The organism is Micromonospora sp. NPDC005257 (assembly GCF_042872445.1).
In the GTDB taxonomy this organism is placed as follows: domain Bacteria; phylum Actinomycetota; class Actinomycetes; order Mycobacteriales; family Micromonosporaceae; genus Micromonospora.
This window is the reverse complement of record NZ_JBIAKL010000008.1, coordinates 164,690-221,269: the sequence shown is the minus strand read 5'-3', so window position 1 is coordinate 221,269 and position 56,580 is coordinate 164,690. Positions and strand designations below refer to the sequence as shown.

General features: G+C 73.9%; 54 protein-coding genes and 1 pseudogene (1 of these 55 running past the window's edge). 16 read left to right on the top strand and 39 right to left on the bottom strand.

Going from position 1 to position 56,580, the window contains the following annotated elements:
- Positions 1-4 carry the end of a fibronectin type III domain-containing protein gene (locus ACFYO8_RS18820; protein ID WP_387257366.1) on the top strand. Its footprint begins 3,632 nt before the window's first position, so 4 of the gene's 3,636 nt are visible here — the last part of the coding sequence; its start codon lies off the left edge, out of view; its stop codon occupies positions 2-4.
- A gap of 105 nt (positions 5-109) precedes the next feature.
- Here ACFYO8_RS18820 and ACFYO8_RS18815 read toward each other — a convergent pair whose 3' ends face one another.
- From ACFYO8_RS18815 to ACFYO8_RS18785, 7 genes are all read right to left on the bottom strand, one after another.
- Positions 110-871, bottom strand: coding sequence for a hypothetical protein (locus ACFYO8_RS18815; RefSeq protein WP_354865583.1), 762 nt, complete (start codon positions 869-871; stop codon positions 110-112).
- Between the two features lie 16 nt (positions 872-887).
- The gene (locus tag ACFYO8_RS18810; protein ID WP_354865585.1) at positions 888-1,739 is read right to left on the bottom strand and encodes a PspA/IM30 family protein; all 852 of its coding nucleotides are present in this window, start codon (positions 1,737-1,739) and stop codon (positions 888-890) included.
- Between the two features lie 126 nt (positions 1,740-1,865).
- The gene (locus ACFYO8_RS18805; protein ID WP_354865587.1) at positions 1,866-2,312 is read right to left on the bottom strand and encodes a helix-turn-helix transcriptional regulator; all 447 of its coding nucleotides are present in this window, start codon (positions 2,310-2,312) and stop codon (positions 1,866-1,868) included.
- Between the two features lie 208 nt (positions 2,313-2,520).
- Positions 2,521-3,066, bottom strand: a complete 546-nt coding sequence (locus ACFYO8_RS18800) for a CinA family protein (RefSeq protein WP_354865589.1) — start codon at positions 3,064-3,066, stop codon at positions 2,521-2,523.
- 59 nt (positions 3,067-3,125) lie between these two features.
- Entirely contained in the window at positions 3,126-3,707 is a 582-nt protein-coding gene (pgsA, locus tag ACFYO8_RS18795) for a CDP-diacylglycerol--glycerol-3-phosphate 3-phosphatidyltransferase (RefSeq protein ID WP_354866004.1), read from the bottom strand.
- Positions 3,708-3,754: 47 nt separating this feature from the next.
- The gene (gene rimO / locus ACFYO8_RS18790) at positions 3,755-5,257 is read right to left on the bottom strand and encodes a 30S ribosomal protein S12 methylthiotransferase RimO (protein WP_355047382.1); all 1,503 of its coding nucleotides are present in this window, start codon (positions 5,255-5,257) and stop codon (positions 3,755-3,757) included.
- A gap of 49 nt (positions 5,258-5,306) precedes the next feature.
- Positions 5,307-6,230 carry an ornithine cyclodeaminase family protein gene (locus tag ACFYO8_RS18785; protein WP_354865593.1) on the bottom strand — a complete coding sequence of 308 codons (924 nt, stop codon included), beginning with the start codon at positions 6,228-6,230 and terminating at the stop codon, positions 5,307-5,309.
- A gap of 117 nt (positions 6,231-6,347) precedes the next feature.
- Here ACFYO8_RS18785 and ACFYO8_RS18780 point away from each other — a divergent pair, with 117 nt between their 5' ends.
- Together ACFYO8_RS18780 and ACFYO8_RS18775 are read left to right on the top strand one after the other, a co-directional pair.
- Positions 6,348-6,662 (top strand): multidrug efflux SMR transporter, encoded by a 315-nt coding sequence (locus ACFYO8_RS18780; RefSeq protein ID WP_354865594.1) that lies wholly within the window; start codon positions 6,348-6,350, stop codon positions 6,660-6,662.
- Positions 6,663-6,750: 88 nt separating this feature from the next.
- Entirely contained in the window at positions 6,751-6,993 is a 243-nt protein-coding gene (locus ACFYO8_RS18775; protein ID WP_354865596.1) for a hypothetical protein, read from the top strand.
- A gap of 63 nt (positions 6,994-7,056) precedes the next feature.
- Here ACFYO8_RS18775 and ACFYO8_RS18770 read toward each other — a convergent pair whose 3' ends face one another.
- The gene (locus ACFYO8_RS18770; RefSeq protein WP_387257364.1) at positions 7,057-9,504 is read right to left on the bottom strand and encodes a DNA translocase FtsK 4TM domain-containing protein; all 2,448 of its coding nucleotides are present in this window, start codon (positions 9,502-9,504) and stop codon (positions 7,057-7,059) included.
- Positions 9,505-9,617: 113 nt separating this feature from the next.
- Here ACFYO8_RS18770 and ACFYO8_RS18765 point away from each other — a divergent pair, with 113 nt between their 5' ends.
- Both ACFYO8_RS18765 and ACFYO8_RS18760 read left to right on the top strand, forming a co-directional pair.
- On the top strand, positions 9,618-10,097 hold the full coding sequence (locus ACFYO8_RS18765; protein WP_354865599.1) for a YbjN domain-containing protein: 480 nt from the start codon (positions 9,618-9,620) through the stop codon (positions 10,095-10,097).
- Positions 10,094-11,740: a YbjN domain-containing protein gene (locus ACFYO8_RS18760; protein ID WP_355047383.1), complete on the top strand. Its 1,647-nt coding sequence runs from the start codon at positions 10,094-10,096 to the stop codon at positions 11,738-11,740. The genes ACFYO8_RS18765 and ACFYO8_RS18760 overlap by 4 nt, the downstream gene beginning before the upstream one ends.
- A gap of 88 nt (positions 11,741-11,828) precedes the next feature.
- On the opposite strand, the gene ACFYO8_RS18755 is transcribed toward ACFYO8_RS18760, so the two are convergent.
- The 6 genes from ACFYO8_RS18755 to ACFYO8_RS18730 form a co-directional block, all read right to left on the bottom strand.
- Positions 11,829-13,379, bottom strand: a complete 1,551-nt coding sequence (locus tag ACFYO8_RS18755; protein ID WP_355047384.1) for a S1 family peptidase — start codon at positions 13,377-13,379, stop codon at positions 11,829-11,831.
- A gap of 174 nt (positions 13,380-13,553) precedes the next feature.
- A complete protein-coding gene (locus ACFYO8_RS18750) occupies positions 13,554-15,242 on the bottom strand; it encodes a ribonuclease J (protein ID WP_354865605.1) in 1,689 nt (562 codons plus the stop codon).
- Between the two features lie 51 nt (positions 15,243-15,293).
- Positions 15,294-16,220, bottom strand: a complete 927-nt coding sequence (dapA, locus tag ACFYO8_RS18745) for a 4-hydroxy-tetrahydrodipicolinate synthase (RefSeq protein ID WP_354865607.1) — start codon at positions 16,218-16,220, stop codon at positions 15,294-15,296.
- Positions 16,221-16,272: 52 nt separating this feature from the next.
- Positions 16,273-17,010 (bottom strand): FAD-dependent thymidylate synthase, encoded by a 738-nt coding sequence (thyX, locus tag ACFYO8_RS18740; protein WP_120573916.1) that lies wholly within the window; start codon positions 17,008-17,010, stop codon positions 16,273-16,275.
- Between the two features lie 101 nt (positions 17,011-17,111).
- The gene (locus tag ACFYO8_RS18735) at positions 17,112-17,723 is read right to left on the bottom strand and encodes a DUF2752 domain-containing protein (protein WP_354865608.1); all 612 of its coding nucleotides are present in this window, start codon (positions 17,721-17,723) and stop codon (positions 17,112-17,114) included.
- Positions 17,713-18,942, bottom strand: a complete 1,230-nt coding sequence (locus ACFYO8_RS18730) for a DNA glycosylase AlkZ-like family protein (RefSeq protein ID WP_354865610.1) — start codon at positions 18,940-18,942, stop codon at positions 17,713-17,715. The genes ACFYO8_RS18735 and ACFYO8_RS18730 overlap by 11 nt, the downstream gene beginning before the upstream one ends.
- A gap of 79 nt (positions 18,943-19,021) precedes the next feature.
- Between ACFYO8_RS18730 and ACFYO8_RS18725 the strand changes: the two genes are divergently transcribed.
- Positions 19,022-19,567: a GNAT family N-acetyltransferase gene (locus tag ACFYO8_RS18725; RefSeq protein WP_354865611.1), complete on the top strand. Its 546-nt coding sequence runs from the start codon at positions 19,022-19,024 to the stop codon at positions 19,565-19,567.
- Here ACFYO8_RS18725 and ACFYO8_RS18720 read toward each other — a convergent pair.
- The gene (locus ACFYO8_RS18720; protein WP_354865613.1) at positions 19,472-20,776 is read right to left on the bottom strand and encodes a glycosyltransferase family 87 protein; all 1,305 of its coding nucleotides are present in this window, start codon (positions 20,774-20,776) and stop codon (positions 19,472-19,474) included. The genes ACFYO8_RS18725 and ACFYO8_RS18720 overlap by 96 nt on opposite strands.
- Before the next feature lie 35 nt (positions 20,777-20,811).
- On the opposite strand from ACFYO8_RS18720, the gene ACFYO8_RS18715 reads away from it, so the two are divergent.
- Positions 20,812-21,411, top strand: coding sequence for a GNAT family N-acetyltransferase (locus ACFYO8_RS18715; protein WP_354865614.1), 600 nt, complete (start codon positions 20,812-20,814; stop codon positions 21,409-21,411).
- Here ACFYO8_RS18715 and ACFYO8_RS18710 read toward each other — a convergent pair.
- The 7 genes from ACFYO8_RS18710 to truB form a co-directional block, all read right to left on the bottom strand.
- Positions 21,402-21,872, bottom strand: a complete 471-nt coding sequence (locus tag ACFYO8_RS18710) for a GNAT family N-acetyltransferase (protein WP_354865616.1) — start codon at positions 21,870-21,872, stop codon at positions 21,402-21,404. The two genes, ACFYO8_RS18715 and ACFYO8_RS18710, sit on opposite strands and share 10 nt — an antisense overlap.
- Before the next feature lie 76 nt (positions 21,873-21,948).
- Positions 21,949-22,710 (bottom strand): 4-hydroxy-tetrahydrodipicolinate reductase, encoded by a 762-nt coding sequence (gene dapB, locus ACFYO8_RS18705; protein ID WP_357707708.1) that lies wholly within the window; start codon positions 22,708-22,710, stop codon positions 21,949-21,951.
- Positions 22,711-22,764: 54 nt separating this feature from the next.
- Positions 22,765-24,105, bottom strand: coding sequence for a pitrilysin family protein (locus tag ACFYO8_RS18700; RefSeq protein ID WP_355094203.1), 1,341 nt, complete (start codon positions 24,103-24,105; stop codon positions 22,765-22,767).
- Between the two features lie 154 nt (positions 24,106-24,259).
- A complete protein-coding gene (locus ACFYO8_RS18695; protein WP_387257361.1) occupies positions 24,260-26,644 on the bottom strand; it encodes a polyribonucleotide nucleotidyltransferase in 2,385 nt (794 codons plus the stop codon).
- A gap of 220 nt (positions 26,645-26,864) precedes the next feature.
- Positions 26,865-27,134 (bottom strand): 30S ribosomal protein S15, encoded by a 270-nt coding sequence (gene rpsO / locus ACFYO8_RS18690; protein WP_013284678.1) that lies wholly within the window; start codon positions 27,132-27,134, stop codon positions 26,865-26,867.
- Between the two features lie 181 nt (positions 27,135-27,315).
- Positions 27,316-28,242: a bifunctional riboflavin kinase/FAD synthetase gene (locus ACFYO8_RS18685; RefSeq protein ID WP_387257359.1), complete on the bottom strand. Its 927-nt coding sequence runs from the start codon at positions 28,240-28,242 to the stop codon at positions 27,316-27,318.
- 31 nt (positions 28,243-28,273) lie between these two features.
- A complete protein-coding gene (gene truB / locus ACFYO8_RS18680) occupies positions 28,274-29,158 on the bottom strand; it encodes a tRNA pseudouridine(55) synthase TruB (RefSeq protein WP_354865630.1) in 885 nt (294 codons plus the stop codon).
- A 109-nt stretch (positions 29,159-29,267) separates the two neighbouring features.
- Between truB and ACFYO8_RS18675 the strand changes: the two genes are divergently transcribed.
- Positions 29,268-30,263, top strand: coding sequence for a hypothetical protein (locus ACFYO8_RS18675; RefSeq protein WP_354865632.1), 996 nt, complete (start codon positions 29,268-29,270; stop codon positions 30,261-30,263).
- Positions 30,264-30,322: 59 nt separating this feature from the next.
- Here the strand turns inward: ACFYO8_RS18675 and ACFYO8_RS18670 are convergent, their stop codons facing one another.
- The 12 genes and pseudogenes from ACFYO8_RS18670 to rimP all read right to left on the bottom strand — a co-directional run bounded on the left by ACFYO8_RS18670 (position 30,323) and on the right by rimP (position 41,747).
- Entirely contained in the window at positions 30,323-31,645 is a 1,323-nt protein-coding gene (locus tag ACFYO8_RS18670) for an MATE family efflux transporter (RefSeq protein ID WP_354865634.1), read from the bottom strand.
- 47 nt (positions 31,646-31,692) lie between these two features.
- Entirely contained in the window at positions 31,693-32,202 is a 510-nt protein-coding gene (locus ACFYO8_RS18665) for an adenylate kinase (RefSeq protein WP_354865636.1), read from the bottom strand.
- Between the two features lie 544 nt (positions 32,203-32,746).
- Positions 32,747-32,956: a DUF6186 family protein gene (locus tag ACFYO8_RS18660; RefSeq protein ID WP_354865637.1), complete on the bottom strand. Its 210-nt coding sequence runs from the start codon at positions 32,954-32,956 to the stop codon at positions 32,747-32,749.
- Positions 32,956-33,363 (bottom strand): hypothetical protein, encoded by a 408-nt coding sequence (locus ACFYO8_RS18655; RefSeq protein WP_354865639.1) that lies wholly within the window; start codon positions 33,361-33,363, stop codon positions 32,956-32,958. The genes ACFYO8_RS18660 and ACFYO8_RS18655 overlap by 1 nt, the downstream gene beginning before the upstream one ends.
- A gap of 72 nt (positions 33,364-33,435) precedes the next feature.
- Positions 33,436-34,455 (bottom strand): bifunctional oligoribonuclease/PAP phosphatase NrnA, encoded by a 1,020-nt coding sequence (locus tag ACFYO8_RS18650; protein WP_354865641.1) that lies wholly within the window; start codon positions 34,453-34,455, stop codon positions 33,436-33,438.
- Complete coding sequence (rbfA, locus tag ACFYO8_RS18645; RefSeq protein WP_354865643.1) at positions 34,452-34,949, bottom strand: 30S ribosome-binding factor RbfA; 498 nt, start codon at positions 34,947-34,949, stop codon at positions 34,452-34,454. Before rbfA ends, ACFYO8_RS18650 begins: the two co-directional genes overlap by 4 nt.
- A 174-nt stretch (positions 34,950-35,123) precedes the next feature.
- Positions 35,124-35,417, bottom strand: coding sequence for a DUF503 domain-containing protein (locus tag ACFYO8_RS18640; RefSeq protein ID WP_354865645.1), 294 nt, complete (start codon positions 35,415-35,417; stop codon positions 35,124-35,126).
- Positions 35,418-35,458: 41 nt separating this feature from the next.
- Positions 35,459-36,502, bottom strand: coding sequence for an SAM-dependent methyltransferase (locus tag ACFYO8_RS18635; protein WP_354865647.1), 1,044 nt, complete (start codon positions 36,500-36,502; stop codon positions 35,459-35,461).
- Positions 36,503-36,584: 82 nt separating this feature from the next.
- Complete coding sequence (infB, locus tag ACFYO8_RS18630; protein WP_354865649.1) at positions 36,585-39,611, bottom strand: translation initiation factor IF-2; 3,027 nt, start codon at positions 39,609-39,611, stop codon at positions 36,585-36,587.
- A gap of 93 nt (positions 39,612-39,704) precedes the next feature.
- Positions 39,705-40,041: pseudogene (locus ACFYO8_RS18625) on the bottom strand (YlxR family protein).
- 15 nt (positions 40,042-40,056) lie between these two features.
- On the bottom strand, positions 40,057-41,103 hold the full coding sequence (gene nusA, locus ACFYO8_RS18620; RefSeq protein ID WP_354865651.1) for a transcription termination factor NusA: 1,047 nt from the start codon (positions 41,101-41,103) through the stop codon (positions 40,057-40,059).
- Entirely contained in the window at positions 41,100-41,747 is a 648-nt protein-coding gene (gene rimP, locus ACFYO8_RS18615) for a ribosome maturation factor RimP (RefSeq protein ID WP_354865653.1), read from the bottom strand. Before rimP ends, nusA begins: the two co-directional genes overlap by 4 nt.
- A gap of 205 nt (positions 41,748-41,952) precedes the next feature.
- Between rimP and ACFYO8_RS18610 the strand changes: the two genes are divergently transcribed.
- The 7 genes from ACFYO8_RS18610 (at position 41,953) to ACFYO8_RS18580 (ending at position 48,467) form a co-directional block, all read left to right on the top strand.
- Positions 41,953-42,459 carry a hypothetical protein gene (locus ACFYO8_RS18610; protein ID WP_387257357.1) on the top strand — a complete coding sequence of 169 codons (507 nt, stop codon included), beginning with the start codon at positions 41,953-41,955 and terminating at the stop codon, positions 42,457-42,459.
- The gene (locus tag ACFYO8_RS18605; RefSeq protein ID WP_354865655.1) at positions 42,456-42,896 is read left to right on the top strand and encodes a ferritin-like domain-containing protein; all 441 of its coding nucleotides are present in this window, start codon (positions 42,456-42,458) and stop codon (positions 42,894-42,896) included. Before ACFYO8_RS18610 ends, ACFYO8_RS18605 begins: the two co-directional genes overlap by 4 nt.
- Positions 42,897-42,965: 69 nt before the next feature.
- A complete protein-coding gene (locus tag ACFYO8_RS18600; protein ID WP_354865657.1) occupies positions 42,966-43,547 on the top strand; it encodes a PadR family transcriptional regulator in 582 nt (193 codons plus the stop codon).
- Positions 43,548-43,566: 19 nt separating this feature from the next.
- Positions 43,567-44,298 (top strand): ABC transporter ATP-binding protein, encoded by a 732-nt coding sequence (locus ACFYO8_RS18595; protein ID WP_354865659.1) that lies wholly within the window; start codon positions 43,567-43,569, stop codon positions 44,296-44,298.
- Entirely contained in the window at positions 44,295-46,973 is a 2,679-nt protein-coding gene (locus ACFYO8_RS18590) for an ABC transporter permease (RefSeq protein ID WP_354865661.1), read from the top strand. The genes ACFYO8_RS18595 and ACFYO8_RS18590 overlap by 4 nt, the downstream gene beginning before the upstream one ends.
- Positions 46,974-47,023: 50 nt before the next feature.
- Positions 47,024-47,491 (top strand): nitroreductase family deazaflavin-dependent oxidoreductase, encoded by a 468-nt coding sequence (locus ACFYO8_RS18585; RefSeq protein WP_387257355.1) that lies wholly within the window; start codon positions 47,024-47,026, stop codon positions 47,489-47,491.
- 247 nt (positions 47,492-47,738) lie between these two features.
- Complete coding sequence (locus ACFYO8_RS18580; protein WP_354866008.1) at positions 47,739-48,467, top strand: nucleotidyltransferase domain-containing protein; 729 nt, start codon at positions 47,739-47,741, stop codon at positions 48,465-48,467.
- A 20-nt stretch (positions 48,468-48,487) separates the two neighbouring features.
- On the opposite strand, the gene ACFYO8_RS18575 is transcribed toward ACFYO8_RS18580, so the two are convergent.
- Positions 48,488-49,204: a VIT1/CCC1 transporter family protein gene (locus ACFYO8_RS18575; protein ID WP_354865665.1), complete on the bottom strand. Its 717-nt coding sequence runs from the start codon at positions 49,202-49,204 to the stop codon at positions 48,488-48,490.
- The gene (gene map / locus ACFYO8_RS18570; protein WP_354865667.1) at positions 49,201-50,058 is read right to left on the bottom strand and encodes a type I methionyl aminopeptidase; all 858 of its coding nucleotides are present in this window, start codon (positions 50,056-50,058) and stop codon (positions 49,201-49,203) included. The genes ACFYO8_RS18575 and map overlap by 4 nt, the downstream gene beginning before the upstream one ends.
- A 94-nt stretch (positions 50,059-50,152) precedes the next feature.
- Between map and ACFYO8_RS18565 the strand changes: the two genes are divergently transcribed.
- A complete protein-coding gene (locus tag ACFYO8_RS18565; RefSeq protein WP_354865669.1) occupies positions 50,153-50,467 on the top strand; it encodes an STAS domain-containing protein in 315 nt (104 codons plus the stop codon).
- 197 nt (positions 50,468-50,664) lie between these two features.
- Here the strand turns inward: ACFYO8_RS18565 and ACFYO8_RS18560 are convergent, their stop codons facing one another.
- From ACFYO8_RS18560 to ACFYO8_RS18550, 3 genes are all read right to left on the bottom strand, one after another.
- Positions 50,665-51,912, bottom strand: coding sequence for an FUSC family protein (locus ACFYO8_RS18560; RefSeq protein ID WP_354865670.1), 1,248 nt, complete (start codon positions 51,910-51,912; stop codon positions 50,665-50,667).
- A 63-nt stretch (positions 51,913-51,975) separates the two neighbouring features.
- Positions 51,976-55,641 (bottom strand): SpoIIE family protein phosphatase, encoded by a 3,666-nt coding sequence (locus ACFYO8_RS18555; protein WP_354866010.1) that lies wholly within the window; start codon positions 55,639-55,641, stop codon positions 51,976-51,978.
- A gap of 234 nt (positions 55,642-55,875) precedes the next feature.
- On the bottom strand, positions 55,876-56,562 hold the full coding sequence (locus ACFYO8_RS18550) for a gamma-glutamyl-gamma-aminobutyrate hydrolase family protein (protein WP_354865672.1): 687 nt from the start codon (positions 56,560-56,562) through the stop codon (positions 55,876-55,878).
- Positions 56,563-56,580: the final 18 nt, after the last annotated feature.

Sequence of the window (56,580 nt, the reverse complement as noted above, 5' to 3'; positions counted from 1 at the left end):
CTGACTCCTCGCCCTCCCCCGGCCTCGACCGGGTGCCGAGACAGGCCCAGGCCGGTGATCATGGGGAGGGAAGCCGCAGCGGCGGGGTGGGAGCGCCCGGAGGGGACGGTCAGGGGGCGCGCAAGGGGGTGCGGAGTTCGGCCAGGGCGGAGGCTACGCCGTGCAACAGGTCGGTGGCCTCGGTCAGCCGCGCGGCGGCCGGGTGCGCGGTGTTCGGGCGGGCGTCCTCGGCGACGTAACCCGCCGCGGCCACCACCAGCCGCTCGTACGCGGCCACCCCGTCCTCCAACTGCGCCACCAGCGAGGCGTGCACCTCGTTCAACGGGCTCTGCGGCGTCAGCTTCGACGCGCGTTCCACGCCCGCCACCCGGTTCGCCAGCTCGCGCAGGGACCGGTCCGCCTCGGCCGCCTCCCGTACCGCCGGCTCGGCCAGCCCGGTCAGCCGCCCGGCCAGCCCGGCCAGGGTGAGCGCGGCCCGGTCCAGCCGGGCCCACGGCTCGGCCGCGGCGGTGCCGCGCAGCGCGAGGCGGGAACGGACCCGGCGAGCCTCGGCCAGGACGCCCGGCCCGACCGGGAGCCGCTCGACGGCGGCGACCAGCCGGGCCCGGGAGCGGGCGGCGGCCTCGGCCGGATCAAGGGCGGGTGGGGGCGGCACGGCGGCCAGCGCGCGGTGGTCGACCCAGCGCCAGGCGGCGACCGCGATCGCGCTGCCCGCGGCGCCGGCCCAGGCCGCGTCCGGCAGGCCCAGTCCGGCGTACGGGGTCAACACCGCGGCGGCGCCGCCGAGCCCTCCGGCCAGCACGCTCCACCGACGCGCCGAGTTACGCAGCCTGCGCAGCCTGCGGAAGTGCCGGGCCCGTTCGTCCGCCATCGTGTCCGCCCCTCCGTCAGCCGGTCGTGGTCTCCCCGGTGCCACGCTCCCGGCTCATGCTGGCCCGGATCTCGTCGAGCCGGGCGGTGGCGGCCGGGTCGGTCGGCTGCCCCACCGCTGGGGTCTCGTGCCGGGCACCGAGCTGCTCGCCGGCCATGCTCGACCGGATCTGCTCCAGTCTCGCCGATCCGGACGAGTCGAGGGTCGCCTTCTGAATCTCCAGCATCCGGCCCTCGACCGAGTTGCCGGCCAGTTCGGCCCGGCCCATGGCGGTGGCGTAGCGGCGCTCGATCCGATCGCGTACCTCGTCGAGTGACGGGGTGCTGGCGGGCGCGGTGAGCGACGACATCGACTCCAGCGAGCGGGCCACGCTCTCCTGCATCTTGGCCTGCTCCAGCTGGCTGAGCAGCTTGGTGCGCTCGGCCAGCTTCTGCTGGAGGATCATCGAGTTGTTCTCGACCGCCTTGCGTGCCTGCGCGGCGGCGCCCAGCGCCTGGTCGTGCAGCGTCTTCAGGTCCTCCAGCGCCTGCTCGGCGGAGACCAACTGGGTGGCGAGCATCTGGGCGGACTGCTCGTAGCGCCCCGCCTCGGTCTCGTCGCCCTTGCCGCGGGCCTGGTCGGCCAGCGCCAGCGCCTGCCGCGCGTTGCCCTGGAGCTGTTCCACCTCGGTCATCTGCCGGGACAGCTTCATCTCCAACTGGCGCTGGTTGCCGATCACCGCCGCCGCCTGCTGGACCAGCGCCTGGTGCTGGCGCTGCGCCTCCTCGACGGCCTGCTGGATCTGCACCTTCGGATCCGCGTGTTCGTCGATCTTCGCGCCGAAGAGCGCCATCAGGTACTTCCAACCCTTGACGAACGGGTTAGCCATCTCCGCCTCGTCCCCTCAGTAGCGTCGCGTCTACATCGTTCCAGCCGGACGCCACTCCGGCACCCGTACGCTCCTGATCAACAGTACGACGCGGACGCCAGCACTGCCCACGGCGCGGCAGCCGGGTCAGGCGGCGCAGACCACGTCCCGCTCGGCGGGGCGTACGCGGGTGCTGCGCAGCGTGGCCTTGAGCGGCGAGTCCTGCCGGACCTGGACGGCGACGGCGCCGTCGGTGACCTGCCGGACTCCACGGTTGGTGGCCTTGCGCACGGCGGACGGGGCCACCGCTGCCGGCTCGACCCGCTCGTCGGCCATCGGCACCAGCACGCCGGGCATCTGCTCGGCCAGGGCGACCGTGTCGCTCACCTCGCGCAGCAGCTCGGACAGGCGGGCGCCGAGCGCGTCGCAGATCGCCGCCAGCAGCTCGCTGGAGGGTTCCTTCTGGCCGCGTTCGATCTCGGAGAGGTAGCCGAGGCTGACGTTGGCGGCGGAGGAGACCTCGCGGAGGGTGCGGTGCTGTCCTTGCCTGCGTGCCCGCAGCGCGTCACCGATCACCCGGCGTAGCAGGACCATCGCACCTCCCCCTGAACGGGACCACCATCCCCGGCCGACCGCGTCGCGCCGGACGCGGCGGACCGCTCCGGCGCCGACGGCGACCGCCGGAGCCTTCCCGCAACCGTACCCGTTGGTCGCCACGACGACATCCCACCCCGCCTCCGAAATCCAGGCGGATCGGCCCGCCCGGCGGTCCCGCCGCCGGGTGTGCCGGCGCCTCGGCGGCTCACCGGTGGCCGGCCCCCGCCGCCTGCGCGGCGTCGGTGCCCTCAGGGAGATCGATGCGGTCGGCGAGCAGGCGCAGCGCCTCGATCACCGCGGCCGAGCGGATGTGGTCACGGCCGCCGTCGATGTCGAGCCGGCGCACCTCGGTGCCGTCCGGCCCGGCGACCGCCACGTAGACCAGGCCGACCGGCTTGCCGTCCTGCGGCTCCGGCCCGGCCACTCCGGTGGTGGCCAGGCCCCAGTCCGCGCCGCACCGCCGCCGTCCGCCCTCGGCGAGCGCCACCGCCACCTCCGGGTCGACCGGGCCGCGGTCGGCCAGCAGGTCCTCCGGTACGCCGGCGAGCGTCGCCTTGAGTTCGGTGGCGTAGACCACCATGCCGCCCCGGTAGATCGAGCTGACGCCGGCGATCTCCACTATCGCGGCGGCCAGCAGGCCGCCGGTCAGCGACTCGACGGTGGCCAGCGTCTGGCCGCACTCGTGCAGGCGGTGCACCACGGCGGCCGCCGGGCTGCCGGCGGGCCGCTGGTTTCTCGCGTCGGTGTCCATGCCCGCCCCCATTTCCCGCCCCACGCCGGCTTACTCGCCCGCCGACCGGTTCGAACGGATCAACGGGCCGGGCGGCGCAGCCGCAACGCCTGGGCGACGTAGTCGAACCCGGTGACCACGGTGACCACCACCGCCGCTCCCATGAACCACGGCCCGATCGCGGCCGGCGCCTCCGGCATCGGCCAGAGGTACCAGGTGATGGCCAGGATCTGCAGCGCGGTCTTGACCTTGCCGCCCCGGCTGGCCGCGATCACCCCGTGCCGGATCACCCAGAACCGCAGCCCGGTGATGCCCAGCTCGCGGGCCAGGATCACCACTGTCACCCACCAGGGCAGCCGGTCGTAGACGGAGAGCAGCAGCAGCGCGGCGCCGGTGAGTGCCTTGTCGGCGATCGGGTCGGCGACCTTGCCCAGCGAGGTGACCAGGTCGTACCGGCGGGCGATCCAGCCGTCGACCAGGTCGGTCGCGGAGGCCACCACGAAGATCAGGCAGGCCGTCATCCGCCAGCCCGCGTGACTCATGCCGGAGGCGATCACGGTGGCCATGAAGACCGGCACCAGCATCAGGCGCGCGCCGGTGAGCAGGTTCGCCGCGTTGAGCAGCGGTACGGGGGCAGCCGCCGTCGACTCCGCCCCCGTCATGTCCCGCATCGCCCCACGTGGCTTCCCCGCTCCGTCCGGGCCCGCCGTCACCGTACCGCGCCGGGCGCCGCCGAGATCATCTCATCCGGCACGGCGACCAGGTCGACGCCCTCGGTCGCCGTCACGGTGGCGCGGACCAGGTCACCGGGGCGCAGCGCGGCCAGATCCACGCCGCCGCCGACCGGCGCGACGAGCGTGGTCGAGCCGTCGACCTCGGGCGCCTGGTGGGCGGCCCGCCCCTCCACCACGCCGTCGGCGGTCGAGTCCACGAGCACCTCCACCGTCGCGCCGAGGCGCTCCTCGGCGCGCTGCGAGCAGAGTTCGTCGGCCAGCGCGCTGAGCTTGTCGTACCGCCGCTTGATCGTGGCGGCGGAAACCTTGCCGGTCAGCCCGGCGGCCTCGGTGCCGTCCTCGTCGCTGTAGTCGAACATGCCGATCGCGTCCAGCCGCGCCTCGGTCAGGAACCGGACCATCTCGGCGACGTCCTGCTTCGTCTCGCCGGGGAAGCCGACGATGAAGTTGCTGCGCGCGCCCGCGTCCGGCGCCAGCGCGCGGGCCGAGGCCAGCAGCTCCAGGAACCGGTCGGTGGAGCCGAAGCGCCGCATCCGGCGCAGCACCGGCTCGCTGGAGTGCTGGAACGACAGGTCGAAGTACGCGGCGACGCCGGGCGTGGTGGCGATCACCTCGACCAGGCCGGGCCGGGTCTCGGCCGGCTGGAGGTAGCTGGCCCGCACCCGCACGATCCCGTCGATGGCGGCGAGCTGCGGCAGCAGCTTCTCCAGCGCGCGCGGGTCGCCGAGGTCCTTGCCGTACGAGGTGGAGTTCTCGCTGACCAGCACCAGCTCCCGTACGCCGGTCTTGGCCAGCCACTCGGCCTCGGCGAGCAGCTCGTCCGGGGTACGCGAGACGAACGCCCCACGGAACGCCGGGATGGCGCAGAACGCGCACCGCCTGTCGCACCCGCTGGCGAGCTTCAGCGAGGCCACCGGGCCGGTGTCGAGACGGTGCCGCAGCACCTGCCGCAGGTGCGCCGGGGTGTGCGCGTCGGTCTCCGGAGCGACCCGGGCCGGGGTGCCGTGCCCGGGCAGCGACACCGCCGCGTCGCGGCGCTTCACCGGGGTCAGCGGCAGCAGTTCCCGCCGGTCGCGGGGGGTGTGCGCGCCGATCGCCTCGCCGGCGAGCACCGAGTCGAGCCGGGATGCGATGTCCGGGTAGTCGTCGAAGCTGAGCACGGCCTGCGCCTCGGGCAGACTGTCGGCCAGCTCACGGCCGTACCGCTCGGCCATGCACCCGGCGGCGACCACCTTGGCGCCGGTGTCGGCGGCGGCCAACAGCGTCTGGATCGAGTCCTGCTTGGCCTTCTCCACGAACCCGCAGGTGTTCACCACCACCACGTCGGCGCCCTCGCCGTCGGTGGTGACCTGCCACCCGTCGGCGTGCAGCCGGGCGGCCAACTCCTCCGAGTCGACCTCGTTGCGGGCGCAGCCGAGGGTCAGCAGGGCGACGCGGCGCCCGTCGGATCGCGGGGTGGAGGAGGAGGCAGACACCATCCGAGGGTACCGGGCCGGTTCCGGTCCGCCGCGCACCCGTCCGGCCGGCTCAGCGAGCGGGAACGGCCACCCGGGCCAGCCGGTCGAGGAGGAACACCTCCGTGCCGGCCAGGCCGGTGGAGCAGAAGACCGAGATCTGGTCCGCGGTGGTCCGGCCGGGGACCGCGCCGGCCAGCACCGCGCCCAGGTCGCGCAACCGCCCGGCGTACGGCTCCAGGGCGGCGAGCATCGGCGGGACGTACGCGGTGGCCTGCCCGGGTGAGTCGGTGACCAGCAGGTCGGCGGCGTCGAGGAGGTCGGGCCCGAACTCGTGCCGGTCGACCTGCTTGAAGCCGACAGTGGTGACGTGGGTGCCCGGGGCCAGGTCGGCGGCGTCGAGCACCGGGGTGGTGCTGGTGGTGGCGAGCACCACGACGTCCCGGTCGCGTACCGCGGCGGCGGCCGAGCCGACCGCGCGGGCGGGCACGCCCAGCTCGGCGCGGACGCGTGTGGCGAACGCCTCCCGCCGGGCCGCCGAGCGGCTGTACACGGTCACCTCGCGCAGCGGCCGGACCGCCGCCGCGGCCCAGACCTGGGTCCACGCCTGCCGCCCGGACCCCACCACGCCGACCGTGGCGGCGTCCGCGCGGGCCAGGGCGTCCACCGCCACGCCGCCCAGTCCTCCGGTACGCCGGGAGCCCAGCTCCTCGCCGACGGCGATGGCGCGTACCGCACCGGTGGTGGCGTCGTGCAGCACGACGAGCTGGCCGCTCTCCGGGTGGCCGAACGTGTCGTACGAACGGAAGCCGTACCACTGCCCGGTGAGGTGCCCGGCGGTCAGCACCATCCGGCCCCCGCCCAGCGGCGCGGACGCCCGGGGCGGGGCGATGAGCCGCCCGGCGTACGCGGCCAGCAGCGCGTCCCGCATGGCCGCCACGGTGAGCGGGGCGTCCACGGCGGCCGCGACGTCGTCGTCGGAGAAGAGCAGGGTCATACCTCCATCGTGCAACCTGAAGTTGACGTCAACTCCACTGATGGTGGGCTTTCTCACCTCGCCGCCGACGCGGCCGGCCCGGTGCTACGGTGGGCCCGCCCGTCAGAGGTGATACCCATGGCCTGGATCGTGCTGGTGCTCTCCGGACTGCTGGAGACCGCGTGGGCGATCGCGCTGGACCGCAGCGCGGGCTTCACCCGCCCTCTCCCCTCCGCCGTCTTCGCCGTCACCCTGGCCGGCAGCATGGCCGGCCTGGCGTACGCGCTGCGCGACATCCCGGTCGGCACCGGCTACGCGGTGTGGGTCGGCATCGGCGCGGTCGGCACCGCGCTGATCGGAATGCTCGCGCTCGGCGAACCGGTCAACCTGCCGCGCGTGGCCTGCCTGCTGCTGGTGGTGGCCGGCGTGGTGGGACTGAAGTTGTTCGGCTGATCGATACCGCATCCGGTTTGGACGACGCGGCGGCCGGGGTACCGAATCCTTCGTCGCCACACAGCGAGACCACTCACGGAGGAACCCCATGGCCAACATGCACGCCACCGCCCGTCCGCGCACCAACGCCGCCCGCATCTGCACCATCGTCGCGTTCGTGTTCGCGGCCCTCGCGATCTTCGTGTCCCCGCTGGTCTTCGGGGTCCTCGGTCTGGTCCTCGGCATCGTCGGCGCCGTCCTCGGCGACAAGCCGCTGGGCTGGTACGCCGCCGCCGCGAGCGTGGTCGGCGCGATCATCGGCGCCGTGCTCGTCGCCGCGCTGCTCAACTGACCCGGAACCGCCGACGGCGGCCACCACCGGAAGGTGGGGCCGCCGTCGTGCGTTACGGGGCCGTCAGTCCCCGTCGCCGCGCAGGCCCGCCAGGACCTCCTCCAGCTCGTCCGGCTTGACCAGCACGTCGCGGGCCTTGGAGCCCTCGGACGGGCCGACCACGCCCCGGGTCTCCATCAGGTCCATCAACCGGCCCGCCTTGGCGAAGCCGACCCGCAGCTTGCGCTGAAGCATCGAGGTCGAGCCGAACTGCGAGGTGACCACCAGCTCGACCGCCTGCACGAGCAGGTCCAGGTCGTCGCCGATGTCCTCGTCGATCTTCTTCTTGCTGTCCTGCGCCGGGGCGAGCACGTCCGGACGGAACTCCGGCTCGCGCTGGTCCTTGCAGAACTTCACCACGTCGGCGATCTCGCGCTCGGTGACCCAGGCGCCCTGGATGCGCTGCGGCTTGGACGCGCCCATCGGCAGGAACAGGCCGTCGCCGCGGCCGAGCAGCTTCTCCGCGCCGGGCTGGTCCAGGATGACCCGCGAGTCGGCGAGCGACGAGGTGGCGAACGCGAGCCGGGACGGCACGTTCGCCTTGATCAGGCCGGTCACCACGTCGACCGAGGGCCGCTGGGTCGCCAGCACCAGGTGGATGCCGGCGGCCCGGGCGAGCTGGGTGATCCGGACGATGGAGTCCTCCACGTCGCGCGGCGCGACCATCATCAGGTCGGCCAGCTCGTCCACGATCACCAGCAGGTACGGGTACGGCCGCATCTCCCGCTCGCTGCCCGGCGGCGCCTTGATCTCGCCGTTGCGCACCTTGCGGTTGAAGTCGTCGATGTGCCGGACCCCGTTGGCGGCGAGGTCGTCGTAGCGCATGTCCATCTCGCGGACGACCCACTCCAGCGAGTCGGCCGCCTTCTTCGGGTTGGTCACGATCGGCGTGACCAGGTGCGGGATGCCCTCGTAGCCGGTCATCTCGACCCGCTTCGGGTCGATCAGCAGCAGCCGCACCTCGTCCGGCGTGGCCCGGGTGAGGATGGACACCAGCAGCGAGTTGAGGCAGGACGACTTGCCCGCGCCGGTGGCGCCCGCGATCAGGATGTGCGGCATCTTCGCGAGGTTGGCCACCACGTAGCCGCCCTCGATGTCCTTGCCGAGCGCCGCCACCATCGGGTGGTGGTCGCTCGTCGCCTCGCGGGAGCGCAGCACGTCACCGAGCGACACGTTCTCCGGGTCGGTGTTCGGGATCTCCACACCGACCGCGCTCTTGCCCGGGATCGGGCTGAGGATCCGCACGTCCGGCGACTTCACCGCGTACGCGATGTTGCGGGACAGCTGGGTGATCCGCTCGACCTTGACGCCCGGGCCCAGCTCCACCTCGTACCGGGTGACTGTCGGGCCCCGGGTGAAGCCGGTGACCGCGGCGTCCACGTCGAACTGCTCGAAGACGCCGGTCAGCGCCGCGATCACCTCGTCGTTGGCCTTGCTGCGGGTCTTCGGCTTGGCGCCGCCGCCGAGCAGGTTCGCGGGCGGCAGCGTGTAGTCGCCGGCCAGCCCGGTGAGCGCGAGCTGCTCGGCGCGGGTGGGCAGCGGCGAGTGCTCCGGCGGCTCCACCGGCTTGCGGTTCGCCGGCACCTTCGGCGGCTTGCGCGGCAGCACCAGGGTCTCCTGGAGGTCCACGCCGGCCAGCTCGTCGTCCGGGTCCAGCGACTCCAGCGGCGGCGGCATCCGCTTCGCCGGCCGCTTGCGGGCCGGTTTCACCGGCGCCTCGTCCTCGGCGAACTCCTCGTCGTCGTCCACCCCGGCCGGGTCGGCGCGCAGGCCGAGCCGCTCCGGGATCTTGTTGATCGGCGTCGCGGTGACCACGAGCAGGCCGAACACCAGCAGCAGGAGCAGCAGCGGCATGGCCACCCAGGCGGTCACCGCCGACTTCAGCAGGTCGCCCACGCCCGCGCCGATCAGGCCACCCGCGAAGTCGCGCTGGACCTCGTCGACCGGGTTCTGCCCGATGTGCAGCATCGAGGCGGTGGCCAGCATCATCGAGCCCCAGCCGACCAGGCCCCGACCGCGATGCTCGGGGTCGGCCGGAGTCCGCATCAGCCGCCACGCGCCGACCATGAACAGCACCGGCAGGATTATCGAGATGGCGCCGATGAACAGGCGCACGGTGTCGGCCAGGTGCCGGCCCACCGGGCCGGCGCCGCCGCCCCAGATGCCCACCGCACTGAGGATGGCCAGGCCGAACAGCAGCAGCCCGGCGCCGTCGCGGCGGTGCTCCGGATCCAGCTCCCGGGTGGACGCGCCCGCGGCCCGGAACGTCCAGCCGACAGTGTGGGCAAGTCCCATCCAGACGGCGCCCACGGCCCGGCCGACGAACGCGGCCGGGCTCGGCCCGGCGGCCGGGCGCCGCCGTGCCGTCTTCCGCGCCGCCGCCTTCTTCGCCGGCTGACGGGCGCGGTTGTTCGTGTTGCCACGCGGCGACGCGCCGCGCCGCCGGCTCGCCTGAGAGGTACGGCCCGCCATAGAGTCACGGTAACGGCGACACCCGGTGGATCGCCGCTTTTCCGGGTCGTGTCCGCGCGTCGCAGCACGGGTCGGACCGTCGTTTGTGTTATTCGCCTCAGAAGGGATGCCCGATGGCGTCGCCGGAGATCGAGGACGGTCCGGACGGCCCGCTGGCCGGACACCCGCAGGAACTGCGCCCGCTGACCGGCGAGCTGATCGCCGCCGTGCTGGGCCACCGGGGGTACGCGGTGGCCGAGGAACCGGACGGCGCGCTCGTGGGCCGCTGGGAGCGGAACCTGATCTGGTTCCACCGCCGGGGCGAGGCCGGCGAGCTTCTTCAGGTGCGCACGGTCGTGGCGCGCCACTTCGGCATCGAGCGGGTGCCCGAGCTGCACGCCTTCTGCAACACGTGGAACCACGACCGGCTCTGGCCGAAGGCGTACGTGCACGTCGCCGACGACGGGTCGGCACAGGTGTGCGGCGAGGTCACCGCCGACCTGGAGCGCGGGGTGACGCCGCACCAGCTCGACCGGCTCGTCGACTGTGGCGTGACCACCGGGTGCCAGCTCGCCGCCGCCGTCGACGAGCTGGCCGGCGGGACGCTCCGGTGACCACGGCACGCGACCGGGGACTGGCCGCCGCGCTCGACGACGCCCGGGACCGGCCCGACGGCGCCGAGCGCTGCGCCGAGCTGGAACGGATCGCGTCGCGGGCGGACGCCACCGGCGATCCGCGTACCGCCCTGTCGGCGCGGTTCGCGCTGGTCGAGGCGTACCTGCACCGGGGCGAGCGGTGGCGCGCGGTGGAGCCGGTCCGGCGGATGCGGGCCACGCTGGCCCGGCACCCCGGGCTGCTGGACGCCCGCCCCGAGGAGCTGACCCGGTTGCGCCGGCACCAGCGGCACGCGGTGGAGGCGTCGTTCGGCACCCCCCGGGTGGGCCTGGACCAGGCCCGGTCCCTGTTGGACGCGCTCGCCGACGAGCTGGGCGAGGACGCCGCCCCGGTGGCGGAGCTGCGCTGCCGGCTCGCCGACCACCTCGGCGACGAGCCTGCGGCCCGGCGTGCGTACGAGCGCTGGTCGGCGGCGGACGCCACGGACCCGGTGGGCGGCTGTCCGGGGTGCGCCCCGGCCCGGCGGGCCGAACTCCTGGCCGGCTGGGGCGAGCCGGAGGCGGCTCTGGCGGCGCTGGCGCCGGCGCTGGCCGGTTGGGTCGAGCCGCAGACGGCGCCGACCCGGCGGGGCGAGCGGGAGGCAGCGCTGGCCGGGGCGGCGACCTGCACCGACCAGCCCGAACGGGCGCTCGCGGTGGGGCTGCTGCCCTGGCTGCGTACCGGAGCGGTGACGCGGGCGGCCCGGGCACACGTCCACGCGTATCGCCGGCACCGGGGCGAGCGGACCGCGTTCCCGCTGCTCGCCGCGCATCTGCGCTTCTGCGCGCTGGGCGGCTACCTGCATCGCGGGCTGGAGATTCTGACCGAGCAACTGCCCGAGTTGGACCGCCCGGCCGACGACCTGTCCGCGATGGAGTTCGCCGCGGCGGGCGCGCTGCTGTGCGGCCTGGCCACCGAGGCCGGGCTGGGCGGGCGGCGGATCCACCGCCCCGGGCACGGCTCCCGGCCCGCCGCCGAGGTGGACGTGGCGACGCTGGGTACGCAGTTGCAAGCGCTGGCGACGGCGCTCGCCGGCAGCTTCGACGCCCGCAACGGCACCGGGCACCAGTCCGGCCGGATCGCCTCCTGGCTGGCCGAGCGGCCGCTCGCCGCGCCGGTGTCGCTGGCCGCCGAGAGCGAGTTCGACGAGGAGCCGGAAACTGATCCGGCCGAGCCCGGCCCGCCCGGCCCGGAGGAACCGGCCCCGCTGGACGCGGCGCTGCTCGCCGCCGCGCTCGCCGCCCGGGGCGAGCCGTACACGGTGGAGCCGGACGGCACGCTCGCCGGGCGGTGGGGCGAGGCCACGATCCAGTTCCGCCGGCTGGGGCGGCGGGGCGACGTGCTGCACGCCCGGGTGGTGGCGCAGCGGCGGCTGCCGGCCGAGCGGCGCGCGGAGGCGTACGCGTTCTGCAACGCCTGGAACCACGATCGGCTGCTGCCCGCCGCGTACGTGCACGAACCCGGCGACGGAATGCTGGTGCTGGCCGCGGGCGTCTCCACCGACCTGTCCTGCGGGGTGGCTCCGGCTCAGCTCGTGGTGCTGGTGGCCGCCGCGGTCCGCACCGGCACCGCGTACGCCGACGCGGTCGCCGCGCTGCCCTGAGTGCCCGGCCTGCCGGCGAACCGGCCGGCGCGGCGCGGCCCCCGACCACCGGGCGGTGGTGATCGGGGGCCGCGGTCTGGTGCGGCGGTCAGCGGGCGGAGAACGCCAGCGTGTACTCGCCGGAGCCGGACAACCCGACGACGCGGTACCGGTAGGCGCCGGCCGGGGTCTCGGCGGTCAGCCGGGCCGTGCCGTCGGCGGAGGTCGTGCGAGCCACGGTGCGGAACGCGCCGCCGGTGAAGCGTTGCAGTTCCAGCACCACCCGGGCGCCGTCCGGCGCGGCCAGGCACGCCTCCTGGGTGCCGTCCGGCACCCGGAAGAAGCGCCCGTCCGGCTGGATCTGGGCCCGTCCGGCGGCGATCCGGCCGGTCCGGCTGACCTGGCCGGAGCAGTCGGTGTCGCCGGCCGGCGGGGTGGGCTCGGCGGTCACCGGCGGGGTGGTCTCGCCGCCGCCCGCCGGTGGCTGCGTGGGCGCGGGCTGGTCACCGGCGGTGACCAGCGTCAGGTTGTTGCGCTGGAGAATCTCGTTGACCGGCTGGAAGAACGTGGTGCCGCCGCGTGTGCAGTCGCCCGAGCCCCCGGAGGTGACGCCCTGCGCCTGATCACCGGAGAGCCACGCGCCGCCGGAGTCACCCGGCTCGGCGCAGACGTTCGTGCGGGTCAGCCCGGTCACCGTCCCCTGGGGGTAGTTGACTGTGGCGTTCTTCGCCTGGACCAGGCCGCAGCGGGTGCCGGTGGTGGAGCCGGACCGGCAGATCGACGCGCCGACCGGCGCCTCGGTGGAGCCGTTCACCGCCACCGTGCCGCCGCCGTTGAAGTCGGTCACCACGCCCAGCGGCGTCCAGTCGGCGTTGGCGCGGACGAATGCCCAGTCGTCGCCGGGGAACGAGGAGGCCGCGAACGTGCCCTGGGCGACCCGGTTGGATCCGGTGGTGCGATCCCCCGGCTGTCCGCAGTGCCCGGCGGTGACGAACCCGCCGACCACCGAGAAGCCGACCGAGCAGCGGCCCGCATTGTTGATCAGGTAGGCGTCTCCGCCGCGCACGTCGAACAGCGGACGCGGCGCCTCGTCGGCGGTACGCACCCGGATCATCGCGGTCTTCGATCCGGCGGCAGCGGCGAACCGGCGACCGTCGGCCTCCGCGCCCGGCCGGGCGATCACGGCCACCGCGTTGTCGGTGACGTCGACGTACCAGCCGGCGACGTCGGGGCTGGCGTCGGCGCCCGCCGCGTCCAGCCGGGTCTTCACCGCGTCCAGCTCGGCGACGCCCCGGGCGACCCGCTTCGGGACCGCGCCCGCGGCCCGTACCCGCGCCTCGCCGGCCGCGTCGGCCACCGCCACGGTGAGCGTGGCGCCGTCCGCGCTGAGCCAGCTCCCGCCGTAGCCGGCGCCGAGTTCGCCGCGCAGCCGGGTGACGGCGCCGGCCGCCCACCGCTCGGTCCGCAGCCGCTTCACCGCCTGGTCGCGGGTCAGCGCGAGGTCGCGGCCCATCGCGTCCAGGACCTCCGGCGCGACGCCGTCGGCCGCCGGGGCGGCCCGCCGGGGTTCCTCACCGGCGAACGACGGCAGGGTCACCGCCGCCGTCAACCCGGCCGCCGCCACCACTACGCCGATGGCTGTCATCCGTCTGCGGTCCATCCGCCACGCTCCTCCCGACCGGCGCAGGGGCACGCCGGCCGTCGGGAGGTACGGAGACGGACGCCGATCGGATGAGTACGCGCGGCAGGTTTCGACGCGCCGTGTCGGGGCGTACCCGGAATGCGACGACGCCGGCCCACCGCGGACGGTGGACCGGCGTGCGGCGCGGTCGGGTCAGACCTCGACGACGGTCGGGACGATCATGGGCCGACGGCGGTACGCGTCGTTGACCCAGCGCCCCACCGTGCGGCGGACGATCTGCTGGAGCTGGTGCGGGTCGGTGATGCCGTCCGCGGCGGCCCGGTTCAGCGCCTCGGTGATCAGCGGGATCACGGGGTTGAACGCCCCCGGGTCCTCGGAGAAGCCCTTCGCCGAGACGGTCGGCCCGGCGACCACCTTGCCGGTGACCGAGTCGACCACGACTGTGGTCGCGATGAAACCACCGTCGCCGAGGATCCGCCGCTCGGTGAGCAGCGACTCGCTGACGTCGCCGACGGCGAGACCGTCGACGTAGACGTACCGGCTCTTCACCCGCCCGACCACGCTGGCGCGGCCCTCGACCAGGTCGACCACGTCGCCGTCCTCGCAGAGCACGACCCGGTCCGGCGCGACGCCGGACTCGATGCCGAGCCGGGCGTGCGCCCGCAGGTGCCGCCACTCGCCGTGCACCGGCATCAGGTTGCTCGGGCGTACGACGTTGAGCAGGTAGAGCAGCTCCCCGGCCGGGGCGTGGCCGGAGACGTGCACCTTCGCCACGTCCTTGTGCACCACCACGGCGCCGGCGCGAGCCAGCCGGTTGATCACCCGGTAGACCGACGTCTCGTTGCCCGGCACCAGCGACGACGCCAGCACCACGGTGTCGCCCGGCGCGATGGTGATGTGCCGGTGGTCGCCGCTGGCCATCCGGCCCAGCGCGCTCATCGGCTCGCCCTGCGAACCGGTGGACATCAGCACGATCTGCTCGGGCGGCAGGTTGGTGGCCTCCTCGATGCCGACCACCAGGCCCGACGGGATGTTGAGCAGGCCCAGGTCGCGGGCGATGCCCATGTTGCGGACCATGGACCGGCCGATCAGGGCCACCTTGCGGCCGTGCTCGGCCGCAGAGTCGAAGACCTGCTGCACCCGGTGCACGTGCGAGGCGAACGAGGCGACGATGATCCGCCCCTTCGCCTTGGCGAAGATCGAGTCCAGGACCGGCCCGATCTCCCGCTCCGGCGTGACGAACCCGGGGATCTCCGCGTTCGTCGAGTCGGACAGCAGCAGGTCGACGCCCTCGGCGCCGAGCCGGGCGAACCCGGCCAGGTCGGTGATCCGCCCGTCCAGCGGGAGCTGGTCCATCTTGAAGTCGCCGGTGTGCAGCACCAGACCGGCCGGGGTACGGATGGCCACCGCCAGCGCGTCCGGGATCGAGTGGTTCACCGCGAAGAACTCGCACTCGAACGGGCCCAGCCGTTCCCGGCCGCCCTCCCGCACGGTCAGCGTGTACGGCTGGATCCGCCGCTCGGCCAGCTTCGCCTCGACCAGCGCGAGCGTGAACTGGGAGCCGACGAGCGGGATGTCCGGCTTGTGGGCGAGCAGGTACGGCACGGCGCCGATGTGGTCCTCGTGGCCGTGCGTGAGCACGATCGCTTGCACGTCGGCCAGCCGGTCCAGGATCGGACCGAAGTCGGGCAGGATCAGATCCACGCCCGGCTGCTCGACGTCGGGGAAGAGCACCCCGCAGTCGACGATGAGCAGCTTGCCGTCGTACTCGAAGACGGTCATGTTCCGGCCGATGGCGCCGAGTCCGCCGAGCGGGATGATCCGCAGGCCGCCCTCGGGCAGCGGCGGGGGCAGCTCACCCTCGATGTGCGCCTCGGTCACGCGTCACCTCATTCTGCGACGCCGTCGCGCGGCGTCCGTCGTCTCGTTTGGTCATTCGGGCAGGGGCAGGCCCGCCGCGGCGCAGTCGGCGCGCAGCTGGGCCAGTTCGTCGCCGGTGGCGTCGACGAGCGGCGGTCGCACCGGACCGGCCGGGCGGCCCTGGGCCGCGAGGCCGGCCTTCACCAGGATCGTGCCCTGGGTGCGGAAGATACCGGTGTAGAGCGGCAGCAACTGCCGGTGCAGCGTGAGCGCGGCGGCGTTGTCGCCCGCCTCGAACGCCTCGATCATCCGCTTGGTCAGCGCACCGGTGAAGTGGGTGGAGGTGCCGACCACGCCGACCGCGCCGACCGACAACATCGGCAGGGTGAGCGCGTCCTCGCCGCTGTAGTAGGCCAGGTCGGTGCGGCTGAGCACCTCGGCGGTGGCGAACAGGTCGCCCTTGGCGTCCTTCACCGCGACGATCCGGCCGTGCTCGGCCAGCTTCACCAGCGTCTCGGTGGCGATCGCCACACCCGCGCGGTGCGGGATGTCGTAGAGCATGACCGGCAGGCCGGTGGCGTCCGCGACAGTGGTGAAGTGACGCAGCAGCCCGGCCTGCGGCGGCTTGTTGTAGTAGGGCGTGACCACCAGCAAGCCGTGCGCGCCGGCCTTCTCGGCCTGCGCGGCCAGCTCGACCGTGTGCCGGGTGTCGTTGGTGCCCACCCCGGCGACGATCCGGGCCCGGTCGCCGACCGCCTCGACCACGGCGCGGATCAGCGACTCCTTCTCCGCCTCGGTGGTGGTCGGGGACTCGCCGGTGGTGCCGTTGAGCACCAGCGCGTCGTTGCCCTGCTCGTCCACGAGGTATTCGGCCAGCCGGGCGGCGCCGTCCAGGTCCAGCCCGCCATCCGGCGCGAACGGGGTCACCATGGCCGTCATCACTCGCCCGAACGGGCGGGACGCGCCCCGGCTCGGGTCGGTGGAGTGGTCGTGCGTCATGCTCACAACCTAGCGGACGACCGCCGGTGGCCCGGCGGCGAAGGGCGACGAGTCACTCGGCGTGCGGCGACGCTGCCACCTCGGTGCCGTCGGGCAGAGTGGAGATCACGAAGTCGGCGAAGACGTTCGGCGCGACACCCTTGAGCTGGCGCAGGCACTCCACCGCCAGCTCGCGGATCTCCACGTCGGCGTGCTCCGTGGCGCGCATCTTCACGAAGTGCCGCCAGGCCCGGTAGTTGCCGGTCACCACGATCCGCGTCTCGGTGGCGTTGGGCAGCACCGCCCGCGCCGCCTGGCGGGCCTGCTTGCGGCGCAGCGTCGGGTTGGGCTCGTCGGTGAAGCGGGCCTCCAGCCCCTCCAGCAACTCGGTGTACGCCCGCACCGCCGCGTCGGTGGCCTCGACGAACTTCTTGTGCAGCTCCGGGTCGTCGGCGATCACCGACGGCTCGACCATCGCCGCGTCCCGCTCGGGCACGTAGCGCTGGGACAGCTGCGAGTAGGAGAAGTGCCGGTGCCGGATCAGCTCGTGCGTGAAGGACCGGGAGACGCCGCTGAAGTAGAAGCTCACCGAGCCGTGCTCCAGCACGCTCAGGTGGCCGACCTCCAGGATGTGCGCCAGGTAGCCGGCGTTCGTGGCGGTCGCCGGGTTCGGCTTCTTCCAGCTCTGGTAGCAGGCCCGGCCGGCGAACTCGGCGAGCGCCTGCCCGCCGTCGGCGTCGGTGGACCAGGGCACCTCTTCCGGCGCCTGGAACTGGGTCCACGCGATCAACTTGACCTGGGGCTGAACCATCTCCGGCATTCCTGCGACTGTAGTGGCCCCGCCCCTCGCCGCGGAAATCGGCCACGCGGCCGACCACCCGCCTTCCACCAGGCTTCGTGGGCGGCGGGAGGTCAGACGTAGAGCGAGGTGAAGGGGGCCCACGGGAGGTTGCGGACGACCGAGAAGACCGCCCAGGCGGCCATGAACACGCCGATGACCTTGGGGCTGAACTGCGCCTCGGGCAGCTTCCAGCCGAACGCCCGGTTGCCGGCCCAGGCCACGAAGAGCCAGGTCAGGAACGGCAGCGCGAAGACGAAAAGGAAGTGGTGCCGGGCCGCAGCGGGCAGGTCGCCGTGCAGCACGTACCAGAGGGCGCGGGTGCCGCCGCAGCCCGGGCAGTCCAGACCGGTGGTGAGCTTGAGCAGGCAGGACGGCGGGGCGTCCGGGTCGCTCCGGGTCGGGTCGCTGATCATCGCGTACGCGATGCCGACGCCGACGCAGCCGAGCGCGGCGAGCGGCACCGCCCAGCGCGGGGCGCGGGCGTGCAGGCGCAGCACCATCCGGGTGAACCGGTCGGCCTCGACCGGCTGGTACGCCACCGGGTAACCCCCCGGCCACGACCCGTCGGGAGCGTGCGGGCCGTGCGGGTGCGACAGGTGCGGGTGCGGATCGGTGTCCGGGCGCGTGTGCGGGTCGGGCGCGGTGGCAGGCCGGTCAACGCTCGTCACGCGCTCACCGTACACCCGCCAGGCCTGCCAGCGCGGCGGCCAGCGGCCCCGCCAGGTCGCCCGCGACGGGCGGGGCGACCGCGTCCAGGCCGAGCCAGCCGCCCAGCCGGTACAGCTCGGCGGCGAGCGCCACGGCGGTCTCCCCCGGGTCGGCGCCCGGCTCGACCCAGGCGGCCGGCACCAGCAGCACCCCGGCCTTCCGGTCGGCCTTGAGGTCGACCCGGGCGGTGAAGCGCTCGCCCTGGCGGAACGGCAGCACGTAGTAGCCGTAGACGCGCTGGGGCGCCGGCACGTAGATCTCGATCCGGTACGTGAAGCCGAACAGCCGCTCGGTGCGCGCCCGTTCCCAGACCAACGGGTCGAACGGGCTCACCAGCGTGTTGCCGCGTACCCACCGGGGCAGCCGGGCGTCGGCGTGCAGGTAGGCGGGCTGCCGCCAGCCCTGCACCGTGACCGGGGTCAGCTCGCCCGCCTCGACCAGCTCGGCCACCGCGCGTCGCGCCCCGGCGACCGGAAGCCGGAAGTAGTCGCGCAGCTCCGGCTCGGCGGCGACACCGAGCGAACGGGCGGCCATCGACACGAGCGTGCGGTGCGCCTCGGCGTCGGCCGGGGTGGGCGCGTCCAGCACGGCGGCCGGAAGCACCCGCTCGGGCAGGTCGTAGCGGCGGGCGAACGAGTTGGTGCGGCCGGCGGCGGTGACCTCGCCGGCCCAGAAGAGGAACTCCAGCGCCCTCTTCACCGCCGACCAGTTCCAGCCCCAGTTGCCGGTCTCCCGGGGCGCGTCGTGCTCGATCTCGGCGGCGGTCAGCGGACCCCGGGCGGCCACCTCGTCGCGGACCCAGGCGACCAGCTCGGGCTGCTCCTCGGCGATCCGGCGCATCCCGCCCCACGCCTCGTCGCGGGCCTTCGCCATCCGCCAGCGCAGCACCGGGTGCAGCCCGACCGGCACCAGCGACGCCTCGTGCGCCCAGTACTCGAAAAGCTCGCGGGGGCGGCGGTAGGCGGCGGTGTCGAGCAGGGTCGTCGGGTAGGGCCCGAGCCGGCTGTAGAGCGGCAGGTAGTGCGCCCGCTGGAGCACGTTCACCGAGTCCATCTGGATCAGCCCGACCCGGTCGAGGACCCGGCGCAGGTGCCGCCGGGTGGGCACGCCGGCAGGCGCCGGGTCGGTGAAACCCTGGGCGGCCAGGGCGATCCGGCGGGCCTGGGCGAGGGAGAGCGATTCCGGTACGGCCATCGTCGGCGACCCTAATCCAGCGGTACGACACCGGGAGCGGCGACTGGACCGATCGCCCGTCGGGGCATAGAACGGACAGGTGTTCACCATCCGTCGGGAGGAGCCGGACGACGCCGAGGCGATCGCCCGGGTGCACGTCCACGGCTGGCAGGCCGGTTACGCCGGGATCATGCCCGCGGAGGTGCTGAGCCGGCTGAACCCGCGCGCCTGGGCGCAGCGCCGCCGCGACCTCGGCACCGCCGACCCGGAGCACCCGTTCACCACGCTGGTCGCCGAGGACGACGGGGTGATGGTCGGGTTCACCACGTTCGGGCCGTACCGGAACAACCAGGACCGCGGCGACCTCGACCCGGCGCACGGCGAGCTGGTCGCCATCTACCTGGAGCCGGCGCACTGGGGCTCGGGCGCCGCCCGGACGCTGCTCGCGGCGGCCCGCGACGGCCTGGCCGAGCGGGGCTGGACGGCGTACCGGCTGTGGGTGCTGGCCGACAACACCCGGGCCCGCCGCTTCTACGAGCGGACCGGGCACTCACCTGACGGGGACGAGTCCACCTACGCGGTGCCGTTGCACGGTGGACGCGCCCCGATCCTGCTCCGCGAGTTGCGGTACACCGCCGGAGGCTGACCCGGCCGGGACGTCCACGCCCCGCCGCTCACCGCCGGCCGGCGTGAGCCAGCGGCGGATCGGCAGCCCGAGCAGCAGTGCCAGGCTGATCCACACGTACGTGTTGCTGCCGAGGAAGCCGTCCACGCCGGAGAAGTCCTTCTCCCAGGACCAGACGATCCGGCTGCACAGCAGCGCGTACCCGATCACCGCGGCGGCCAGCAGCAGGCGGCGCCGGCGGCTGCGCGCGGGCGCCGCCATGCCGTTGTCGACGAGCAGGATCAGACCCGGCAGCAGCCAGACCAGGTGGTGCACCCAGGTGACCGGGCTGACCAGGCACATCACCGCGCCGGTGAGGGCCAGGCCGGTGGCCTCGTCGCCGGCGGCCACCGCCGCCCGCGACCGCCACGCCCACACCACGAGCGTCAGGAGTACGAGCACCAGCCAGGCGATCGTGCTCGGATGCTGCGGGTCGAGCCGGGCGACCACCCCGCGCAGCGACTGGTTGGAGACGAACGCCAGCTCACCGACCCGGTCGGTGTTCCACAGCGCCTCGGTCCAGAACTCCCGGGAGGCGTCGGGGAAGAAACCGGCCGCCACGAGCGTGGCGACGGCGGCCGCGCCGACGGTGGTCAGCGCGGCCCGCCAGCGGCCGGTGACCAGCAGGTAGACGATGAAGATGCCGGGTGTCAGCTTGATCGCGGTGGCCAGGCCGATGCCCACGCCCGCCCAGCGGCTGCGCGCCGGCAGCAGCCACAGCAGGTCCACCGCCACCAGGAACAGCAGCAGCATGTTGACCTGGCCGAAGTTGACCGTCTCGCGCATCGGCTCGTACGCGGCGGCCAGGCAGAGCGCGACCGCGAGCGCGAACCAACGGGTCCAGCCGGACCGGCGGGCCACCGGGTCCAGCAGCCGCCAGATGACCACGGCGCTCGTCAGCACCGTGGCGGTCACGCTCACCACGATCGCCGCGACCCACGGCAGGTACGCCATGGGCAGCATCACCAGCGCGGCGAACGGCGGATACGTGAAGCCGTACTGGGTGCCGGGGCGCAGGAAGTCGTAGATCTCCCCGCCGTCACGCGCCCAGTACGTCAGCGCGCCGTAGTAGACCTGCAGGTCGAAGAAGCCGTGCCGGACCGCCGCCACGGAGAGGAACACGGTGACCGCCGCGGCGAGCGCGGCCACGGCGACGACCTGCGTGATCGTCCGCCCGGCACCCTGCGCCACAGTCACCCTCCTCGCCCTGCGTAGGCTCACGTGCCATGGCTGCAGGCTACGTCCGGCCCGCGCGTCCCGAGGACGCCGGCGAGATCGCACGCATCCAGCTCGCGACCTGGCGGCTCGCGTACCGCCGGATCCTGCCACGGCACGTGCTCGACAACCTCGACGAGGCGTACCTCGCGCGGCGGTGGAACGCGGCGGTGCAGGAGCCGCCCTCGGGCGCGCACCGGGTGCTGGTCGCCGTCGAACAGGCGGCGCAATCCTATCTGGTGGGGTTCGTCGCCTCCGGTCCGGCCGATTCCGACGCGCTCGCCCCGGACGAGCCGGCCGAGGCGCTCGGATCGGACGTCGCGGCGGTGACCGACCTGCTGATCGAGCCCCGGTGGGGGCGGCGCGGGCACGGCAGCCGGCTGCTCGCCGCGGCCGTCGAGCACTGGCGCGGCGACGGTCTGACCCGGGCGGTGGCGTGGGCGTTCGACGCCGACACGGCGACCCGCAACTTCCTCGGCTCGACCGGCTGGGAGCCGGACGGCGCGACCCGCGCGCTGGACGTGGACGACATGCTGGTCCCCCAGCTCCGCCTCCACGTAGCCGTCTCGGAGGAAGACCTTCCGCCACAGCCCGGTGGCGATCACCCCTGAGGGGGGAGTTCGGCTACCAGCTCGTCGTCCTCGACCGCGCCTGTGGGGTGGAAACCCAGGGACGTGTAGAGAGCGGCGGCGGGCTTGTTGTCGGGGTGGTAGCTGAGGCGGATCGGCTCGCCGGCCTCGGCGAGCCAGTCGGTGAGCGTCCGCACGGTGGCACGGCCCAGCCCTCGGCCCTGCTCGGCGGCGTCGATCACCATTCCGCCGATCCAGCGCGACCCGTCGTCGTCCACTCCCCACATGACGTGGCCGACGACCGTCTCGTCGGCGTAGACGGCCAGCGAGTTCCAGACGTCCGAGCGCATGGTCAGCAGCAGGTAGCGGGCGGCCAGCGCGGCGACGAAGGCACGCTGGTCGTCGCGCGGGGCGACGTCCGCCACGGCCCGCCAGTTGTCGTCGTCCACCGGCCGCAGCGTCACCCGGCGGCCGGCGCGGTCGGAGTGTCCGGAATCGATCATGGAAAGCAGCCTAGGTCCACACCGCCGAGCAGGCCAAACGGTTTCCGGCAGCGGGCCGGGGGCACGCCGCGCGGGTTCAGTCGAGCAGGGCGTCCAGGCCGACCGTGAGACCGGGGCGGCGGGCCACCTCCCGGACCGCGAGCAGCACGCCGGGCATGAAGGACACCCGGTCGTACGAGTCGTGCCGGATGGTCAGCGTCTCGCCCGTGGTGCCGAACAGCACCTCCTGGTGGGCGACCAGGCCGGTGGCGCGCACCGCGTGCACGCGTACCCCGTCGATGTCGGCGCCGCGCGCGCCCGCCACCTCGTCGCGGGTGGCGTCCGGCGCGGGCCCCAGGCCGGCGTCGGCGCGGGCCGCGGCGATCAGCCGGGCGGTGTGGGTGGCGGTGCCGCTCGGCGCGTCCAGCTTGCGCGGGTGGTGCTGCTCGACGATCTCGACCGACTCGAAGTAGCGGGCGGCGCGCGCCGCGAACTGCATCATCAGCACCGCGCCGATGCCGAAGTTCGGGGCGATGACCAGGCCCACGCCGGGACGGCCGGACAGCCATTCGCGCACCTGGTCGAGCCGCTGCCCGGTGAAGCCGGTGGTGCCCACCACGGCGTGGATGCCCCGCTCGACGCACCAGCGCAGGTTGTCCATGACCGCGTCGGGGGTGGTGAAGTCGACGACCACCTCGGCGCCCGCCTGGGCCACCGCGTCCAGGTCGTCACCCTGGTCGACGGCCGCCACCAGCTCCAGGTCGGCGGCGGAGTCGACCGCCTTGCAGACCTCCATGCCCATCCGGCCCCGGGCGCCCAGCACACCGACCCGGGCCGCCGTCCTCTGCTGCTCAGTCACGGGCCACAACCTATCCCAGCGCCCGGTGCGCGGTCCGGCGGACCGGTACGGCGCTCAGCCGGTGACCGTGAAACTGCCGGAGTCGAACGGGCCGACCACGGCCAGCGACATCGGCCGGCCGAGCAACTCGGCCGCCAGGTCGTTCACGTCGGCCAGCGTCACCGCGTCCACCCGGGCCAGCAGGTCGTCCACCGGCATCAGGTTGCCGTAGAGCAGTTCGCCCTTGGCGAGCCGGCTCATCCGCGAGCCGGTGTCCTCCAGCCCGAGCACGAACGAGCCCTTGCTCATCCCCTTGCCCCGGGCCAGTTCCGCCTCGGTGATCCCCTCGGCGGCCACCCGCGCCAGCTCGGCGCGGGTCAGGTCCAGCACCTCGTCCACCTTGCCCGGCGCGCACCCGGCGTAGACGGCGAAGACGCCGCTGTCGGCGTACTGGCTGGCGTAGGAGTAGACCGAGTAAGCCAGGCCGCGCTGCTCCCGGATCTGCTGGAACAGCCGGCTGGACATGCCGCCGCCGAGCACGTTGTTCAGCACGCCGAGCGCGAACCGCCGGTCGTCGGTGCGGTCGATCCCCGGGCAGCCGAGGATGACGTGCGCCTGCTCGGTCTCCTTCGGCTCGACGAGCGTGGTGGCCGGCTTGGTGCGTACCGCCGGGGTGGCCGCCCGATGCGGTGCCGGCGCGGCCGGGTCGGTGTCCAGCGGGGTGCCGCGCAGCGCCTGCCGGACCAGCTTGACCACGGCGGCGTGGTCGAGGTTGCCGGCGGCGGCGATCACGATCTGCGGCGCGGTGTAGCGGCGGCGGTAGAAGCCCTGGATCTGCCGCCGGGTCATCGGCGTGACCGTCTCCTCCGTGCCGGAGATGAGCCGGCCCAGCGGGTGGTCGCCGTAGACGGCGCGGGCGAACAGGTCGTGCACCTCGTCGCCGGGCTCGTCGTCGTGCATGGCGATCTCTTCGAGGATGACGCCGCGCTCGGTCTCCACGTCGGGTGCGGCCAGCACCGAGTCGGCGACCAGGTCGCACATGACGTCGATGGCCAGCGGCAGGTCCTCGTCCAGCACCCGCGCGTAGTAGCAGGTGTATTCCTTCGTGGTGAAGGCGTTCGTCTCGCCGCCCACCGCCTCGATCTGCGCCGAGATCTCCAGCGCGCTGCGCTTGTTGGTGCCCTTGAACAGCAGGTGCTCCAGGAAGTGCGCGGCGCCGGCCTGCGAGCCGGTCTCGTCGCGCGAGCCGACAGCCACCCAGATGCCGAACGACACGCTGCGCATCGCCGGGATCGCCTCGGTGAGCACCCGCAGCCCGCTGGGCAGCACGGTACGGCGGACGGTGCCGCCGAGCGGGTCGTCGGTGAGCGTGCGGGTGACCGCGCGGGCCGCCGAAACCGGCCCGGTCGACGTCACCCCCCGTCCCGTCGAGGCGGCTGACGAACTCACGAGCACCTGCTCTCCGGATGACGAGGAACGGCGGGACGTACGACGGCTCCAGCTCGCGCGGGCGACCTGGAGCCGTGGGCCGGCCCGGGTGACGCGCAGGTCACCCGGGCCGGTCGGTGGATCAGCTGTGCCGGGTACGGCGGCGCGGACGGGAGTCGCCGCCGCCCTCGCCACCCTCGGAACGACGCTCGCCGCCCTCGGAACGACGCTCGCCGCCCTCGGTACGGCGCTCGCGGTCACCCCGGTCGCGCGGGCCACGGTCGCCGCCGCGGTCCCGGCCCGACGGACGGTCACCGCCGCCGGCCCCGCCCTCGGCCGGCGCCTCGGCGCCCTCCGGGCGGATCTTGTCCAGGTAGATCTTGCCGCGGGCGTCGATGTCCGCGATCTCCACCTCGACCTTGTCGCCGACGTTGAGGAAGTCCTCGACCTTCTCGACCCGCTTGCCGTCGCCCACCTTGGAGATGTGCAGCAGGCCGTCGCGGCCCGGCAGCAGCGAGATGAAGGCGCCGAACGCGGCGGTCTTCACCACGGTGCCGAGGAACCGCTCGCCGACCTTGGGCAGCGTCGGGTTGGCGATCCCGTTGATCCGGTCCACAGCGGCCTGGGCCGACGGGCCGTTTGTCGCGCCGACGTAGATCGTGCCGTCGTCCTCGATGGAGATCTCGGCGCCGGTCTCGTCCTGGATCGCGTTGATGGTCTGGCCCTTCGGGCCGATCACCATGCCGATCTTGTCAACCGGGATCTTGACGGTGGTCACCCGCGGCGCGTAGTCCGACATCTCGGCCGGCGTCTCGATGGCCCGCTGCATCACGTCGAGGATGGTCTGCCGGGCCTCGTGCGCCTGCTGCAGCGCGGCGGCCAGCACGTCCGACGGGATGCCGTCCAGCTTGGTGTCGAGCTGGAGCGCGGTGACGAAGTCCCGGGTGCCGGCGACCTTGAAGTCCATGTCGCCGAACGCGTCCTCGGCGCCGAGGATGTCGGTGAGCGTCACGTACTGGGTCTTGCCGTCGACCTCGTCGGAGATGAGGCCCATGGCGATGCCGGCGACCGGCGCCTTCAGCGGCACACCGGCGGAGAGCAGGCCCAGCGTCGAGGCGCAGACCGAACCCATCGAGGTGGAGCCGTTGGAGCTGAGCGCCTCGGAGACCTGCCGGATGGCGTAGGGGAACTCCTCACGCGACGGCAGCACCGGGAGCAGCGCACGCTCGGCGAGCGCGCCGTGGCCGATCTCGCGCCGCTTCGGCGAGCCCACCCGGCCAGTCTCACCGGTCGAGTAAGGCGGGAAGTTGTAGTTGTGCATGTAGCGCTTGCGGTTCTCCGGGGACAGCGTGTCCACCATCTGCTCCATGCGCAGCATGTTCAGCGTGGTGACGCCCAGGATCTGGGTCTCGCCGCGCTCGAACAGCGCCGAGCCGTGCACCCGCGGCAGCACGCCGACCTCGGCGGTCAGCGGACGGATGTCACGCGGGCCGCGCCCGTCGATGCGGACCTGCTCGCGCAGCACCCGGTTGCGGACCTCGGACTTGGTCAGCGACCGGAACGCGGCGGAGAGCTCCTTCTCACGGCCCTCGAACCGGCCGCCCAGCTCCTCGGCGACCTTGGCCTTGATCCGGTCCAGGGCCTCCTCGCGGTCGGCCTTGCCAGCGATCTTCAGCGCCTCGGTGACGTCGGCGCGGGCCACGCCGGCCACCGCGTCGTACACGTCGTCCTGGTAGTCCAGGAACACCGGGAACTCGCTGACCGGCTTGGCGGCCACCTCGGCCAGCTCGCTCTGCGCCCGGCACAGCTCACGGATGGCCGGCTTGGCGGCCTCCAGGCCGCTCGCCACGATCTCCTCGGTCGGCGCGGTCGCGCCCTCGGAGATCAGGGTCACCGCGTTCGGGGTGGCCTCGGCCTCGACCATCATGATCGCGACCTCGCCGTCCGGCAGGGTGCGGCCGGCCACGACCATGTCGAAGGTGGCCCGGGCCAGTTCCTCCAGGGTCGGGAAGGCGACCCACTGGCCGTCCACGTGCGCGACCCGGGTCGCCCCGATCGGGCCGGAGAACGGCAGGCCGGAGAGCTTGGTCGACATCGACGCGGCGTTGATCGCCACCACGTCGTACGGGTGCTGCGGGTCGAGCGCGAGGATGGTCTCGACGACCTGGACCTCGTTGCGCAGGCCCTTGACGAAGGACGGGCGCAGCGGCCGGTCGATGAGCCGGCAGGTGAGGATGGCGTCCTCGCTGGGGCGGCCCTCGCGGCGGAAGAACGAGCCGGGGATCCGGCCCGCGGCGTACATCCGCTCCTCGACGTCCACGGTCAGCGGGAAGAAGTCGAACGACTCGCGCGGGTGCTTGCCGGCCGTGGTCGCGGAGAGGACGACAGTCTCGCCGAGCTGGGCGACGACGGAGCCGGCGGCCTGGCGGGCCAGCCGGCCGGTGGAGAAGGTGATCTCCCGGGTGCCGAAGGCCCCGTTGTCGATCACGGCGGTGCGGGATTCGGTGCCGAGTTTGGTCTCGGTCATGTGCTGTGGTGCTCCTTCGCGTCGTCGGCCGACGACACGGGAACTGCTCAGGCGGCCGGTCTTCGATCGAAGCGCCCGGGATGGCCGGCGTCGTGCCGGGGTTCCCGGGGGCCACTACCGGAGACCGGTGCTGACCGGCTCCCTCTTCGGGTGTCGCGCGGCCGGGTTCTTCGGTGGTACCGGAACGGGGGAGCAGCCAGGCGGCCACTCCCCCGTCAGGTCATCGACGCAGGCCGAGCCGCTCGATGAGCGACCGGTAGCGGTTGATGTCCTTCTTCTGGACGTAGTTGAGCAGCCGGCGGCGCCGGCCGACCAGCAGCAGCAGCCCACGGCGGCTGTGGTGGTCGTGCTTGTGCACCTTCAGGTGCTCGGTGAGCTCCGCGATCCGCTTGGTCAGGACCGCGACCTGCACCTCGGGCGAGCCGGTGTCACCCTCGGCGGTCGCGTACTCCTGGCGGATCTTGGCCTTGGCTTCCTGGTCGAGCGCCATGTTCTCCCTGTTTCGTGGGTCATTCGATGAGGTCCGGAGCGGTCGTGGTGACCGGTGCAACGGACCGGTTCCTCGCACCCGCGGCGTCGTGCAGGCACGCGAGGCCCCCGTCGGTCAGCCGACGTCTTCGTCAGCTTACCAGCCCTCGGGACGGACGGCCGGTCAAGGTGGTCCGGACGGGTCAGAGCACCGCCCGGCGGGTGCGCTCCACGTCCTCGGCCATCTGGGCCACCAGCGGCTCGATCGCGTCGTACCTCCGCTGCTCACGCAGGTGCGCCACGAAGTCCAGGGCCAGCCGCTCGCCGTACAGGTCGCCGGTGAAGTCCAGCGCGTACGCCTCCACCCGCCGCTCCTGCCCGGAGAACGTCGGGTTGGTGCCGATCGACACCGCCGCGGCCAGCGGTTCGCCGTCGCGGCGCACCAGGCGGGCCGCGTACACGCCGTCGGCGGGCACCGCCGCGTACCTGTGGGTCAGCAGGTTGGCCGTCGGGTAACCCAGCTCACGTCCACGCTGATCGCCGCGGACCACCACGCCCTCGACCCGGTGCGGGCGGCCCAGCGCCGCCGCCGCCGCGCCCACGTCGCCCGCGTCGACGCAGGACCTGATGTACGTGGAGGAGAAGACCGTCCCCCCCTCGGCGACCAGCGGCGCCCCCTCGACGGCGAACCCGAAGGTGCTGCCCAGCCGCTCCAGCAGGGGCACGTCGCCGGCGGCCCGGTGCCCGAACCGGAAGTTGTCGCCGACCACCACCAGTGCGGCGTGCAGGTGCTCGACCAGGACGTCGTGCACGAACGCCTCGGATGGCAGCCGGGAGAACTCGACTGTGAACGGCACCACGCAGAGCACGTCCACGCCGAGCGCCTCGATCAGCTCGGCCTTGCGGGCCGGCTCGGTCAGCACCGCCGGGTGCGAGCCGGGGCGCACCACCTCGGCCGGATGCGGGTCGAACGTCACCACCACCGACTTGACGCCCAGCTCCCGGGCGCGCGCCACGGTGTGCCCGATGGTGGCCTGGTGCCCCCGGTGCACGCCGTCGAAGACGCCGATGGTGACCACCGATCGTCCCCCCCCGCCGGGCGCCGCCTCGTACCCCCGCCACCGCTGCATGCCGTTCCTCCCCTGTCCGCCCGCGCGCCGTTCAGGCCGGGGCCAGCACGATCTCCGCGCGGGCCCGACCGTCCCGCTCGCTGACGATAGCGATCAACCCGCCCGCCGGGTCGAAGACGGCGTACGGACCGGCGATCCCGGCCGGCGTCAGCGGCCCGCCGTGGGACAGCACCCGGGCCTCGTCGGCGGTGGCGTCCCGGCGCGGGAAGAACCGCTCGGCGGCGGCGTCCAGCGGCAGGTTCACCACGTCCGGCGCGCGCTCCTCGAGCTGGCCGAGCGTGGCCGCCTCGGCGAGCGTGAACCCGCCCACAGCGGTCCGGCGCAGCGCGGTGAGGTGACCACCGACGCCGAGCGCCGCGCCCGCGTCGCGGGCCAGCGCCCGGACGTACGTCCCGGACGAGCAGGTCACGTCCACGTCCACGTCCACCACGTCCGGGGTGTCCCGGCGGATCGCGCGCACGTCCAGCCGCGACACGGTGACGCGCCGGGCGGGCAGGTCGACCGCCTCGCCGTCGCGGACCCGCTTGTACGCCCGCTGTCCGTTGATCTTGATGGCGCTCACCGCGCTCGGCACCTGGTCGATCTCGCCGGTGAGCGGTGCCAGCGCGGCGCGTACCGCGTCGTCGGTGACGGCGCCGGCCGGGGTGGTCGCGACCACCTCGCCCTCGGCGTCGTCGGTGACGGTGGCCTGTCCCAGCCGGATCGTCGCGGCGTAGCTCTTGCCGGCGCCGATCACGTACGTGAGCAGCCGGGTCGCCCGGCCCACGCCGATCACCAGGACGCCGGTGGCCATCGGGTCGAGCGTGCCGCCGTGACCGACGCGGCGGGTACGGGCCAGCCGCCGGATGCGGGCCACCACGTCGTGCGACGTCATGCCGCCGGGCTTGTCGACCACGATCAGACCGTCTGTGCTCACGACCGCCAAGCCTGCCAGACGGTGCGTGATCGGCCCTGCGGGGGATACCGCCCAGCTTCGGCCGGGTGTCAAGATCGTGCGCCAGCGCCCCGTCTGCCCGGGAAGTCCGATGACCGATCACCGCCCCGCCGCCGGCCCCCACCCCACCGCAGGCCCGTCGGAGGACGAACTGGGACCGGTGCCCGAGTGGCTGCGCCGGCCCGCGCCCGAGGTGCCGCCCGGCCGCACGGACCGGCTGCGCATCGCGCTCGGCGGGCACTCCGGCAAGCTGCTCGGCGGCGTACTCGCGCTGGCGTTGCTCGCGTTCTTCGGGCTCGTCGGCGGCCTCGGTTACCAGGGCTTCCAGCGCTGGCGCGAGCCGGCGGCCGAGCACCCGACGGTGAGCCTGCCGGTCGGCGAGCAGGCGTCCTCGTCGGCGTCGCCGCCACCGGTCGCCGGCCCGTTCGACGGCACTCCGGCGGCCGGCTTCCCGGAGGGCGCGGCCGGGATCACGCTGCCCCGGGCCAAGCGGATCGGCCCGTTCACCGAGAAGCAGGTGGCCGACGCGCTGACCCGGGTACGCAAGGCGCTGATCACCGCGCGGCTGGACCGCACGTTCTTCACCGCGAGGGACCCGGAGCGGCTGGTCCGCCAGTTCGCCCCGGACGCGCGGGCCGGCGTGCGCGACGACTTCCCCACCGGCGAGGCGGGCACCTACGCGACCCGGCCTGCCCCGGGCGCCCGGCTCACCGCCGACCAGCCCCGGGTCAAGGGCCGGATCAACTACCGGGCGACGAAGGACCGGGACGGCATCCGCATCCTGGAGGTGACCACGAACTTCGTCCGGGCGTACGCGTTCCCCACCACCAGCCCCACGCCGGGCGACGGCGTGGTGGTGGTCCACGACACGGTGAAGTGGAGCATCCCGCACCCGGCCGACGTGACCACCGCCTCCGCCGGGCTGTGGATCGAGCGGGCGGACTCGTACACCTCCAACATCGACTGCGCCGCGCTGGACAAGGGGCTGCTGGCGCTCGGCAAGCCGTCCTTCGGCGGTCCGGCCGACCCGGACCCGGACGCGGTCTTCGACCCGGACAAGACAGTCGACCTGCCGGACACCTGCTGACCGGCCCGGCGGGGCCGTGGATGGGCGGACCCGGCTCGTTCAAGCCCTGCTGACCGGTGTCAGCGCACCGCGCCGACCACCGCCCACGCGCCCGAGCGCATCCGCAGCAGCAGGCCGGCCAGCCGCAGCACCACGAACAGCGTCAGCCCGGCCCAGATCCCGCCCAGCCCGAGTTCGAGCCCGTAGGCCAGCCAGATCGCCGGCAGGAACCCGCCGAACGCGCACACGATGGTGAGGTTGCGCAGGTAGCGCACGTCGCCTGCGCCGATCAGCACCCCGTCGAGCGCGAACACCACGCCGCCGATCGGCTGGAGCGCGACGAACCAGGGCCAGGCGGTCATGGCCTGCTCGCGTACCTGGGGATCGGAGCTGAACCACGACGGCACCACGCCGGCGCCGGCGGCGATCAGCACCGCGAACGCCACGCCGCACAGCCCGCCGAGCAGCGCGACGCGGCGGGCCACGAACCGCGCGCCGGCCGCGTCGCCGGCGCCGAGCGCGGCGCCGACGAGCGACTGCGCGGCGATGGCCAGGGCGTCGAGCACCAGCACCGTGAAGAACCACAGTTGCAGGGCGATCTGGTGCGCGCCCACCGCGGCGGCGCCGAAGCGGGCCGCGACGGCGGTCGCGGACAGGAAGCTGGCCTGGAACGCGACACCGCGCACGAGCAGGTCGCGGCTGAGCACGAGCTGCTGCCCGATCACCCGGGGCCGGGGCCGCAGCGAGACCCGCTCGCGCACCAGCGCGCCCGCGAACAGGACGCCGGAGAGCGTCTGCGCCACCGCGTTCGCCACCGCCGAGCCGACCAGCCCGAGCCCGGCCGGGTAGACGAGCAGCGGGCAGAGCACCGCCGAGAGCAGGTTGGGACCGAGCACGAACAGCAGCGGCCGGCGGGTGTCCTGGATGCCGCGCAGCCAGCCGTTGCCGGCGGCGGCGAGCAGCAGGCCGGGCGCGCCGAGCGCCGCGACCCGCAGCCATCCGGCGGCGGCGTCGGCCACCTCGCCCGGGCCGCCGACGAGGGTACGCGCCAGCGCGCCGCCGCCGATGCCGATGGCGACCGCCACCAGCACTCCGGTGGCCAACGCGAGCCAGGACGCCTGCACGCCCTCGGCCACCGCGGCGGCCCGGTCCCCCGCCCCGAAGCGGCGGGCCGAGCGCCCGGTGGTGCCGTACGCGACGACGGTGCCGACCCAGGCGGTCAGCGTCATGACGGTGCCGCCGACGGCGAGCGCGGCCAGCGGCACCCGGCCGAGGTGACCGACCACCGCGGTGTCGACCAGGACGTAGAGCGGCTCGGCGGCCAGCACCACCAGGGCGGGCAGCGCGAGCGCGGCGATCCGCCGGGGTGTGGCGGCGGTGGCGGGGGCGGCAGTCGTGCTCATCGCCGCCGATCCTGGCACGCGCTCAGTAAGGTCCGCAAGCAGCGTGACTACTTACCCACGTCAGCCAGGAGCCGGGCGGCGTCACGCCGCCCGTGCAGGCGCCGCACCGGCAGCCCGGGAGCGTGCTCGGCCAGCGCGGCCAGCACCCGGGGCCGGGAGTCGCGGGGGAAGCGCCAGACATGCGGCAGGAAGTCGAGATCGAGCCGCTCCGGGCAGCCCTCGGGCAGGTCGGGGCGGCGCGCTGCGCGATGTGCCCACCGGCGGCGGACGATCCGGACCAGGCAGCGCAGCCGGGAGGTGTCGCAGAGCACCAGCAGGTCGGCGCGGGGCAGCCGGAGATCGAGGGTGCTCGCGTAGGTGCCGTCCATGATCCAGGCCGGGCGGGCGGCGAGCGCGGCCACCTCGGCGCGGAAGTCGGCCGGGGCGGGGGCGGTCCAGCCCGGGCGCCAGTAGTGGCGGTCGAGGTGGATCAGCGGAAGGTCGAGTCGCCGGGCCAGTTCACCGGCGAGGGCCGTCTTGCCGGCACCGGAGGCGCCGACGACCAGGATGCGTCGCACCGGGCGACGGTAGCGCTGCCGGGCGCGGCGGTCGGTCCCGAGCGGCGGTGACGTCGGCGTCGGGCCACGCGTGCGGCCCGGCCGGCGTCACCGCCGGACGGCGTACGTCACTGACGGGTGTCCATCGAGGTCTGCAGCGCGCGGCGCATCTGCTCGCGCGCCTCGTCGGTGGTGGTCTCGGTCCGCGGCTTGCGCTTGCTGGGCATCTGAGGGTCCTTCCAGGGTGCGGACCGCCGGGACACGGCGGTCCTACGGGCGCCCGGCGCTCCGGATCGGCGCGACGACACATCGCGCCACGACCGGAGGTCGTCGGCGGCTGAACGCCCGGCAGCGGTCCGGGATCACCGGAGCGGCTCGCCTGGCAGCGGGAGCCCGGGTCGGTCTGACCCTGGAGGGAGGCGGGGCCGGGTGCGGCACCACCGCCCGTGACCAGCGCCGCGAAGCGCCGGTCCCGCACCCAAATTAACGTTCACTTTCCAGATGCTGCTCACTGTTCCCGAAATGCGGAAAGATCAATCTCGTCGTCCCGCCTCGGCGAGGGCGGTCAGCGGGCCAGGAAGTGCCAGCCCAGCCACCACCAGAACCCGAACAGGCCGATCCGGCCGACCGGCACCGGGCCCACCTCGTAGCGCATCACGAATGCGCAGACGTCGGCCATCGACGGGATCCGCGAACCCTCCCGGCGCGCGACCCACTCGACGACCGCGAACAGCACGATCGAGACCAGGAACCCGCCGATCGCCAGTGCCCGCATCAACGGCGCACCATTCCCCAGAACGTGGACAGCCACGCGAACCAGGCCGCAGAACGGACCAGGTTGTCCTCCAGCAGCGGATCGGCCAGCCGGGAGAAGGTGGGGAAGTCGTCGCCCGCCGCCATCACGAACGTCGCCCCCTCGAAGACCCCGAAGACGGTAACCGGCACCAGCCACCAGAGCGCGACCGACGGCAACCGGCGCGGTGCCGGACGCCGGGGCACCCGGTTGCTCAGGCCGACCCAGATCAACCCCCCGCCGGTGGTGAGGATGTAGAGGTTCGCCGCGGTCGAGAAGGACGGCATCTGGCCGCCGACCAGGGACAGGCAGATCAGCACCGGCACGGAGACGACCGGCCGGTCCCAGGCCCGGGGCGCCTCGACGGTGAGCTCACGGGGATGATCCATCACCCGATTGTCCTCAGCGTGACGCACGGCGGAAAGCCCGGCACGCGTCGCGATCCCCCGAAAACGCGCCGATCAGCTCACACCTGCGGTCGCCAGCTCGGCGCGGATCCGGCCGACCACCTCGTCGAGCGCCCCCCGCCCCGTGAAACCGGCGGCGAACCGGTGCCCGCCGCCGCCGAGCGCCATCGCCACCCGGCTCACGTCCACCGCGCCCTTGCTGCGCAGCGACACCGCCCATTCCGCCTCGCCCGCCTGCTTGACCACGCAGCTCACGTCCGCCTCGGCCGTGCAGCGCACCGAGTCGATCAGCGCCTCCAGCACGTACGCGGGCTGGGCGTGGCGGGCCAGGTCCGCGCGGGTGGCGTACGTCCAGACGAGGCCGTGCCCGGCAGCGGCCGCCGGTTCCAGCGTGGCCCGGCCCAGCACCTCGCCGAAGAGGCGGACCGCGCCGAACGGACGGGTGTCGAAGACCCGCCGGGAGATGTCGCCGGGCCGGATGCCGGTGGCCACCAGGCGCGCGGCCGTCTCGTGCACGGCCGGGGTGGTCGCCTCGAAGCGGAACGAGCCGGTGTCGGTGGTCAGCGCGACGTACAGCCCGGTCGCGATCTCCGCGTCGACCGTCACGCCGAGCCGGTCCAGCAGTTCCAGCGCGACCACCGAGGTGGCGGCGGCGTGCGGATCGACCAGGTTGATCCGGCCGAACCCGCTGTTCGAGGCGTGGTGGTCGAGCACCAGCGAGCTGCCCGCCGTGTCCAGCCGGCCGGCCAGGTCACCCAGCCGGGACTCGCTCGCCGCGTCGAAGCAGATCACCAGGTCGGGATCAGGGTATGCGTCGTCCTGCGGCACCAGCAGGTCCATGCCGGGCAGCCAGCGGAACGGCTCGGGCACCTCCGGCGGGCCGGGGAAGGTGGCCTGGAGATCACGTACGCCGAGCCGGCGCAGGCCCAGCGCGAAGCCGAGCATGCTGCCCAGCGCGTCCCCGTCCGGGTTGACGTGGCAGATCAGCAGCACCCGCGCGTCGGCGGGGAGGTCGCGTACCGCCGTGACGGCGGCGGCCCACGCGGTCTCGGTGAGCCCGGCGGCCTCGGTCACCGGCGTTCGCCGGCGCGCGGCTCGTCGTCGTCCTCGTCCTCGTCCTCGGTCGAGGCGCCGTCGGCGTTCTCGTCGTCCTCCTCGACCCGGTACGGCTGGGGCTCGCCCGCATACGAGGCCTTGGCGGCCAGCCGCTGCACCTCGGCGTCGGCGGTACGCGCGGCCGCGAGCAGGTCGTCGATGTGCTTGACCTGGTCCTGCACGTCGTCGAGGACGAAGGTGAGCGTCGGCGAGTGACGCAGCCCGAGCGCCTTGCCGACGGTGCTGCGCAGCATGCCGTTGGCGCTCTCCAGCGCGGCGGCGGTGCTCGCCTGGGCCGTCGCGTCGCCGAGCACCGTGTAGAAGACGGTGGCGTCGCGCAGGTCGGCGGTGATCCGGGCGTCGGTGATCGTGATCATGCCGAGCCGGGGGTCCTTGATCTGGCTGCGCACCACCGACGCGACGAGTTCCCGGATGCGCTCCGCGTGCCGGCGAATCTTTGCCTGATCCGTCATGTCCCCCACCTCCGGGATCACCTTTACCCACGACGACGCCGGATCCCCGTGTGATCCGGGTCGTCGGCCGGAGACGGCGGGCGCGTGGGCGCCGCCGGGTCCGACCGCCCAACGCTGAAGAACACTACCCGCGCCCGGCCGGCGCTCGCGCGGCACGGCCCGAGTGCCGCGCGGTCAGTCGTCCGCGCCGTGCAGGCGACGGCGCACCGACAGCAGCTCGGTCTCCGGGCGGGCGGCGACCAGCCGCTCGCAGGAGTCGAGCACCTCGCGGACGTGGGCCGGCTCGGCGGCCACCACCGCCACAGCGATCTCGGCCCGGCCGTGCAGATCCAGCGCCCCCACCTCGGCGGCGGAGACCTCGAACTTGCGCAGCGCGGCGACGATCGGCCGGACGTAGGACCGCTTGGCCTTCAGGGACCGGGAGTCACCCGGGAGCAACAGGTCGAACAGCGCGGTTCCGGTATACACGGCGAGCAACGGTACGCCGGGCGGCGCGCCCCGGCACCCGATTAAGGCGCGACCGCCACCAGCACGTCCCGCTCGATCGCCTGGTCGACCCGGTGGGCGAAGTCACCGAAGCCGGGGCCGTCCAGCACGCGCAGCCCGGCGTCGGCGAGCACCGCCTCCGCCTGCGCCCGCGGGGCCACGTGGGTGTTCCAGGACACGCCAAGCGCGCCACCGGGGCGCAGCAGCTCCCGCCACACCGGCACGGCCGCGGTGAGCAGCTCCAGCGGGCTGCGCGACAGCCCCTGGCCGGTCCGGCTGCCGTGCGCCACCCCGTACGGCGCGTCGGTGACGATCACGTCGGCGCACCGGGCGCGCAACGCCTCGCGGGCACGGATGGTGTCGGTGTTCAGCACTGTGACCCGCTGTGTGGCGCCGGCCCGGTGCTCGTCCCGCGACGGTGCGACGACGGCCTCGAAGCGGCGGGCGACCAGCTTGCGGTCCCGGCGCACCGACGTGGTCTCCGCGGTGTGCTTGAGCCGCTTGCGGCGCAGCCAGGTACGCAGGAACGCCGCGTACGCCTCCACGTCCTGACTGTCACGCTCGATGCCGATGCCGTCGTAGCCGTACATCAGCGCCTGGTTGAGCGTGGTGCCCCGGCCGCACAGCGGGTCGAGCACCACCACCGGCCCGTCCAGCATCCGGGGCGCGGCGGCGGAGGCGAGCACCGTGACGTTGAGCAGCAGGCGGGTGAACTGCTCGTTGGTCTTACCGGCGTACTTGGGGATGGTGATCAGGTCCGAGTCGTACCGGGCCAGCGGGCGCAGCGGCACCGGCCGCAACAGGTCGTCGCCGACGCGCTCGAACAGCGCGTACGCGGCCGACAGGTTCGCCAGGTGGGCCAGGTCCCGCTCGCCGAGCCCGGGTTCGGCGGTGCCGAACGTCAGGTACTCCACCCCGCCGATCCTCGTCACCTCCGCGTCGGCCGGTACGACGCCGAGCACGCCGGAGCCGGCGAACACGGCCAGTTCGGCGCGGGCCAGCCGGGCCGCCGCGTCGGCGTAGACGCGGTTGGCGGAGGGGGCGAGGAGCAGTGCGTACCGGATCACGCCGCAGATTGTCGCAGCCTGCGGAAACGGCGACGGCCGGGGCCCGAGGGCCCCGGCCGCCGGCCGGTCGTACGCGTGGCTGTCAGGCGCGCGGCTTCTCGCGCATCTCGAACGTCTCGATGACGTCGCCGACCTGGACGTTGTTGTAGCCGCCCAGCGTCAGACCACACTCGAAGCCCTCGCGGACCTCGGTCGCGTCGTCCTTGAACCGCTTCAAGGAGCTGATCGTGAGGTTGTCCGCCACGACCGCACCGTCCCGCAGCAGCCGCGCCTTGGCGTTGCGGCGGATGAGACCGGACCGGACGATACAGCCGGAGATGTTGCCGATCTTGGACGAGCGGAAGACGTCGCGGATCTCCGCGGTGCCCAGCTCGACCTCCTCGTACTCCGGCTTGAGCAGACCCTTGAGCGCGGCGTCGATCTCCTCGATGGCCTGGTAGATGACGGTGTAGTACCGGATCTCCACGCCCTCGCGGTCGGCCATCTCGCGGACCTTGTTGGAGGCCCGCACGTTGAAGCCGATGATCGTGACCGCCTCGGACGAGGCGCTCGCGAGCATGACGTCGCTCTCGGTGATCGCACCCACGCCCCGGTGGATGATCCGAAGCTGGACCTCCTCCGGGATGTCCAGGTTGAACAGCGCGTCCTCGAGCGCCTCCACGGAACCGGAGACGTCACCCTTGAGCACCAGGTTGAGCGAGGTCTTCTCGCCCTCCTTGAGCTGCTCCATGAGCGTTTCGAGGGTGGCCCGGCCACGGGAGTTGGCGAAGGACGCCGCCCGTCGCCGCGCCTGACGCTGCTCGGCGATCTGCCGCACGGTCCGGTCGTCCGCGGCGGCCAGGAAGGTGTCACCCGCACCCGGCACCGTGGTCAGACCCAGCACCATGACCGGACGCGCCGGACCGGCCGAATCGACCGGCTTGCCGTTCTCGTCCAGCATGGCCCGGACCCGGCCGTGCGCCCCACCGGCGACGATCGAGTCGCCGGCACGCAGGGTGCCCTTCTGCACCAGCACGGTCGCCACCGCGCCACGGCCCTTGTCCAGGTGCGCCTCGATGGCCACACCCTGCGCCGGCCCGTCGATGGCAGCGGTCAGCTCCAGCGACGCGTCGGCGGTCAGCAGCACGGCCTCGAGCAGTTCCTCGATGCCGATGCCGGGCTTGGCCGCCACGTTGACGAACATGGTGTCGCCGCCGTACTCCTCGGCGACCAGGCCGTACTCGGTGAGCTGCTGGCGGACCTTGTCCGGGTTCGCCTCGGGCTTGTCGACCTTGTTGACCGCGACCACGATCGGCACGTCCGCCGCCTTGGCGTGGTTGAGCGCCTCGATGGTCTGCGGCATGACGCCGTCGTCCGCCGCGACCACCAGGATCACGATGTCCGTGACCTGGGCACCACGGGCACGCATGGCGGTGAACGCCTCGTGACCCGGGGTGTCGATGAACGTCACCGCGCGGTCCTCGCCCTCGTGCGGGACGTGGACCTGGTAGGCGCCGATGTGCTGGGTGATGCCACCCGCCTCGCCGGCCACCACGTTCGCCTTACGGATCGCGTCGAGCAGCTTGGTCTTACCGTGGTCGACGTGACCCATGACGGTCACCACCGGCGCACGGCTGACCAGGCGGTCCGCCGCGACCTCGGCGTCGAGGTCGATGTTGAACTGCGCGAGCAGCTCGCGGTCCTCGTCCTCCGGGCTGACGATCTGCACGTCGAAGCCGAGGTGCTCACCCAGCAACTGCAGGGTCTCGTCGGAGCACGACTGGGTCGCCGTCACCATCTCGCCCAGGTTGAACATCTCCTGGACCAGCGAACCCGGGTTGGCGTTGATCCTGTCGGCGAAGTCCGACAGCGAGGCGCCACGGGACAACCGGACGACCTGACCCTGACCGCGGGGCGCGCCCGAGGACATGGTCGGCGCCGACAGGTTGTCGAACTCCTGTCTGCGCTGCTTCTTGGACTTGCGGCCACGGGTCGGCCGGCCGCCCGGACGCCCGAAGGCACCCGCCGCGCCACCGCCACGGCCACGGCCGCCGCCACCGGGACGGCCACCGCCGCCGACCGGACCACCCGGACGGAAACCACCGCCGGGAGCACCGCCGCCACCACCGGGACCGCCGCGGTAGCCACCGCCACCGCCGCCGCCACCACCGGGACCGCCGCGGTAGCCACCGCCACCGCCGCCGCCACCACCGGGTCCACCGCGGTAGCCACCGCCACCGCCACCGGGGCCGCCGCCGGGGCGACCCGCGCCGCCACCGGGGCCGCCACGACCCCCACCGGGGCCGCCGGGGCGGCCGGTGGTCGGGCGCTGGCTCGGCATGGACGCCGGGCTCGGCCGCGGCGGCATGGACGCCGGGCTGGGCCGCGGCGGCATGCCGGACGGGCTGGGCCGGGGACCGGCCGCACCGGCGGCCGGCGGACGCTGCTGACCGCCCTGGATACCGAACGGGTTGTTACCGGCGCCACGCGCCGGCGGACGACCGCCGGGCCGGGCACCGGGGCCCTGGCCCTGACCCGGGCCGCCGGGCCGACCGGCGGCCGGGGAACCCGGACGCGGCGGCATGGCGTTCGGGCCGGGACGCGGACCGGGACGGGGACCGCCCTCAGCCGGAGGCTCCCGGCGTACGGTCTCGCGCTGCTGCTGGCGGGCGGCCTGGGCGGCCTTGACCGCGGCCTCCTGCTCAGCCTTGAGCGCGGCGGCGCGCGCCTCGGCGGCCGCCACTTCGATGTCGTGCGCGCTCGCCGGCTTGGCGACCGGAGTCGCCGGCTGCGGCGGGCCGGGGACCGGGCCCTTGGGCTTCGGTCCAGGGGTCGGCGCGGACGGACGCCGGGGCGGCGTCGGCCTGGCCGAGACCCGGGGCGCGCCCGGGGTCGGGGTGGGCATCGGGGTCGGTGCCGGGCCGCTCGAGGCGGCTGCCGGCGGGGCGGCGGGCGCCGGGGAACCGGCGGACGCCACGAACGCGTTACGCAGCCGTCGGGCGACAGGCGCCTCGACGGTGCTGGACGCGGACTTCACGAACTCGCCCATCTCCTTGAGCTTGGCGAGAACGGTCTTGCTTTCGACCCCGAGCTCCTTGGCAAGCTCGTGTACGCGGGCCTTTCCTGCCACTGCACTCCTCACTCCGAGGTCGTGCGGGCAGCACCCGCAGCGACCTCACTCCTGCACTTGAAGCCTGGTCATTTCAGGGACTTCATCGTGTGCTCATGTCGGTCGTCCTACCTTGCTAGCGACCCTCGACCGGTCGGGCTTGACCGGTCGTCGGGGGTTGCGCGTCGACGTGCTCCGCAAGCGCACCGGGGTCAGGAACCCCGGTGAGGCGCAGTGCCCGCCCGAAGGCGCGACGCCGCACCGCCTGCGCGAAGCAGGCCGGATCAGGGTGCATGTTCGCTCCCCGACCCGGCAGTATGCGGGCCGGATCGGGCCGGAGGCTGGCGTGACCAGCCTCGTCACCAACCGCGACGATCCGCAACAACTCGCTGGCCGGCGCTCGTTTCCGGCAGCCCACACAGGTGCGCTCCGGCAGCGCGCGTCGTGCCACTGAGTCAGTCTACCCCTAGCTGCCCGAGATCGCGCCGCCCGGCTCCGGTACGTGATCAGCTCCGCCCCGGCCGCCGCCCGGCGCGACGGTCTCCGCGTCGGACCGGATGTCGATGCGCCAACCGGTCAGACGCGCCGCGAGGCGGGCGTTCTGTCCTTCCCGGCCGATCGCGAGCGAGAGCTGGAAGTCCGGGACGGTCACCCGGGCGGTACGGGTGGCCAGGTCGACCACCTCGACCCGCAGCGCCTTGGCCGGCGACAACGCGTTGCCGACGAACGTCGCCGGGTCGTCCGACCAGTCGATGATGTCGATCTTCTCGCCGTGCAGCTCGCTCATCACGGCGCGCACCCGCTGGCCCATCGGGCCGATGCAGGCGCCCTTGGGGTTCACGCCGGGTGTGGTCGACCGTACGGCGATCTTCGTACGGTGACCTGCCTCACGCGCGATCGCGGCGATCTCCACGGTGCCGTCGGCGATCTCCGGGACCTCCAGCGCGAACAGCTTCTTCACCAGCGCCGGGTGCGTGCGGGACAGCGTGATCTGCGGCCCGCGCATGCCCTTGGCCACGTGCACGACCACGCAGCGGATCCGCTCGCCGTGCTGCGGATCCTCGCCCGGGACCTGCTCGGACTGGGGCAGGACGCCTTCGAGCTTGCCGAGGTCGACGCTGACGATGCCCTTCTCCCGGCGCGTCTCGTGCGCCTGCACCACGCCGGTGACCAGGTCACCGTCGCGGCCGACGTACTCGCCGAAGTGCACCTCGTCGGTGGCCTCGCGCAGCCGCTGGAGGATCACCTGCTTGGCGGTCATGGCGGCGATCCGCCCGAAGTCGTGGGGTGTGTCGTCCCACTCCCGGGCCACCGTGCCGTCGGCGTCCATCTCCTGCGCGTAGACCAAGGCGGCCCCGCTCTTGCGGTCGATCTCCACCCGGGCGTGCGGCTCGGCGCCGTCGGTGTGCCGGTAGGCGGTCAGCAGCGCGGTCTCGATCGCCGCGAGGATCGTGTCGAACGGGATCTCCCGCTCGCGCTCCAGGGCGCGCAGCGCCGCGAGGTCGATGTTCACCTCTCCTCGTCCTCCAGATCTTCGTCGTCGGTGTCGTCGCCGAAGTCCTCGTCGGCCAGGTCGTCCAGGCGGTTGAACTCCACCTGGACCCGGCCGGGCCCGAGTTCGGCGTACGGGTGTTCGGCGGGGCCGGCGTCGGTCTCCAGCACCACGCGTTCGTCGTCGGCGGCCGTGATCCGGCCGGTGAGCTGGCGGTCCCCCGCGTCGCCGCGGACGGTGACCTTGACCAGCCGGCCGGCGTTGCGCCGCCAGTGCCGGGGCAGGGTGAGAGGGCGGTCCACGCCGGGCGAGCTGACCTCGAGCTGGTACTCGCCGGCCACGATGTCGCCACCGGCCTCCTCGGCCGCGTCCAGCGCCGCCGAGACCGCGCGGGAGACGTCCGCCACGCCGTCCAGGTTGATCCCGCCGTCGGCGTCCACGATCACCCGGACCACGTGCCGCCGGCCGGCGCGGGAGACGGAGAGGTCTTCAAGGTCGTAACCGGCAGCGGTGACAACCGGTTCGATCACCTCGCGCAGCCGGTTGCGGCGGGCGGCGAGATCGCCGCGGGGTGCGCCGCTCCGGTCGGTGCCGCGGGGGCCGTCGGACCGGCGGGGCCGCCCGGCGGGCCCCGTCGGCCGGGTGGCACGGCCACGCTGCGTCATTGCGCGCACCTCTCCTGCTGTTGCCACGACCCGCGGGCCGTGTTGTCCGGGCCGGTGCGGGCGTTCGGCCCGTCATACCGGCACGCCACCGGGGCGTCCGCGCCCGGTGGTTGCGCAGAGCGTAACGCTTGCGGCGGTCGACGGACCCGGCGGCGCACCGAGACCCTGGCCCACGAGGCGGCGCGGATGGTGTTGACTCTGTCAGGTGGGGACCGGCAGAACACCATCCAACCAGGTCGGAGCGGGGCATTCCCGGCGCTGGCTGCTGCGCGCCGGCGGGCTCGTGGCGCTCGGCGGCGCGACCGCGCCGCTGACCGGTTGTGATCTTTTCGACCGCGACGAGGAGCCACCGACGCCGGACGCGCTGGAGCCGCTGGCCGCCGAGGCGCTCGCGCTGGAGGCCCGCTACCGGGCCGCCGCCACCGCCGCCCCGGCGCTGGCCGGCCGGCTCACCCCGATTGCCGACGCGCACCGGGCGCACGCCGACGAGTTGCGCCGGGTGATCGGGCGGCCGGCGCCCTCCGGCACACCGGCGGCCGGCACCTCGGCGAGCGCGCCCGCACCCGACGCCGTGCTCACCGAGCTGCGCCGGGCTGAGCAGGAGGGCCGGACGAACGCGGCCAGGGCCTGCGCCGAGGCGCCGGCCGAACGGGCCGCCCTGCTCGGCTCGATCGCGGCCGCGCGGGCCACCCACGTGGAGGCGCTCAAGTGAACCCGACTGCCGACCCGGCCACGACCCTCTCCGACGCGCTCGCCGCCGAGTACGCGGCGATCTGGGCGTACGGGGTGATCGGCGTGCACCTGACCGAGGCGGCGCGGACCGCGGCCCGCGCCGCCGAGGCGGCCCACCGGTCCCGCCGCGACGCGTTGCTGCTCCAGCTCGCCGAGGGCCCCGGGCAGGTGCCCGCCGACCGGGCCGGGTACGCGCTGCCCTACCCGGTGACGGACCGGGCGAGCGCGCTGCGCCTGGCGGTGGAGATCGAGGAGCGGACGGCCGGCCACTGGCGGGCCGCGCTGCCGCACACCACCGGCGCGGACCGGAACACGGCGCTCGCCGCGCTCACCGACTGCGCGTTGCGTGCCACCCGCTGGCGCCGCACGGCGGGCGTGACACCGGTCACCGTCCCGTTCCCCGGCCGCCCGGCGTGAGCGCCGGGCCGGTCACCCGGCGGAATCCTCCGGTTGCATAGCGCATACCAGGTATGCATACTCACGAGCATGTCCATCCGTCACGGCCTGCTCGCCCTGCTCGAACGCGGCCAGATGTACGGCTACCAGCTCCGTGCCGCGTTCGAGGAGTCCACCGGGTCGACCTGGCCGCTGAACATCGGACAGGTCTACACGACGCTGGCCCGGCTGGAACGGGACGGCCTGGTGCGCCCGCTGCCGGAGAACGAGAGCGGGCAGCGGCCGTACGAGATCACCGACGCCGGACGGGCGGACCTGGCGCTGTGGTTCGCCACGCCGATCAGCCGCGCCGACCGGCCCCGCGACGAACTTTCGATCAAACTGGCGCTGGCGCTCACCACCCCGGGCGTCGACGTGCAGGCGGTGGTGCAGACTCAGCGCACCGCCACCATGCGCGCGCTCCAGGAGTTCACCCGGTTGAAGTACACGAGCGACAAGCCGGAGGATCTACCCTGGCGGCTGGTGCTGGACGCGATGATCTTCCAGACCGAGGCCGAGGTGCGGTGGCTCGACCACTGTGAGACGAGCCTGGTCCGGCACCGCCCGGCGCCGATCCGGGCGGTCGACCACAGCGAGGCGGTGGACCGGGCCGGCGACGAAGCCCGCCGGTGACCCGGCACGGGAGGCGCTGATGAACCCGATCGACGGGGTGCTGGAACTACGGGACGTACGCCGGACCCACGGCGCCGGTGAGGCCGCCGTGCACGCACTGCGCGGCGTGAGCCTGACCGTGCGGGCCGGCGAGCTGGTGGCCGTGATGGGCCCCTCCGGGTCCGGCAAGTCCACGCTGCTGGCGTTGGCCGGCGGCCTGGACCGGCCCACCGGCGGCGAGGTGGTGGTCGAGGGCGAGGCGCTGGTCGGCCTCTCCGCCCGCGGGCTGGCCCGGCTGCGCCGCCGTCGCATCGGGTACGTCTTCCAGGACCTGAACCTGCTCGGCAGCCTGACCGCCGTGGAGAATGTGGCGCTCCCCCTGGAACTGGACGGCACCGGCGTACGGGCAGCCCGCCAACTGGCCCTGGCCGCGCTGCGCGAGGTCGACCTGGAGGACCTGGCCGACCGTTTCCCGGACCAGATGTCCGGCGGCCAGCAGCAGCGGGTGGCCATCGCCCGGGCCCTCGTCGGCGAACGCCGCCTGGTCCTCGCCGACGAGCCGACCGGCGCGCTGGACTCCCAGACCGGCGAGGCCGTGCTGCACCTGCTGCGCCGCCGGGTGGACGCCGGAGCGGCAGGGGTGCTGGTCACCCACGAGGCCCGCCACGCCGGCTGGGCAGACCGGGTGGTGTTCCTGCGCGACGGGGTGATGGTCGACTCGACCGCCCCCCTGATCGGCGTCGACCACCTGCTCAGCGGCAGCATCCGGTGACCGGCGGGCGCCTCGCCGCCGCCTACGGGTCGTGGCGGACCGCGCTGCGGATCGCCCGCCGGGAGGCCCGGCGCGCCCGGCGACGCACGCTGCTGGTGCTGGTCATGATCGCGCTGCCCGTGCTCGGCCTCAGCTTCGCCGCGGTCAGCTACGACATGGGGGACCTGACCCGCGCCGAGCGCATCGAACGCCAGCTCGGCGGCGGGGACGTCGCCTTGCGCTGGGACAGCCTGACGCCGGTGAACCAGGACGCCTGGGGCGAGTCGGTCTGGCCGGTCCAGGGCGACTGGCTTGCCCGGACCCGTCCGGCGACCGCGGACGAGGTGCGCGCGCTGCTGCCCGAGGGCAGCCGGCTGACCCGCGCGCGATGGTGGATGACGTTCTCGACGCGGGTCGGCCGGCACGTCGAGTCGCTTGAGGCGCGCGCCCTGGACCTGACCGACCCGCTCACCCGGCCGCTGGCCCGGGTCCGCGACGGCCGGCCGCCGGTACGCCCCGACGAGATCGCGGTCAGCCCGGCGGCGCTGCGCAAGCTGGACACCCGCATCGGCGACCCGGTGCGCAGCATCGACGGCACCACGTACCGGGTGGTCGGGGTGGTGGAGTACCCGGACAACCTCCGGGACGTGATCACGCTGCCGGGGGTGACCCCGGAGGGCGCGGTCGGCAGCGACACCTGGCTGGTGGACCTGCCCGGCCCGCTGGACCGAGGGCTCGTCGACCGGCTGAACGCGCAGGGCATCCAGGTCGTCGCCCGCGACCCGCTGCCCTGGCGGCAGGAGGTCACCCACGGCATGCGCATGCCGGACGCCGACGAGGCGGGCGTCGTCGGCGTGGTCGCCGGCCTGGGCCTGCTGGAGGTGGTGCTGCTGGTCGGCCCGGCCTTCGCGGTGAGCGTCCGGCGCCGGCGGCGGGATCTGGCACTCGTCGCGGTGGCCGGTGGCGACGCCTCCCACCTACGCCGGATCGTGCTCGCCGACGGGGTGGTGCTCGGCGCCGGCGGAGCCGTCCTCGGCCTGCTGCTCGGCGTCGGCGCCGCTTTCGCCGGCCGGCCGATCGTCGAGCAGTACGTGCTCGGGGAGCGCCTCGGGGCGTACCGGATCTTCCCGGCCGCGCTGGTGGCGATCGCCGCGACGGCGGTGCTGGCCGGGATGCTGGCGGCGATGGCCCCGGCCTGGACGGCGGCCCGGCAGGACGTGGCGACCGGCCTGGCCGGCCGGCGCGACGCCACCCGGCCACGCCGCCGCTGGCTGCTGGTCGGGGTGGCGCTCACCGTCGCCGGGACCGCGCTCGCCGCGTACGCCGCCGGCCGCACCTCGCAGACCGGCGTGCTGGCCGGCGTCGCCCTGGGCGAGCTGGGGCTGGTGTTCTGCACCCCGACGCTCCTCGGCGTGCTGGGCCGGGCCGGCCGGCTGCTGCCGCTGACCCCCCGGCTCGCGTTGCGCGACGCCAGCCGCAACCGGTCGTCGGCCGCGCCCGCCATCTCGGCGGTGATGGCCGCGGTCGCCGGAAGCGTCGCGATCGGCGTCTACGTGGCGAGCGACGAGACCCGGTCGCGGGAACTCTGGCAACCCGGCCTGCCGCCGGGGAACGTGCTGCTCACCCACTCCGGCGAGACCCCGGCGGACCCGCCGTCGGCAGAGATCGTCGCCACCCGGGCCCGCACGGTCCTGCCCGACGCCACTGTGACGCCCGTCTCCGTACCCGGTTGCGCCGCTCCCGCCGGTGAGAAGGACGACTGCGCACCGTCCGCGATCCTGCCGCCCGAGCAGCGCTGCCCGCACTTCTCCGACGACCCGGTCCCCGACGCGGCCCGGCGCGATCCGCGCTGCGTGAGTCCCTTCCAGGAGCCGGTCGACGTCCATCTGCCGACGCTCGTGGACGACGGCGCCGCGCTGGCCGCGCTCACCGGAGCGCCGCCCGACGAACTGGCCGCCGCGCGCCGGACGCTCGCCGCCGGCGGCGTCGTGGTCACCGACGCCCGGCGGACGGTGGACGGGCAGGCCCAGGTGGAGGTCAACTACAGCTCCGGCCGCTCGCCCACCGGGCGCCTCCTGCCCGCGTACGTGCTGCGCGGCGGTCTCCCGGTCGCCCGGCTGGTGCTCTCCCCCGCCGCCGCGGACACCCTCGGCCTGGCCGCCGTGCCGATGGGCTACCTGCTGGACACGGCCGGCTCGCCCACCGACCGGCAGATCGAGATGCTGACCGACGAGCTGTACGACATCGGGCCTCTGTCGGCGCAGGTGGCGACCGCCGACCCGCCGTCGGACCAGCGCCCCATGCTCCTCCTGCTGGCGGTGGCCTCCGGGGTGATCACGCTCGGCGCCGCCGCGGTCGCCACCGGCCTCGCCGCGGCCGAGGGCCGCCGGGACCTGTCCACGCTCGCGGCGGTCGGCGCCGATCCCCGGGTACGCCGCCTGCTGTCGCTCTGCCAGGCCGGAGTGATCGCGGTGCTCGGCTCCGCGCTGGGCATCGTCGCCGGGCTCGGCTCCGCCGTGGTCGTCCTCGCCGCGCTCAACCAGCGGTACGCGGAGTCCTGGCCGGTGCAGCCGCCGTACCCGGTGACAGTGCCCGGCGTGACGCTCGCCGCGCTGGTCGTGGTGCCGCTGGTGGCGATGGGCGGCGCGGCGCTGTTCACCCGCTCCCGCCTGCCGATCGAACGCCGCCTCGACTGACTGACCGTCCGAGGGATGACGGGGCACGGCGCGGACGGCACACTTGTCGGATGTCAGCCCTGGGATCCCTCACCCGCCGTCTCGGTCACCAGCGTTGGTTCGGCGCCACCATGCGCCTGCTCGTCCCGGCCGACCGGCTGGTCGGCCGGATCACCAAGGGGCGCGTGGTCGCCTTCGGGCTCGTGCCCACGCTGGTGCTCACCTCCACCGGCCGCCGCTCCGGCAAGCCCCGCAGCAACCCCCTGGTGTACGTCCCCGACGGCGACGCCTACGTGGTGATCGGCTCGAACTGGGGGCAGCAGCACCAGCCGTCCTGGACGTTCAACCTGATGGCCGACCCGGCCGCCGAGGTGGACGTCAAGGGGCGCCGGGTCCCGGTCACCGCCGAACAGGTCACCGGCGAGGAACGGGAGCGGTTGTTCGCGCGGCTGGTGCAGGAGTGGCCCGCGTACCGCACGTACGTCGAGCGGGCCGGCGGCCGCGAGATCCGCGTGTTCCGCCTGATCCCGGACGCCTGAGCGACGGCTCACCGTGGCCGGAATCGTGGAGACCTTCGACCGTTGCCGTCCGGATCAGCTGACCTGTGTCGTCGACGCTCTCGCCGACCTGTACGCCCTGGTCTACGCCGAGCCGTCCTACCTCGAAGGCCCGGCCCAGGTCGCCCGGTTCCGGGCCGGGTTGCCCGCCGAGGCGGCACAGCCGGGATTCCGCCTCGTCCTCGCGAGGGAGGGCGAGGAGCTGATCGGAGCGGCATACGGGTGGACCGTGGCTGTCGACGTGAACGCCGAACGGCGTCTGGACGATCCGCGGTGGCGGGTGGCCGAGCGGGTCGGTGACGCCGTCCTGCGGCGGTTCCCGGCCGACGCGCTGGCGGTCGCCGTACACGGTCCGCTCGCGCACGGCGACGACGACGGCGGCGGGGACCGCGAGGTCGGCCTGCTGGTCGTCACCTACCGGCCGGGCGCCGGGCCGCCACCTGCGACCCGGCGGGTGGACGAAGTGCTCGTGGACCTCACGGTGGCCGGGGCGGACGACTACCTGCGCCGCGCGATGACGATCACGTCCGGCTGGCCGCTGGCCGCGGACCGGTACGTCACCACCCGCGCTCTGCACGACCCGACCGGCTGGCTGCGGAAGCTGCGCGACGAGCACCTGGCGCGGCTGGCGCGGGCCCGGCCGGCGGAGTTCACCACCGCCGCGCGGCAGGCGTGGTACCGGGGCAGCGCGGCGCACGCCCGGGCGCTGCGGCTGGCCGAGTGGTACGAGACGGATCAGGCGCTGGTCATGCTCGGCGAGGCGCGGCTGGCCGCCGCGACGGTGCAGGGGCTGTTCAGCCGCACCTACTTCCGCGATTCCGGGGACGCGGTACGACGTACCGGGCTGGCGGGCGCGGACATGACCGAGGTGGGCGCGGCGCTGACCCGCCAGGCCGAGGAACTGGCCGCCCGGGGCCGCCCGGTCGACGGCACCATCGACGACCTGCTGGACGGTTGACGGCCGCGGCCGGCTGACGGTCAGCCGATGCCGCCGCCGACGCCGATCAGCGTGCCGATCAGGTAGGTGGCGCCGGCCGCCAGCGCGCCGAGCAGCAACTGCCGCAGGCCGCTAGTCCACCATGGCCGGTAGGTGAACCGGGCCACCACCGCACCGGCGACGAAGAGACCCACGCCGCCGACGGCGAGCGCCAGCCAGAGGCTGGTGAAGCCGAGCAGGTACGGCAGCAGCGGCACCAGCGCGCCGACGGAGAAGCAGACGAACGACGAGATCGCGGCGGCCCACGGGCTGGGCTGGTCGTCGGGGTCGACGCCCAGCTCCTCCCGTACGTGCACCCGCAGCGCCTCCTCCGGGTTGGCGCGTACCGCCTCGGCGACCTGCGTGGCCAGCTCCCGGGGCAGCCCGCGGGCCACCCAGACGTCGGCCAGCTCCCGGGCCTCCGCCTCCGGGTGGCGTTCCAGCTCGCGCCGTTCCTTGGCCACCTCGGCGGCGACCTGCTCGTTCGCGGAGCGGACGCTCGTGTACTCGCCGAGGCCCATCGAGATGGCGCCGGCCACCAGCCCGGCCGTGCCGGTCAGCACCACGCTGCGCGAAGACACCCCGCCGCCCCCCACGCCGGCGATCAGCGCGATGTTCGTGACCAGCCCGTCCATCGCGCCGAAGACGGCCGGACGCAGCCAGCCACCGGAGACATCCGCGTGGTGCGCCTCGCGCAGCGCCGCCGGGGTGTCGGTCACGGCAGCGTCAGGATCTCGTAGCCGTCGTCGGTCACGACGATGGTGTGCTCGAACTGGGCCGTCCACCTGCGATCCTTTGTGACCACGGTCCAGCCGTCGTCCCACGTGTCGTACTGGTAGGTGCCGAGCGTGATCATCGGCTCGACGGTGAACGTCATGCCGGGCTCCATCACGTCGGTGGGGCGCGGGCTGTCGTAGTGCGGCACGTAGAGGCCACTGTGGAACGCCTCGCCGATGCCGTGCCCGGTGAAGTCGCGGACCACGCCGTAGCCGAAGCGTTTCGCGTACGACTCGATCACCCGGCCGATGACGTTGATCTGCCGCCCCGGCGCGATGGCCTTGATGCCGCGCATCATCGCGGTGTGGGTCCGCTCGACCAGCAGGCGGGCCTCCTCGCTCACCTCGCCCACGCAGAACGTGGCGTCGGTGTCGCCGTGCACGCCGTTCAGGAACGCGGTGACGTCGACGTTGATGATGTCGCCGTCCTGGAGCACCGTGGAGTCGGGGATGCCGTGGCAGATCACCTCGTTGAGGCTGGTGCAGCACGATTTGGGGAAGCCCCGGTAGCCGAGCGTCGACGGGTAGGCGCCGTGGTCGCAGAGGAACTCGTGCACCACCCTGTCGATCTCGTCGGTGGTCACCCCGGGCTTGCAGTGCTCACCGGCGAGCTGGGTGGCCTGGGCGGCGAGACGCCCGGCCACGCGCATCTTCTCGATGGTCTCCGGCGTCTGCACGTGCGAGCCACGCCACTCCTGGGGACGCTTCTTGCCCACGTACTCCGGGCGTGGGATGTGGGCGGGGACCGCTCGCCACGGGGAGAGCGTGCCGGGGGTCAGCGGCGCACGGACGGTCATTGCTCAAGCCTATCGCCGGGACGGGTGTGCCCCCCGCCACAGGCCCGCCGGGCAGGTTGTTGCCGCGCCGGAAACGCTGTGCCATTGTTGCTCCGTGGATCAAGAGGGCGCGGCGCCCGTCTTCTCCGTGACCGCGCAGGTCGACGGCGGCCAACTCCGCGTCCAGGTGACCGGCCAGGTCGACATGGCGACCGCCGACACCATGTTCCAGACCGCGCTCCGCGAGCCCGCACAGCGGCTCACGCTCGACCTGCGGGCGGTCACCTTCTTCGACTCGGCCGCCATCCACGCGGTGGTCCGGCTCGCCCGACGGTTCCCGGCCGCGCTGACCGTACTGCCCTCCCCGCAGGTCCGGCGCGTGCTGGACATCTCCGGCCTGGGCGAACAGGACTGGCTCGCCGAAGCCTGAGACCGGGCTCCGTCCTCCGGATTCCGGAGGGGCACTCGCCCGTTCGGGTGCCGAAGGGGACGAAGCTGGTGAAGCTGGTGTTCGACGCGGGGCTCTTCACCCTCGCCGAGGACGCGGAGGTCACCCTCTGACAGCGCCGGTATGACCTGCGACTCCACAGACGGGCGGGCGCCTGACCGGCTCGGGCACCCGCCGGTCTAGGAGGCGTCTCCCATGCCGGGCGGCAGGGACGGCCGGGATTCCGGCCGCCTGCGGTCCGACGCGAGGCTCCGCCCGCCCACCTCCCCCGCGGTGTCCGGGGCGAGCTCACGACGTAACGACTCGGCGTCGCGCTTGCGTACCCCACTCGCCCGGATCGTGTTCACCGCGATGATGGTGACGTCGTTCGCCACGTTGATGCCGCTGACCAGCAGGCCGCTGGTCAGCGCCTCCTGGGCCAGGCGGAGGGCCGACATCGCGGCTCGCTGGGAACGGGAGGGCCGGCTGGTGGACGGGGACCAGCCCCCCGTGACGGTCCGCGCGGCCTCGGCGAGACACCGCGCGGCCTCGCCGAGCGACGACGGAACGGGCTCGTCGTCACGGATCGCGCGTTCGAGGTTGAGCGCGACGTCGCGGCACTGCAGCAGGGATCGGATCATGAGTTCGGCGCCGTGCCGCCAGCCCTCCAGCGTGCTCTGGTTGTGCCACCGCAGCGGCGAGATGCGCACCACCTCCTCGGCGGCCGACAGCTCGGTCTCGACTTCCGAGGTGTCGATGCCCCGCAGCGTGTCGAGAACCTGGTGGGCCAGGTCGGCGTTCCGGGTCCGGGCCGCCTCGGCGATGCGGTCCAGTTGGGTGGCCATCTGGTGGAGCAGGGGCCGGCCGGCCCGCCGGATCCGGTAGACCGGGTGCAGCGGCAGCACCACCACCGCGACCAGGAGGCCGACCACCCCACCGACGACGCCGTCGACGAAACGGGGCAGCGCGATGTGGGTATTGGCCGGGAACAGAACGGCGATCACCATCGCGCTGCCGCCGACCTGGCTGACGAACGCCCCCTCGTCGCTGAGCAGGACGGCGAAGAGAAGGGAGATCGTCACGACGACGCCGATCTGCACGTATCCCTGCCCGACCCAGGAGACCAGCAGGTCACCCAGCGTGATGCCCACCGCCACGCCGGCAATCAGCAGCAGCGTACGGCGGAAGCGCTGGCTCACCGAGCTGGCGATGGTGCCGACCGCGACGGCGGGCGCGAACAGCGGTTGCGGGTTGTGGATCAGATCCTTCGCGACCCACCACGCGAGCGCGGCGGCCGTCCCGGACTGCACCGCCACGAGCAGGCTCAGGCGCACCCGCCGTAGCCGCTCCCGGACGGTGGCCCGGCCGGTACGTCGGACCGCTGCCCACGCCGCGCCGACCGGGTCGTGTCGACCGCTCCGGGATCCGCGGAACGACTCACGTCCCATGAGGCAATCCTAGTGATTCCGCCCCGTTTGATCCGCTTTACCCGACAACCCGGCTCGGCCGGATCAGTTCTGGTCGGCCAGCCGACGACGCAGCGTCAGCTCGGTGCCGTGCTCGGTACGAGTCACGTCCATCTCCCCGAGCGCCTGGATCAGCGCCAGCCCACGCCCCCGGAAACTCGACCCGCTCGACTCCCGCCAGCGCCCGCTGTCCCGGATCGTCGCCGTGACCGTGCGGTCGGCGATGGTCACCTCCACCTCGATCGTCGGGTCCACCGGGTCGACCGGGTGCTCGATCGCGTTCGCCGCCGCCTCGGAGACCGCCACGGTCAGGTCGAACAGATCGGGCTCACCGACCTGGTGGGCGACGAGGAAGTCCTCCAGCCGCTTACGGAGCACGCTGAGCCGGGTCGGGTCGGCGGGCAGGCGCAGCGCGAAGCGGTTCAGCTCGGTCGCCTCCAGCGCGAGCACCGCCACGTCGTCGTGCCGGGACCGGCCGGCGACCCGCTCGACCACGGCGTCGACCAGGTCCGCCACGTGCCCGCCGCGGCCCGTCGCGTCCGCCCGCAACTGACTCAGACCGGCGTCGATGCCCGCGGTCCGGTCCTCGATCAGGCCGTCGGTGTAGAGCAGCAGCCGGCCACCCGGGGCCAGCTCCCCGTCGACGGTCGGGTAGACGACGCCGGGGATCGCCCCGATCGGCGCTCCGAGGGCCCGATCGTGCAGGAACGCCACGTCCTCTCCGCGGATCACAAGGGGTGAGGGATGACCCGCGCTGGCGTACCGGATCCGCCCGGTGCGCGGGGAGAAGCCGAGGCAGACCACTGTGGCGAAGGAGCCGCTGCCGGCGGAGTGCACCAGCCGGTTGAGCCGGGTCAGCGCCTCGCCCGGGTCATAGCCCTCCAGGACGTACGCCCGAAGCGCGTTGCGGAGCTGGCCCATCGCCGCGGCGGCCCGCACGCCCTTGCCCACCACGTCACCGATGACCAGCACCAGGTCGTCGTCGGGGGTGACCATCACGTCGTACCAGTCGCCGCCGACCTCCACGTCGGCGCTGCCGGGCAGGTAGCGGCTGGCCATCACCGCGCCGGGCAACTGCGGCAGGGTACGCGGCAGCAGGCTGTGCTGGAGCGTGGTGGCGATGTGGTGCTCGGCCTCGTAGAGCTGAGCGTTCTCCAGCCGCACGCCGACCAGCCGGGCCAGCTCGGCCAGCGCCGCCTGCTCGGCGCCGCCACCCTCGCGCCACACCCGCAGCTCGCCGAGCTGCTCACCGGACGTGCCGGTGAGCGGCAGCACCACCGCCGGTTCGGCGGGCATGTCGCCCCCGGCGTCCTCCTCGTGACGCGCCCCGGTGGCGGTGACCCGGACCCGGCCGGCCTCGGCCAGCGTCAGGGCGTGCCGGGCGGCCACCCGTACCACCTCGGCGGTGGACCGGGCCGTGTTGATCGCCACCGCGGCGTCGGCGAGCGCCCGCAGCCGGCGGATGATCTGCCCGCGTAGCTGGCCCAGCTCGACGTTGGCCCGGACCCGGGCCACCAGCTCGTGGCTGGAGAAGGGCTTGGTCAGGTAGTCGTCGGCGCCCGCTGACAGACCGGCGACCTCCTCGGCGGCGCCGGCCCGGGCGGAGAGCAGCACGATCGGCACGTGCCGGGTGGCCGGCTCGGCACGCAACGCGGCGACCAGCCCGAAACCGTCCAGCCGGGGCATCATCACGTCGGTCAGCACCAGGTCGAACGGGGCCTCGACGGCCAGCCGCAGCGCCTCCGCGCCGTCCGGCACGGCCACCACCTCGTACGCCGGGGAGAGCAGCCGTGAGACGTGCTCGCGCAGGTCGGGGTTGTCGTCGGCGAACAGGATGCGCCCGGAGCCGCCCGCCGCGCCGTTCGACGCGGGCAGGCCGACCGGACGTGCCACCGCGTCGGTCCAGGGCGCCGTCTCGGCGACGTAGAGCCGGGCCTGTTCCGATTCGGTCAGCGGAACCGGGGACAGCGCGGCCACCCGGTCGGCGGGCAGGTGCGCGTACCCGAACGGCAGCGTCACGGTGAACGTGGTGCCCCGGTCGACGACGCTGTGCGCGGTCACCGTGCCGCCGTGCATCTCGACCAGTTCGCGGACCAGGGCGAGCCCGATGCCGGTGCCCTCGTGGGTGCGCGAGCGGGCGCCGGCCACCCGGTGGAACCGCTCGAAGACCTGCGGCAGTTCCTCCGGTGCGACGCCGACGCCGGTGTCGGCCACCTCCAGTACGGCGGCGCCGTCGGTGGCGCGTACCCGGACCCGGATCTCGCCGTCGAACGTGAACTTGACCGCGTTCGACATCAGGTTGAGGACGATCTTCTCCCACATGTCCCGGTCGACGTAGACCGGCGCGGGCAGCGGCGGGCAGTCCACCACCAGACGCAGCCCGGCCCGCTCGGTGGCCGAGCGGAACGTGCTGGCCAGCCGGGAGGTGTAGTCGGACAGGTCGGTGGGCTGGTAGCGGGCGGCCAGCCGGCCGGACTCCAGCCGGGAGAAGTCGAGCACCGTGTTGACCAGCTTGAGCAGGCGCAGCCCGTTGCGGTGCATGACGGCGAGCCGGTCGAGGTAGCGGTCCGGCAGGTCCCGGTCGGCGAGCATCTCCTCCATCGGCCCGAGCACGAGCGTGAGCGGGGTACGGAACTCGTGGCTGACGTTGGCGAAGAAGTTGGTCTTGGCGCGGTCCAGCGCGGCCAGCTCGGCGGCCCGGGCGCGTTCCTGCTCGTACGCCCGCTGCTTGCCCACCGCCCGGGAGACCTGCGCGGCGACCAGGTCGACGAAGTCGCGGTAGTCGTCGGTGAACGGCAGCCGGCGCGACACCCCGAGCAGCAGCATCCCGGCCGGCTCGTTCGTGGCGGTCAGCGGCAGCAGGAGCGCCTGGTCGGCGGCGTCCGGCGGCACCGCGCCGGGCAGCTCGGCGGTGCTGATCCAGCGCGGCTCGGTGAACGGCTCGCCGTCGGGCAGGCCGGGCGGCGGACCGGCGACGGTGGCCGGGTCCACGCCGGAACAGCCGCCCGCTACGAGCGTCCCGCGCTCGTCGGGGAACCACAGCGCGCTGAACGGCACGTCGGCGCGGTTGGCGTCGAGCACTCGGGTGACGGCCCGGCCCAGTTCCAGCATGCCCGGCACGTCGCCCAGCTCGTTGCCCAGCTCGGCGAGGGCGCGCAGCCGGCGTTCGCCGAGCACCCGGCCGGTGGTCTCGTTGACGAAGCAGAACACGCCGCCGACGGCGCCGTCGGCGTCACGGATCGGGTCGTACGAGATGTCGAAGTAGACGTCCTCCAGGAAGCCGTGCCGGTTGAGCACGAAGGGATGGTTCTCCCCCCGGTAGGCCACGCCGGTGCGGCGCACGCCCTCCAGCAGCGGGCCGAGCACGTCCCAGGTCTCGGCCCAGTGGCGTCGCGCGGACCGGGCGATCACGGCCGGGTGCTTCTCGCCGATCGTCGGCCGGTAGGCGTCGTTGTAGAAGGCGAGGTGCTCCTCGCCCCAGAAGACGACGATCTGGGCGCGGGATGACAGCATGGTGCTCACCGCGTGGGCGAGCGCGGCGGGCCAGCGCTCCGGGCTGCCGAGGGGTGTCGTGAACCAGTCGAAGCCGCGCAGCCGGCCGCCCATCTCACCGCCGGCGTCGAACGCCGCGTCGAGCAGCGGCGGCAGTGACGTCTCGCCGGCCTCCGGGGACGAACGACGGTCGTCCCCGCCCCGCAGGGCCGAGCCCATGTAGCCTCCCGCTCCGGCCATGATCACGACGGTCCGCGATGCTCTTCGCCGACCGTCCCCGCCTACTACCCCGACGGAGGAGCAACGTAACGCAACCGCACCGGTAGACGCTGCTCACCTCCGCCTCATCCTGGCGTAGCCGACCTGCGGGTGCGACTCGGGCGGTCCCCGGCCGGGGCGACGGGACGGCTGATCCGGCTGTCCCCACCTACGAAACGCGGTGTGTGATCTGGCCTACATCGCGGCACGGACCAGCGCGGCCACCGGCCGGGGGTCCGGCTCGTTCTCCGGATGCCACTGCACCCCGAGCACGAAGCGCCGCGCCGGATCCTCCACCGCCTCGATCACCCCGTCGTCGGCCCAGCCGGTGACCGCCAGGCCGCCGGGGTCGGCCACCGCCTGATGGTGGTACGAGTTGACCCGGTCCACCCCGGCCATCACCCGCCCGGCCCAGCTGTCCGGGACGAAGCGCACCGGATGCGACCCGTACACGCCCGGCGCGGGACGGTGCCGGTCGTGCCCGACCACGTCCGGCAGGTGCTGGTGCAGCACGCCGCCGTACGCCACAGCGAGCAGTTGCATCCCCCGGCACACGCCCAGCACGGGCAGGTCGGCGGCGAGCGCGGCGGTCAGCAGCATCGTCTCACCGGCGTCGCGCTCCGGGCGGCTCTCGGTACGCGGGTCCGGCGGCTCGCCGTACCGCTCCGGACCGACGTCCGCGCCGCCTGCGAGCAGCAGCCCGTCCAGCAGCCCCAGCACGTCCGCGTCGGCGTCGTCGGGAGGCAGCACCACGGCCCGGCCACCCGCCGCGGTGACCGCCCGGACGTACGCGTGCGGCACGAGCGTCGCCGGCACGTCCCGCCAGACTGCCCAGCCGGCCGGCTCGACGTACGCGGTGATGCCGATGACCGGCCTACTCACAGTGCCGGCCTGGTTCGC

Coding starts and splice junctions, on each gene's coding strand:
- ACFYO8_RS18815 (WP_354865583.1), bottom strand. CDS start 871: ATGGCGGACGAACGGGCCCGGCACTTCCGCAGGCTGCGCAGGCTGCGT.
- ACFYO8_RS18810 (WP_354865585.1), bottom strand. CDS start 1,739: ATGGCTAACCCGTTCGTCAAGGGTTGGAAGTACCTGATGGCGCTCTTC.
- ACFYO8_RS18805 (WP_354865587.1), bottom strand. CDS start 2,312: ATGGTCCTGCTACGCCGGGTGATCGGTGACGCGCTGCGGGCACGCAGG.
- ACFYO8_RS18800 (WP_354865589.1), bottom strand. CDS start 3,066: ATGGACACCGACGCGAGAAACCAGCGGCCCGCCGGCAGCCCGGCGGCC.
- pgsA (WP_354866004.1), bottom strand. CDS start 3,707: ATGACGGGGGCGGAGTCGACGGCGGCTGCCCCCGTACCGCTGCTCAAC.
- rimO (WP_355047382.1), bottom strand. CDS start 5,257: ATGGTGTCTGCCTCCTCCTCCACCCCGCGATCCGACGGGCGCCGCGTC.
- ACFYO8_RS18785 (WP_354865593.1), bottom strand. CDS start 6,230: ATGACCCTGCTCTTCTCCGACGACGACGTCGCGGCCGCCGTGGACGCC.
- ACFYO8_RS18780 (WP_354865594.1), top strand. CDS start 6,348: ATGGCCTGGATCGTGCTGGTGCTCTCCGGACTGCTGGAGACCGCGTGG.
- ACFYO8_RS18775 (WP_354865596.1), top strand. CDS start 6,751: ATGGCCAACATGCACGCCACCGCCCGTCCGCGCACCAACGCCGCCCGC.
- ACFYO8_RS18770 (WP_387257364.1), bottom strand. CDS start 9,504: ATGGCGGGCCGTACCTCTCAGGCGAGCCGGCGGCGCGGCGCGTCGCCG.
- ACFYO8_RS18765 (WP_354865599.1), top strand. CDS start 9,618: ATGGCGTCGCCGGAGATCGAGGACGGTCCGGACGGCCCGCTGGCCGGA.
- ACFYO8_RS18755 (WP_355047384.1), bottom strand. CDS start 13,379: ATGGACCGCAGACGGATGACAGCCATCGGCGTAGTGGTGGCGGCGGCC.
- dapA (WP_354865607.1), bottom strand. CDS start 16,220: ATGACGCACGACCACTCCACCGACCCGAGCCGGGGCGCGTCCCGCCCG.
- thyX (WP_120573916.1), bottom strand. CDS start 17,010: ATGGTTCAGCCCCAGGTCAAGTTGATCGCGTGGACCCAGTTCCAGGCG.
- ACFYO8_RS18730 (WP_354865610.1), bottom strand. CDS start 18,942: ATGGCCGTACCGGAATCGCTCTCCCTCGCCCAGGCCCGCCGGATCGCC.
- ACFYO8_RS18715 (WP_354865614.1), top strand. CDS start 20,812: ATGGCTGCAGGCTACGTCCGGCCCGCGCGTCCCGAGGACGCCGGCGAG.
- ACFYO8_RS18710 (WP_354865616.1), bottom strand. CDS start 21,872: ATGATCGATTCCGGACACTCCGACCGCGCCGGCCGCCGGGTGACGCTG.
- ACFYO8_RS18695 (WP_387257361.1), bottom strand. CDS start 26,644: ATGACCGAGACCAAACTCGGCACCGAATCCCGCACCGCCGTGATCGAC.
- rpsO (WP_013284678.1), bottom strand. CDS start 27,134: ATGGCGCTCGACCAGGAAGCCAAGGCCAAGATCCGCCAGGAGTACGCG.
- ACFYO8_RS18685 (WP_387257359.1), bottom strand. CDS start 28,242: ATGCAGCGGTGGCGGGGGTACGAGGCGGCGCCCGGCGGGGGGGGACGA.
- ACFYO8_RS18675 (WP_354865632.1), top strand. CDS start 29,268: ATGACCGATCACCGCCCCGCCGCCGGCCCCCACCCCACCGCAGGCCCG.
- ACFYO8_RS18670 (WP_354865634.1), bottom strand. CDS start 31,645: ATGAGCACGACTGCCGCCCCCGCCACCGCCGCCACACCCCGGCGGATC.
- ACFYO8_RS18660 (WP_354865637.1), bottom strand. CDS start 32,956: ATGCGGGCACTGGCGATCGGCGGGTTCCTGGTCTCGATCGTGCTGTTC.
- ACFYO8_RS18655 (WP_354865639.1), bottom strand. CDS start 33,363: ATGGATCATCCCCGTGAGCTCACCGTCGAGGCGCCCCGGGCCTGGGAC.
- rbfA (WP_354865643.1), bottom strand. CDS start 34,949: ATGACGGATCAGGCAAAGATTCGCCGGCACGCGGAGCGCATCCGGGAA.
- rimP (WP_354865653.1), bottom strand. CDS start 41,747: ATGACGCAGCGTGGCCGTGCCACCCGGCCGACGGGGCCCGCCGGGCGG.
- ACFYO8_RS18600 (WP_354865657.1), top strand. CDS start 42,966: ATGTCCATCCGTCACGGCCTGCTCGCCCTGCTCGAACGCGGCCAGATG.
- ACFYO8_RS18595 (WP_354865659.1), top strand. CDS start 43,567: ATGAACCCGATCGACGGGGTGCTGGAACTACGGGACGTACGCCGGACC.
- ACFYO8_RS18585 (WP_387257355.1), top strand. CDS start 47,024: ATGTCAGCCCTGGGATCCCTCACCCGCCGTCTCGGTCACCAGCGTTGG.
- map (WP_354865667.1), bottom strand. CDS start 50,058: ATGACCGTCCGTGCGCCGCTGACCCCCGGCACGCTCTCCCCGTGGCGA.
- ACFYO8_RS18560 (WP_354865670.1), bottom strand. CDS start 51,912: ATGGGACGTGAGTCGTTCCGCGGATCCCGGAGCGGTCGACACGACCCG.
- ACFYO8_RS18555 (WP_354866010.1), bottom strand. CDS start 55,641: ATGGGCTCGGCCCTGCGGGGCGGGGACGACCGTCGTTCGTCCCCGGAG.